General features: G+C 69.4%; 57 protein-coding genes, 1 tRNA gene and 1 riboswitch (2 of these 59 running past the window's edge). Of the genes, 23 read left to right on the top strand and 35 right to left on the bottom strand.

The window, feature by feature from the left end; all coding sequences use genetic code 11:
- From pepN to aqpZ, 4 genes are all read left to right on the top strand, one after another.
- A protein-coding gene (pepN, locus tag AC1Q9M_RS08285; protein ID WP_492433261.1) for an aminopeptidase N crosses the window boundary here: on the top strand, positions 1-796 show its 3' portion. 1,901 nt of this gene lie to the left of the window's left edge; only the last 796 of its 2,697 coding nucleotides appear in the window; its start codon lies off the left edge, out of view; its stop codon occupies positions 794-796.
- Between the two features lie 14 nt (positions 797-810).
- Positions 811-1,818, top strand: a complete 1,008-nt coding sequence (locus tag AC1Q9M_RS08280; protein ID WP_382323617.1) for a class 1 fructose-bisphosphatase — start codon at positions 811-813, stop codon at positions 1,816-1,818.
- Between the two features lie 28 nt (positions 1,819-1,846).
- A tRNA-Thr gene (locus AC1Q9M_RS08275) sits at positions 1,847-1,922 on the top strand.
- A 141-nt stretch (positions 1,923-2,063) separates the two neighbouring features.
- Positions 2,064-2,768, top strand: a complete 705-nt coding sequence (gene aqpZ, locus AC1Q9M_RS08270) for an aquaporin Z (protein WP_382160325.1) — start codon at positions 2,064-2,066, stop codon at positions 2,766-2,768.
- 19 nt (positions 2,769-2,787) lie between these two features.
- Here aqpZ and AC1Q9M_RS08265 read toward each other — a convergent pair whose 3' ends face one another.
- From AC1Q9M_RS08265 to AC1Q9M_RS08255, 3 genes are read right to left on the bottom strand one after another with little or no spacing between them, the layout of a single operon-like run.
- Positions 2,788-3,780: a Bug family tripartite tricarboxylate transporter substrate binding protein gene (locus tag AC1Q9M_RS08265; RefSeq protein ID WP_382160327.1), complete on the bottom strand. Its 993-nt coding sequence runs from the start codon at positions 3,778-3,780 to the stop codon at positions 2,788-2,790.
- Positions 3,781-3,817: 37 nt separating this feature from the next.
- Complete coding sequence (locus AC1Q9M_RS08260) at positions 3,818-4,618, bottom strand: alpha/beta fold hydrolase (RefSeq protein ID WP_444688257.1); 801 nt, start codon at positions 4,616-4,618, stop codon at positions 3,818-3,820.
- On the bottom strand, positions 4,615-5,166 hold the full coding sequence (locus AC1Q9M_RS08255; RefSeq protein WP_444688258.1) for a cupin domain-containing protein: 552 nt from the start codon (positions 5,164-5,166) through the stop codon (positions 4,615-4,617). Before AC1Q9M_RS08255 ends, AC1Q9M_RS08260 begins: the two co-directional genes overlap by 4 nt.
- Positions 5,167-5,338: 172 nt before the next feature.
- Between AC1Q9M_RS08255 and AC1Q9M_RS08250 the strand changes: the two genes are divergently transcribed.
- Positions 5,339-6,256 (top strand): LysR family transcriptional regulator, encoded by a 918-nt coding sequence (locus tag AC1Q9M_RS08250; RefSeq protein WP_492433257.1) that lies wholly within the window; start codon positions 5,339-5,341, stop codon positions 6,254-6,256.
- A gap of 12 nt (positions 6,257-6,268) precedes the next feature.
- Here the strand turns inward: AC1Q9M_RS08250 and AC1Q9M_RS08245 are convergent, their stop codons facing one another.
- Positions 6,269-7,516 (bottom strand): NAD(P)/FAD-dependent oxidoreductase, encoded by a 1,248-nt coding sequence (locus tag AC1Q9M_RS08245; protein WP_492433255.1) that lies wholly within the window; start codon positions 7,514-7,516, stop codon positions 6,269-6,271.
- 220 nt (positions 7,517-7,736) lie between these two features.
- Here AC1Q9M_RS08245 and AC1Q9M_RS08240 point away from each other — a divergent pair, with 220 nt between their 5' ends.
- Positions 7,737-8,708: a porin gene (locus AC1Q9M_RS08240; RefSeq protein ID WP_382160340.1), complete on the top strand. Its 972-nt coding sequence runs from the start codon at positions 7,737-7,739 to the stop codon at positions 8,706-8,708.
- A gap of 99 nt (positions 8,709-8,807) precedes the next feature.
- On the opposite strand, the gene soxB is transcribed toward AC1Q9M_RS08240, so the two are convergent.
- The 8 genes from soxB to soxC form a co-directional block, all read right to left on the bottom strand.
- Positions 8,808-10,532 (bottom strand): thiosulfohydrolase SoxB, encoded by a 1,725-nt coding sequence (gene soxB / locus AC1Q9M_RS08235; protein WP_492433253.1) that lies wholly within the window; start codon positions 10,530-10,532, stop codon positions 8,808-8,810.
- A 90-nt stretch (positions 10,533-10,622) separates the two neighbouring features.
- On the bottom strand, positions 10,623-11,273 hold the full coding sequence (gene soxX / locus AC1Q9M_RS08230) for a sulfur oxidation c-type cytochrome SoxX (protein WP_291121222.1): 651 nt from the start codon (positions 11,271-11,273) through the stop codon (positions 10,623-10,625).
- A gap of 16 nt (positions 11,274-11,289) precedes the next feature.
- Positions 11,290-12,096 carry a sulfur oxidation c-type cytochrome SoxA gene (gene soxA, locus AC1Q9M_RS08225; protein WP_444688262.1) on the bottom strand — a complete coding sequence of 269 codons (807 nt, stop codon included), beginning with the start codon at positions 12,094-12,096 and terminating at the stop codon, positions 11,290-11,292.
- 126 nt (positions 12,097-12,222) lie between these two features.
- Positions 12,223-12,534, bottom strand: a complete 312-nt coding sequence (gene soxZ / locus AC1Q9M_RS08220; RefSeq protein ID WP_382160349.1) for a thiosulfate oxidation carrier complex protein SoxZ — start codon at positions 12,532-12,534, stop codon at positions 12,223-12,225.
- 62 nt (positions 12,535-12,596) lie between these two features.
- A complete protein-coding gene (gene soxY, locus AC1Q9M_RS08215; protein ID WP_291121225.1) occupies positions 12,597-13,052 on the bottom strand; it encodes a thiosulfate oxidation carrier protein SoxY in 456 nt (151 codons plus the stop codon).
- Positions 13,053-13,089: 37 nt separating this feature from the next.
- Positions 13,090-13,419: a c-type cytochrome gene (locus AC1Q9M_RS08210; protein ID WP_291121227.1), complete on the bottom strand. Its 330-nt coding sequence runs from the start codon at positions 13,417-13,419 to the stop codon at positions 13,090-13,092.
- Positions 13,420-13,533: 114 nt separating this feature from the next.
- Positions 13,534-14,670 (bottom strand): c-type cytochrome, encoded by a 1,137-nt coding sequence (locus AC1Q9M_RS08205; protein ID WP_492433249.1) that lies wholly within the window; start codon positions 14,668-14,670, stop codon positions 13,534-13,536.
- A gap of 1 nt (position 14,671) precedes the next feature.
- The gene (soxC, locus tag AC1Q9M_RS08200) at positions 14,672-16,015 is read right to left on the bottom strand and encodes a sulfite dehydrogenase (protein ID WP_382160355.1); all 1,344 of its coding nucleotides are present in this window, start codon (positions 16,013-16,015) and stop codon (positions 14,672-14,674) included.
- Between the two features lie 243 nt (positions 16,016-16,258).
- Here soxC and AC1Q9M_RS08195 point away from each other — a divergent pair, with 243 nt between their 5' ends.
- The 3 genes from AC1Q9M_RS08195 (at position 16,259) to AC1Q9M_RS08185 (ending at position 19,441) form a co-directional block, all read left to right on the top strand.
- Positions 16,259-16,561 (top strand): c-type cytochrome, encoded by a 303-nt coding sequence (locus AC1Q9M_RS08195; protein WP_382160358.1) that lies wholly within the window; start codon positions 16,259-16,261, stop codon positions 16,559-16,561.
- 11 nt (positions 16,562-16,572) lie between these two features.
- Positions 16,573-17,850, top strand: a complete 1,278-nt coding sequence (locus AC1Q9M_RS08190; RefSeq protein WP_444688264.1) for an FCSD flavin-binding domain-containing protein — start codon at positions 16,573-16,575, stop codon at positions 17,848-17,850.
- A gap of 104 nt (positions 17,851-17,954) precedes the next feature.
- Positions 17,955-18,063, top strand: a riboswitch (TPP riboswitch).
- A 76-nt stretch (positions 18,064-18,139) separates the two neighbouring features.
- Positions 18,140-19,441 (top strand): purine-cytosine permease family protein, encoded by a 1,302-nt coding sequence (locus AC1Q9M_RS08185; protein ID WP_444688570.1) that lies wholly within the window; start codon positions 18,140-18,142, stop codon positions 19,439-19,441.
- A gap of 26 nt (positions 19,442-19,467) precedes the next feature.
- On the opposite strand, the gene thiD is transcribed toward AC1Q9M_RS08185, so the two are convergent.
- Positions 19,468-20,307: a bifunctional hydroxymethylpyrimidine kinase/phosphomethylpyrimidine kinase gene (gene thiD / locus AC1Q9M_RS08180; protein WP_492433246.1), complete on the bottom strand. Its 840-nt coding sequence runs from the start codon at positions 20,305-20,307 to the stop codon at positions 19,468-19,470.
- A gap of 32 nt (positions 20,308-20,339) precedes the next feature.
- Here thiD and AC1Q9M_RS08175 point away from each other — a divergent pair, with 32 nt between their 5' ends.
- The 4 genes from AC1Q9M_RS08175 to AC1Q9M_RS08160 all read left to right on the top strand — a co-directional run bounded on the left by AC1Q9M_RS08175 (position 20,340) and on the right by AC1Q9M_RS08160 (position 23,458).
- Entirely contained in the window at positions 20,340-21,422 is a 1,083-nt protein-coding gene (locus AC1Q9M_RS08175; RefSeq protein WP_492433244.1) for an FAD-dependent oxidoreductase, read from the top strand.
- Between the two features lie 16 nt (positions 21,423-21,438).
- Positions 21,439-21,636 carry a sulfur carrier protein ThiS gene (thiS, locus tag AC1Q9M_RS08170; RefSeq protein WP_291121245.1) on the top strand — a complete coding sequence of 66 codons (198 nt, stop codon included), beginning with the start codon at positions 21,439-21,441 and terminating at the stop codon, positions 21,634-21,636.
- 18 nt (positions 21,637-21,654) lie between these two features.
- The gene (locus tag AC1Q9M_RS08165) at positions 21,655-22,467 is read left to right on the top strand and encodes a thiazole synthase (RefSeq protein WP_382325507.1); all 813 of its coding nucleotides are present in this window, start codon (positions 21,655-21,657) and stop codon (positions 22,465-22,467) included.
- 61 nt (positions 22,468-22,528) lie between these two features.
- Positions 22,529-23,458: a thiamine phosphate synthase gene (locus AC1Q9M_RS08160; RefSeq protein WP_492433242.1), complete on the top strand. Its 930-nt coding sequence runs from the start codon at positions 22,529-22,531 to the stop codon at positions 23,456-23,458.
- Between the two features lies 1 nt (position 23,459).
- Here the strand turns inward: AC1Q9M_RS08160 and AC1Q9M_RS08155 are convergent, their stop codons facing one another.
- On the bottom strand, positions 23,460-24,005 hold the full coding sequence (locus AC1Q9M_RS08155; protein ID WP_492433240.1) for an MOSC domain-containing protein: 546 nt from the start codon (positions 24,003-24,005) through the stop codon (positions 23,460-23,462).
- Between the two features lie 138 nt (positions 24,006-24,143).
- Between AC1Q9M_RS08155 and AC1Q9M_RS08150 the strand changes: the two genes are divergently transcribed.
- Positions 24,144-24,731, top strand: coding sequence for a glycine zipper 2TM domain-containing protein (locus AC1Q9M_RS08150; protein ID WP_382160406.1), 588 nt, complete (start codon positions 24,144-24,146; stop codon positions 24,729-24,731).
- A gap of 12 nt (positions 24,732-24,743) precedes the next feature.
- On the opposite strand, the gene AC1Q9M_RS08145 is transcribed toward AC1Q9M_RS08150, so the two are convergent.
- Entirely contained in the window at positions 24,744-25,229 is a 486-nt protein-coding gene (locus tag AC1Q9M_RS08145; protein ID WP_492433238.1) for a hypothetical protein, read from the bottom strand.
- A gap of 166 nt (positions 25,230-25,395) precedes the next feature.
- Complete coding sequence (locus tag AC1Q9M_RS08140; protein WP_382327190.1) at positions 25,396-25,914, bottom strand: hypothetical protein; 519 nt, start codon at positions 25,912-25,914, stop codon at positions 25,396-25,398.
- A gap of 136 nt (positions 25,915-26,050) precedes the next feature.
- Here AC1Q9M_RS08140 and AC1Q9M_RS08135 point away from each other — a divergent pair, with 136 nt between their 5' ends.
- Positions 26,051-26,284, top strand: a complete 234-nt coding sequence (locus AC1Q9M_RS08135; RefSeq protein WP_492433235.1) for a SlyX family protein — start codon at positions 26,051-26,053, stop codon at positions 26,282-26,284.
- An 18-nt stretch (positions 26,285-26,302) separates the two neighbouring features.
- Here AC1Q9M_RS08135 and AC1Q9M_RS08130 read toward each other — a convergent pair whose 3' ends face one another.
- Entirely contained in the window at positions 26,303-26,902 is a 600-nt protein-coding gene (locus tag AC1Q9M_RS08130; RefSeq protein WP_492433234.1) for a flavin reductase family protein, read from the bottom strand.
- Entirely contained in the window at positions 26,899-27,651 is a 753-nt protein-coding gene (locus AC1Q9M_RS08125; protein WP_492433232.1) for an enoyl-CoA hydratase/isomerase family protein, read from the bottom strand. The genes AC1Q9M_RS08130 and AC1Q9M_RS08125 overlap by 4 nt, the downstream gene beginning before the upstream one ends.
- Before the next feature lie 91 nt (positions 27,652-27,742).
- Here AC1Q9M_RS08125 and AC1Q9M_RS08120 point away from each other — a divergent pair, with 91 nt between their 5' ends.
- Positions 27,743-28,753 carry a bestrophin family protein gene (locus AC1Q9M_RS08120; protein ID WP_492433230.1) on the top strand — a complete coding sequence of 337 codons (1,011 nt, stop codon included), beginning with the start codon at positions 27,743-27,745 and terminating at the stop codon, positions 28,751-28,753.
- On the opposite strand, the gene AC1Q9M_RS08115 is transcribed toward AC1Q9M_RS08120, so the two are convergent.
- Genes AC1Q9M_RS08115 through AC1Q9M_RS08100 form a run of 4 tightly spaced genes read right to left on the bottom strand, consistent with a single transcriptional unit; the run spans position 28,748 to position 32,096 of the window.
- Entirely contained in the window at positions 28,748-29,488 is a 741-nt protein-coding gene (locus AC1Q9M_RS08115) for an SDR family oxidoreductase (protein WP_382323602.1), read from the bottom strand. The two genes, AC1Q9M_RS08120 and AC1Q9M_RS08115, sit on opposite strands and share 6 nt — an antisense overlap.
- Entirely contained in the window at positions 29,485-29,943 is a 459-nt protein-coding gene (locus AC1Q9M_RS08110) for a carboxymuconolactone decarboxylase family protein (protein WP_382323601.1), read from the bottom strand. Before AC1Q9M_RS08110 ends, AC1Q9M_RS08115 begins: the two co-directional genes overlap by 4 nt.
- 44 nt (positions 29,944-29,987) lie before the next feature.
- Complete coding sequence (locus tag AC1Q9M_RS08105; RefSeq protein WP_382323600.1) at positions 29,988-30,893, bottom strand: RNA polymerase sigma-70 factor; 906 nt, start codon at positions 30,891-30,893, stop codon at positions 29,988-29,990.
- A 45-nt stretch (positions 30,894-30,938) separates the two neighbouring features.
- Entirely contained in the window at positions 30,939-32,096 is a 1,158-nt protein-coding gene (locus tag AC1Q9M_RS08100; RefSeq protein WP_382323599.1) for an aromatic ring-hydroxylating oxygenase subunit alpha, read from the bottom strand.
- A 90-nt stretch (positions 32,097-32,186) separates the two neighbouring features.
- Between AC1Q9M_RS08100 and AC1Q9M_RS08095 the strand changes: the two genes are divergently transcribed.
- Together AC1Q9M_RS08095 and AC1Q9M_RS08090 are read left to right on the top strand one after the other, a co-directional pair.
- Positions 32,187-33,158 (top strand): diacylglycerol/lipid kinase family protein, encoded by a 972-nt coding sequence (locus AC1Q9M_RS08095; RefSeq protein WP_382323598.1) that lies wholly within the window; start codon positions 32,187-32,189, stop codon positions 33,156-33,158.
- Positions 33,155-33,943, top strand: coding sequence for a metallophosphoesterase family protein (locus AC1Q9M_RS08090; RefSeq protein WP_382323597.1), 789 nt, complete (start codon positions 33,155-33,157; stop codon positions 33,941-33,943). The genes AC1Q9M_RS08095 and AC1Q9M_RS08090 overlap by 4 nt, the downstream gene beginning before the upstream one ends.
- 4 nt (positions 33,944-33,947) lie before the next feature.
- Here AC1Q9M_RS08090 and AC1Q9M_RS08085 read toward each other — a convergent pair whose 3' ends face one another.
- The 5 genes from AC1Q9M_RS08085 to AC1Q9M_RS08065 all read right to left on the bottom strand — a co-directional run bounded on the left by AC1Q9M_RS08085 (position 33,948) and on the right by AC1Q9M_RS08065 (position 37,272).
- Entirely contained in the window at positions 33,948-34,847 is a 900-nt protein-coding gene (locus AC1Q9M_RS08085; protein ID WP_444688270.1) for an NAD(P)/FAD-dependent oxidoreductase, read from the bottom strand.
- A complete protein-coding gene (locus AC1Q9M_RS08080; RefSeq protein WP_382323595.1) occupies positions 34,822-35,295 on the bottom strand; it encodes an Rrf2 family transcriptional regulator in 474 nt (157 codons plus the stop codon). The genes AC1Q9M_RS08085 and AC1Q9M_RS08080 overlap by 26 nt, the downstream gene beginning before the upstream one ends.
- A gap of 57 nt (positions 35,296-35,352) precedes the next feature.
- Complete coding sequence (locus tag AC1Q9M_RS08075) at positions 35,353-35,874, bottom strand: GNAT family N-acetyltransferase (protein ID WP_444688271.1); 522 nt, start codon at positions 35,872-35,874, stop codon at positions 35,353-35,355.
- A complete protein-coding gene (locus AC1Q9M_RS08070) occupies positions 35,871-36,392 on the bottom strand; it encodes an Mpo1 family 2-hydroxy fatty acid dioxygenase (RefSeq protein WP_492433225.1) in 522 nt (173 codons plus the stop codon). Before AC1Q9M_RS08070 ends, AC1Q9M_RS08075 begins: the two co-directional genes overlap by 4 nt.
- Before the next feature lie 79 nt (positions 36,393-36,471).
- Positions 36,472-37,272, bottom strand: a complete 801-nt coding sequence (locus AC1Q9M_RS08065; RefSeq protein ID WP_444688272.1) for a hypothetical protein — start codon at positions 37,270-37,272, stop codon at positions 36,472-36,474.
- A gap of 33 nt (positions 37,273-37,305) precedes the next feature.
- On the opposite strand from AC1Q9M_RS08065, the gene AC1Q9M_RS08060 reads away from it, so the two are divergent.
- A complete protein-coding gene (locus AC1Q9M_RS08060; protein ID WP_492433223.1) occupies positions 37,306-39,582 on the top strand; it encodes an ATP-dependent DNA helicase in 2,277 nt (758 codons plus the stop codon).
- Between the two features lie 9 nt (positions 39,583-39,591).
- Here the strand turns inward: AC1Q9M_RS08060 and AC1Q9M_RS08055 are convergent, their stop codons facing one another.
- Positions 39,592-40,908 (bottom strand): hemolysin family protein, encoded by a 1,317-nt coding sequence (locus tag AC1Q9M_RS08055; RefSeq protein ID WP_444688274.1) that lies wholly within the window; start codon positions 40,906-40,908, stop codon positions 39,592-39,594.
- A 9-nt stretch (positions 40,909-40,917) separates the two neighbouring features.
- Here AC1Q9M_RS08055 and AC1Q9M_RS08050 point away from each other — a divergent pair, with 9 nt between their 5' ends.
- The gene (locus AC1Q9M_RS08050) at positions 40,918-41,754 is read left to right on the top strand and encodes a symmetrical bis(5'-nucleosyl)-tetraphosphatase (protein WP_382160458.1); all 837 of its coding nucleotides are present in this window, start codon (positions 40,918-40,920) and stop codon (positions 41,752-41,754) included.
- Positions 41,755-41,803: 49 nt separating this feature from the next.
- On the opposite strand, the gene AC1Q9M_RS08045 is transcribed toward AC1Q9M_RS08050, so the two are convergent.
- The 4 genes from AC1Q9M_RS08045 to dcd form a co-directional block, all read right to left on the bottom strand.
- Complete coding sequence (locus AC1Q9M_RS08045) at positions 41,804-43,297, bottom strand: DEAD/DEAH box helicase (RefSeq protein WP_382160461.1); 1,494 nt, start codon at positions 43,295-43,297, stop codon at positions 41,804-41,806.
- Between the two features lie 78 nt (positions 43,298-43,375).
- Entirely contained in the window at positions 43,376-44,278 is a 903-nt protein-coding gene (ypfJ, locus tag AC1Q9M_RS08040) for a KPN_02809 family neutral zinc metallopeptidase (RefSeq protein WP_291113205.1), read from the bottom strand.
- A gap of 71 nt (positions 44,279-44,349) precedes the next feature.
- Positions 44,350-45,453, bottom strand: a complete 1,104-nt coding sequence (locus AC1Q9M_RS08035) for a fatty acid desaturase (RefSeq protein ID WP_492433219.1) — start codon at positions 45,451-45,453, stop codon at positions 44,350-44,352.
- Positions 45,454-45,515: 62 nt separating this feature from the next.
- Entirely contained in the window at positions 45,516-46,082 is a 567-nt protein-coding gene (dcd, locus tag AC1Q9M_RS08030) for a dCTP deaminase (RefSeq protein WP_382160466.1), read from the bottom strand.
- Positions 46,083-46,198: 116 nt separating this feature from the next.
- Here dcd and AC1Q9M_RS08025 point away from each other — a divergent pair, with 116 nt between their 5' ends.
- From AC1Q9M_RS08025 to AC1Q9M_RS08015, 3 genes are read left to right on the top strand one after another with little or no spacing between them, the layout of a single operon-like run.
- A complete protein-coding gene (locus tag AC1Q9M_RS08025; RefSeq protein ID WP_291113211.1) occupies positions 46,199-46,798 on the top strand; it encodes a GbsR/MarR family transcriptional regulator in 600 nt (199 codons plus the stop codon).
- Positions 46,799-46,832: 34 nt separating this feature from the next.
- Entirely contained in the window at positions 46,833-48,197 is a 1,365-nt protein-coding gene (locus AC1Q9M_RS08020; RefSeq protein ID WP_382160469.1) for a cytochrome ubiquinol oxidase subunit I, read from the top strand.
- An 18-nt stretch (positions 48,198-48,215) separates the two neighbouring features.
- Positions 48,216-49,226: a cytochrome d ubiquinol oxidase subunit II gene (locus AC1Q9M_RS08015; protein ID WP_444688277.1), complete on the top strand. Its 1,011-nt coding sequence runs from the start codon at positions 48,216-48,218 to the stop codon at positions 49,224-49,226.
- 23 nt (positions 49,227-49,249) lie between these two features.
- Here the strand turns inward: AC1Q9M_RS08015 and AC1Q9M_RS08010 are convergent, their stop codons facing one another.
- From AC1Q9M_RS08010 to AC1Q9M_RS08000, 3 genes are all read right to left on the bottom strand, one after another.
- Positions 49,250-51,727, bottom strand: a complete 2,478-nt coding sequence (locus tag AC1Q9M_RS08010) for a response regulator (protein WP_492433215.1) — start codon at positions 51,725-51,727, stop codon at positions 49,250-49,252.
- Positions 51,728-52,001: 274 nt separating this feature from the next.
- On the bottom strand, positions 52,002-53,282 hold the full coding sequence (gene guaD / locus AC1Q9M_RS08005) for a guanine deaminase (protein WP_492433213.1): 1,281 nt from the start codon (positions 53,280-53,282) through the stop codon (positions 52,002-52,004).
- A 90-nt stretch (positions 53,283-53,372) separates the two neighbouring features.
- On the bottom strand, positions 53,373-53,468 hold the 3' portion of the coding sequence (locus AC1Q9M_RS08000; RefSeq protein WP_492433211.1) for a BMP family ABC transporter substrate-binding protein. Its footprint extends 999 nt past the window's final position; 96 of the gene's 1,095 nt are visible here — the last part of the coding sequence; its start codon lies beyond the right edge, outside the window; the stop codon is at positions 53,373-53,375.

The following is a 53,468-nucleotide window of genomic DNA, read 5'->3' as shown; positions in this document are numbered from 1 at the left end:
ACTGGTGCTCACGCTGCCGAGCGAAACCTACATCGCCGAACAACTGGCCGAGGTGGACCCGCAGCGCGTGCACGCGGTGCGCGAAGCCATGCGCGAACAGCTCGCCACCGCCCTGCAGGACGACTGGGCCTGGGCCTTCGAGCACCACAAGGACAACGGCGCCTACCACCCCGACCCGGTGAGCACCGGCCGCCGCGCGCTCGCGGGCCTGTCGCTCACCATGTTGTGCCTGGCCGCGCGCCACCAAGGCGACGCCGTCTGGCCGGGCAAGGCCTACCAGCACTTCAAGGACGCCGGCAACATGACCGACCGCTTCAACGCGCTGTCGGCCCTGGTGGTGAGCGAACACGCGCTCGCCCGCGACGCGCTGGCCCGCTTCCACGCCCTGTTCCGCGACGAGGCCCTGGTGCTCGACAAGTGGTTCGCCCTGCAGGCCGGTGCGCCCGACCGCGCGGGCAACGTGCTGCCGGCGGTGCGCAAGCTCATGGCGCACCCGGACTTCAACCTCAAGAACCCCAACCGCGCGCGCAGCGTGATCTTCAGCTACTGCAGCGCCAACCCGGGCGCCTTCCACCGCGCCGACGCGGCGGGCTACCTGTTCTGGAGCGAGCGCGTGGTCGAACTCGACGCCTTCAACCCGCAGGTCGCCGCCCGCCTGGCGCGCGCGCTCGACCGCTGGAAAAAACTCGCCGAGCCCTACCGCGGCGCGGCGCGCGAAGCCATCGCCCGCGTGGCCGCCAAGCCCGACCTGAGCAACGACGTGCGCGAGGTCGTCACCCGCGCCCTCGCCGACTGAAACGGAAAACCGACATGACCCAACGCATTTCCCTCACCCGCTACCTCGTCGAACAACAGCGTGTCGACGGCCTGATTCCCTCCCAGCTGCGCCTGCTGCTCGAAGTGGTGGCGCGCGCCTGCAAGAGCATCAGCCAGGCCGTGAACAAGGGCGACCTCGGCGGCGTGCTCGGCGCGGCGACCACCGAGAACGTGCAAGGCGAGGTCCAGAAGAAGCTGGACATCATCGCCAACGAGGTGCTGATCGAGGCCAACGAATGGGGCGGCCACCTCGCGGCCATGGCCAGCGAGGAAATGGACAGCATCTACGTGGTGCCCAACCGCTACCCGCAGGGCGAGTACCTGCTGCTGTTCGATCCCCTGGACGGCTCCAGCAACATCGACGTGAACGTCAGCATCGGCACCATCTTCAGCGTGCTCAGGAAGCCCGACGGCAGCGCCGGCGTGAGCGAGCAGGACTTCCTGCAGAGCGGCGCCCACCAGGTGGCCGCCGGCTACTGCGTGTACGGCCCGCAGACCACGCTGGTGCTCACCGTGGGCGACGGCGTGGCCATGTTCACCCTCGACCGCGAGCAGGGCTCCTTCGTGCTGACCCAGGAAAACGTGAAGATCCCGGCCGACACCAAGGAATTCGCGATCAACATGAGCAACATGCGCCACTGGGACGCCCCGGTGAAGCGCTACGTGGACGAATGCCTGGCCGGCCAGGAGGGCCCGCGCGGCAAGGACTTCAACATGCGCTGGATCGCCAGCATGGTGGCCGACGTGCACCGCATCCTCACGCGCGGCGGCATCTTCATGTACCCCTGGGACAAGCGCGAACCGAACAAGCCCGGCAAGCTGCGCCTGATGTACGAGGCCAACCCCATGAGCTGGCTGATCGAACAGGCCGGTGGCGCCGCCACCAACGGCCGCGAGCGCATCCTGGACATCGTGCCCGGCAAGCTGCATGAGCGCGTCAGCGTGATCCTGGGCTCGAAGAACGAGGTCGAGCGCGTCACCGCCTACCACCGGGAGGCCTGATCCACATCGGGCTATAATCTTAGGCGTTGCCGGTGTAGCTCAGTCGGTAGAGCAGCTCATTCGTAATGAGAAGGTCGGGTGTTCGATTCATCTCTCCGGCACCAACAAACGCTGAAAGCCCGCCATGAAATCCATGGCGGGCTTTTTCTTTGGGGCGGCGCGGCCGTGCGTGCGCCCGTCGGAGTCGACCTAGAATCCGCCCACGCCCTGTGGCAACAGGCCGAACAACCCGACTTGGAGACAGCATGGAACACAGCAATCTGAAGAAGTGGTCTGCCGAATTTCTGGGGACCTTCTGGCTGACCTTGGGCGGCTGCGGCAGCGCGGTGCTGGCGGCGGCCTTTCCGCAGCTCGGCATCGGCTTCACCGGCGTCTCGCTGGCTTTCGGCCTCACGGTGCTGACCGGCGCCTACGCCTTCGGGCCCATCTCCGGCGGCCACTTCAATCCGGCGGTCTCGGTGGGCCTGGCGCTCGGGGGCCGCTTCCGCGCGGCCGAGCTGCCCGGTTATGTGATCGCCCAGGTGCTGGGCGCCGTGGTGGCGGCCGGCGTGTTGTACCTCATCGCCACGGGCAAGCCGGGCGCCAGTGTGGGCGGCTTCGCCACCAACGGCTATGGCCAGCATTCGCCCGGCGGCTACGGCCTCACGGCGGCGCTGATCACCGAGGTCGTGCTCACCGCCGTGTTCCTGCTCGTCATCCTCGGCGCCACCGCGAAACGCGCGGCCGCCGGCTTCGGCGGCTTGGCCATCGGCCTGTGCCTGACCTTGATCCACCTGATCTCGATTCCGGTGACCAACACCTCGGTCAACCCGGCGCGCAGCACCGGCCCGGCGCTGTTCGGCCCGGCCATCGCACTGGACCAGCTCTGGCTGTTCTGGGTCGCGCCGATCGTGGGCGCCGCGCTGGGCGCGCTGATCTGGCGCTCGCTGCTGGCCACCGGCGACGACTGAGCCGGCCGGCCGGGCGGCCTCACTCCACGCGGATGTTGTTGGCCTTGGCGATCTTGCCCCACTTGTCGTATTCGGCGCGCGAGACCTTGGCGAACGCCTCCACCGAGGTGCCCATGGCCACGAGCCCCAGGCCTTCGAGCTTCTTCTGCACATCGGGCGTGTGCAGGATCTTCACGAGCTCGGTGTTGAGGCGGCCGATGATGTCCTTGGGCGTGCCCGCGGGCACGTAGAAGCCCTGCCAGCCATCGCCGTCGTAGCCCGGCAGGACCTCGCTCACGGCGGGCACCTCGGGCAAAGCCGAACTCCGCTTGGGGCTGGTGACAGCCAGCGCGCGCACCTTGCCCGAGCGCACCAGCGGCACGGCCGTAGTGGCCGGCTCGAACGCCAGCGGCACCTGGCCCGCCATCACGTCGGGCAGCGGGCTGCCCTTGTAGGGGATGTGGACCATGCTCACCTGCGCCATGTTGTTCATCATCTCCATCACCACGTGCGGGCCCGAGCCCACGCCCAGCGAGCCGTACTCCACGCCACCGGGTTTCGCCTTGGCCTGGGCCAGCAGATCCTGCAGGGTCTTGAAGGGCTGGTTGGGGCCGGTGATGAGCACATAGGGCACCAGCGCCACCTGGGTCACGGGGGCGAAGTCGCGGAAGGTGTCGTAGGGCAGCTTGGCGTAGACGTTGGGGTTGATGCCCATGATGGAGTTGACCGTCATGAACAGGGTGTAGCCATCGGCCGGGCTCTTGGACGCCACGTCGGCGCCGATGATGCCGGCCGCGCCCGCGCGGTTGTCGATGACGACGGGTTGCCCCAGCGCGCGGGACAGCGGCTCGCTCAGGATGCGGGCCACGACGTCGGGCGAGACGCCGGCGGCGAAGGGCACGACCACGCGGATCGGCTTCTCGGGCCACTTGCCCTGGGCGTGCAGCCGAGGGGCGACGCCGATCAGGGCGGCGGCGCCGAGGCCGGAGAGGATATGGCGGCGGTTCGGGCCTGCGGGGAGTTGGGGGCTCATGGGCGTTTCCTGGTTCGGGGGCATGGGGCGGCAGGGCTCAGGCGAGCCAGGACCGCAGATGGGGAAGCAAGGCGTCGATCTGCTGCACATGGGGATAGTGCCCCCCGGCGGACAGCACGACGCGGTGGGCATGGGGGTAGCGCTGGCGCACCCGTTCGCGCACGGCGGGCGTGATGATGGCGTCGTCCTCGCAGTCGCAGAGCACGGTTTTCGTGGGCGTCGGCGCTGCGGGCAGGGGCGTCGACAGCGCCACCTTCAACAGCCGCTGGCGGAAGTCTTCCGCCGGCAGGCCGTGCTGGAGCATGTGCAGCTGCAGCTGGCGCAATTCGCTGTCGGGGCGGGCCAGGGTGCCGTCGCGCCAGCGCGCCACCACGTCGTCGCCACTGGCCGCGGTCAGCCAGTCGGGCGCGAACAGTGGGGACGCGGTCACGTCGGCCCCGTCGACGAAGGTGTTGCCCAGCCACAGCGCGCGCAGCGCGCCGGGGTGGCGTTGGGCGAAGGCCTGGGCCCACCACGCGCCATACGAGGAGCCCCACAGCGCCACGGGCCCGAGCGCCAGTTGGTCGATCAGGGCCAGGAGGCCATCGGCCAGCGCGTCGGGTTCCAGGCCGCTGGGGTAGTGCACAGTCAGCACCCGGGCCTCGACGTCCAGGGCTTGCGCGATGCGCCAGGCCACGTCGCCGTTGCCCAGGGCACCGGGCAAGAGCACCAGGGGCGGCGCGTCGCGCCGGTTGTCGCGAAAGCCCCAGCGGTGCCCTTGCGGGTCGGTGAAGGCGTGCAGGGGCCAGGCCTGGGTGAACGCCTTCAGGCCGGCCGGTGCGGCGAAATCCAGGCTCACGCGTACAGCCCCGCTTCGCGCAAGGTGGACTTGGCCTGCTCGGAGAAGTCCGCCTCGGGGGCGTCGCCGCTGACGACGACCAGCAGGAAATGCGATTGCTCGGGCTCGTGGTGGGTGATGTTCTCGAAGCGGCGGTTGACGCCGGGTGGGAACGACATGACGTCCCAGGGGCCGACGTCGAAATACTCTTCACGGCCATCCAGCTCCCAGGAGCAGCGCCAGGTGCCGGTGAGGGGCATGAAGGTTTCGTTGGTGTCGTGGTTGTGCATCATCGGGCCGTGGCCGGGCCGGGCTTCGCAGAAGCCCAGGTTGAAGCCCTCGCTGATGGGGATGGCCGCGTTCGCCGCCGCCTCGGCGCCCAGCGGCGAGACCACCTCCTGGCCGCCCTTGCCCTTGGGCGGCTGGAAGCCGACGGCGTTGTACAGCTTGCGGATGGCGCTGGGGTACTGGCTGTCGGGCAGGCCGCCGTCGAAGCCTTTCAAGTCCTTGAAGTAGGCCACGCGTTTGCGCATCTCTTCGCGCGTGACTCGGATCTGGGGAAGTGCCATGGGGTCTCTCTCGGTTGGGGGTGGGACACGCGGCGAAGTATGAAAGCGTGACTGCGCATGCTGCAATCGCGCAAACCGATGGCGCCGATCAGCCCCCGCGATGAAGGCCATGGGTTTTCCCCTAGGCCCCTGAGCGCACCCGGTCAGGCGAATGCAGGCACCATCCCTGGCCATGAAGCTGCCGACCCTCGATCTCCCTCTGCTGCTCGCGTTCGACGCCCTGATGCGGGAGCGCCATGTCACCCGCGCGGCCGAACGGCTGGAGGTGGGCCAGTCGTCCATGAGCGCGTCGCTGGCCAAATTGCGCGACCTGTTCCAGGACGAGTTGCTGATGCGCGCGGGCACCGGCCTGGTGCCCACCGAACGCGCCATGGCCCTGCTGCCCCGGGTGCAGGAAGCGCTGGCCGCGATGGAGCGCGTGCTGGAGCCCGCCACGCCGTTCGACCCCGCCACGGCGCAGCACACCTTCCGACTGATCGTCATCGACTACATCGACCTGCTGGTGATGCCTTCGGTCATGCGCCGGCTGCGCGAGGAGGCGCCCGGCGTGAAGATCCACGTGCTGCAGACCAACCCGAAACACTTCGGCGAAATGATGGCGGCGGGCGAGCTGGACCTGGCCATCACCTACTTCCCCGACGCGCCCGACTACCTCAAGGGCCGCAACCTGTTCGCCGACCGCTTCGTCACCATCTGCGCGCGCGAGCACCCCGCGATCACCGCATCGCTGGATGTGGCGGCCTTCTGCGCGCTGCCCCATGTGACCATCGAGCCCGACCTCGCGCAGATCTACAACGTGCAGATCGACACCGCCTTGCGCCCCCATGGCGTGAGCCGCAACGTGCACATGATCAAGCCCAGCTTCCTGGCCCTGCCTTTCGTGCTGGAGACCTCCGACATGGTGGCCTGCGTGCCGGTGCGCCTGGCCCGGCGCATGACGCAGATGGCGCGCATCGACATGTTCGACATCCCGCTGGAGCTGCCGCTGTTCGATGTGCGCATGCTGTGGCACCCGCGCACGCAGCACGCGCCCGCAAACGAGTGGCTGCGCCGGGTGGTGGTGGAGTGCGCGCAGGCGGTCGCGCGCTGAAGGCGCGAACGGTTAGCCGAACCGGGCCGGCGAAAACGGCCGCACGTCCACGCGCGGCGTGGCGCCGGTCATCATCGCCGCCAGCAGTTCCCCCGTCACCGGCCCCAGCGTGAAGCCCTGGTGCCCATGGCCGAAGGCGCACCACAGGCCGGGCACCGAGGGCACGGGGCCGAAGACGGGTTTCATGTCGGGCATGCAGGGACGCGTGCCCATCCAGGGTTCAGGGTCCACGCGCTCGCCGAGCGGGAAGCTCTGGCGCGCGATCGCTTCGGCGGCATCGATCTGCGTGGGTGTGCGCGGCGCATCGGCGTTCGCGAGTTCGGCGCCGGTGGTCAGGCGCAGGCCGTCCTTCATGGGCGCGACCACGTAGCCGTATTCGGCATCGATGACGGTGCTGTTCAGGGTCTGGCCCGGCAGGCGCGCGTAGTGCATGTGGTAGCCGCGCTTGGGAATCATGGGCGCGGTGTAGCCGAAGCGCGAGGTCAGTTGCAGGGTCCACGGGCCCAGCGCCACCACCACCTGCGGCGCCGAGAGCGTGCGCCCGTCGGCCGTGTCCACCTGCCAGCCGCCCGAGCCGCTCTGGCGCAGGCCCAGGGCGTCGCCCAGGTGCACCGCGCCACCGCGTTGTTCGAACAGGCGCGCATAGGCCTGCACCAGGTCGCCCGGGCTGCGGATGGCCACGGGGTCGGTCCAGCGCACCGCGCCGGCGAACTCGCCCACCAGCGCGGGCTCTTCGCGCGCCACGTCCGCGCCCGTGAGCTTGAGGTGGTGCACACCGGCCTGGGCGCGCTCGTCGGCCACCTCGAAGAATTCGTGCAGTTCGCGCTCGCTGCGGTAGAGCATGAGGTAGCCCTGCCCCGCCACGAGATCCTCGGCGCCCGCGTCGCGCATCAGCGGCGCGTGTGTGTCCAGCGAGAGCGCGATCAGGGTCTCGTACTCGCGCGAGATCCGCTGGTAGGGGCCGGGTGCCGAGTGGCGGTAGTAGGACCACAGCGGGCCCAGCATGCGCGCGGCATCGCTGGCGTGGTAACGCACGTCGACGCGCTGGTTGGTGGCCCCCGACAAGAGGAAGCCGAGGTCGCGCGGCAAGGCATAGGGTGCGATGGCTTCGCGCTGGATGATGCCGGCGTTGCCGTAGGACGTTTCGAGCCCTGGCGCGCGGCGATCGAGCAAGGCGACGGACTGGCCCCGGGCCTGCAGGTGCAGCGCGCAGCCCACGCCAACCATGCCCGCGCCGAGAACGATGATGTCGTGTGTCATGGTGCAGGTCATTCTAGTTGCTGCTCTTTTTATGGCGCGGTGATGACAGCCCTGGCACATCGCAGGGCCATGTGTTGTATCTCGGGGCAAACCCTCTTGCGGGCGGCCGATGTCACAGAGTTTTCGCCGCGCTTCGATGAAATACGAAGGACTTCCTGCATGGTGCAGGGAGCAAGGGGACCTCCACGGGTCCCCCGTGCAATTTCATCGGAGCATCCACATGAAGAAGAGCCTCGTCGCTCTGGCCGTTCTGGCCACCACGGGCGCCGCCCTGGCGCAGTCCAACGTCACGCTGTACGGCCGCATCGACACCTCGGTCGGTTCCAACAAGGTCAACGGCGTGAGCAGCACGCAGATGTTCAGCGGCAACCTGACCTCCACCCGCTGGGGCGTGCGCGGCAGCGAAGACCTGGGCGGCGGCCTCAAGGCCATCTTCGGTCTGGAGCAAGGCTTTGACAGCAGCGCCGGCACGCAAGCCGCCGGCAGCGCGTTCGACCGCATGTCCATCGTCGGCCTGAGCGGCGGCTTCGGCACGCTCAAGCTCGGCCGTCACGACACCTCGTTCGACGACATCCGCGACCTGAGCATCAGCAGCAACCTCTGGGACTCGGAATTCAGCCCGACCAAGATCGCCTACACCGCCGGTGTGGCCGACTACTCGAGCCGCGCCAGCAACCAGCTGCGCTACGAATCGCCCTCCTTCGGCGGCTTCAGCCTCGGCGCCAGCTACGGTCTGGACGAAGACTCGACCGTGAAGGCCGACACCACCGCGTTCAACCTGCGCTACCGCGCCGGCAACCTGGACGTGGGTGTGGGCTACCAGGAGCAGAAGGCCAACAACCGCGAGTACACCACCGTCGGTGGCGCGTACAACTTCGGCGTGGCCCGCCTCTCGGCCGGCTACAACCGCGCTGAAATCAAGAACGGCGCCAAGGCCAATGGCTACGCCATCGGCGTGAACGTGCCCGTGGGCAACCTGGACTTCTCGGTGGGCTACGCCTACAGCAAGGCCGAGAACACCGCGGGTGCCACGACCGCCAAGGGTTCCGCGCTGTCCGCTGGCGTGACCTACGCGCTGTCCAAGCGCACCCGCGTGTACGGCGCTTACCTCGACGGCGACGTGGAGAACGGCGCTGGTGTCACCACGACCGACCGCCGCATGTACTCGGTCGGCGTGCGCCACGACTTCTGATTTCCCGCTTTCGCGTTACTTCCTGCCTTTTCCAAGGTTTCATGCCCTCCGGTCGATTTCGGCCGGAGGGCTTTTTGCCTTGCGGTGCGTCGTGTCGGCTTACGCGGCCTGGCCGGGGTTGCCGTCCATGCCGACGATGCGCGGGGTGTTGATCTTCACGCCCTTGATGACCTTCTTGTCGCGCAGGTAGCCCGAGACCACGTCCCAGATCGGCTCGCCCTTGGCGCCTTCCTGCACCGAGGCCCAGCCCGCGACCTTGTAGGTCTTGTCGGCTTCGATCGGCTTGCCCTTGAGCATCATGTTGTTGATGCGCTGGCCCATCGCGGCCTTGGGCGAGACCGTGTACTGCATGCCGCCCACGCGCACCATGTCGCCGCCCTGCTGGTAGTAGGGATCGGGGTTGAAGATGTTGTCGGCCACGTCTTCGAGGATGGTCTTGATCTGCTCGCCGGTGAACTCGTTGAGCGTGGTGGCCGGGTAGGTCATGGCCATCTGGTCCATCATGCGCTCGTAGGTGATGGTGTCGCCCGGCAACAGCGAGGTGCCCCAGCGCACGCCCGGCGAGAAGGCCATGTCGGCGCCCTTGTTCTGCATCAGCGCGTCGCAGATGACCTGGTCCCACGAGCCGTTGAAGTTGCCGCGGCGGTACAGCAGCTCTTCGGTGACGGCGAGTTTCTCGTCGAGCTTGTCCTTGTAGGGCGCGCGCACCTTGTCGATGTAGGCCTGCATCTCGGCGTCGGCCGGCAGCAGGTTGGAGAACACCGGCATCAGCTTGTAGCGGAAGTCCTGCACCTTGCCGCCGCGCACGTCGAAGTCGAGCACGCCGACGAACTTGCTGTTGGAGCCGGCGTTGGTCACCAGGGTCTGGCCGCCACCGTTCTTCACGATGGTGGGCGCGGGCATGCCGTCGTGCGTGTGGCCGCCGAGGATGGCGTCGATGCCGCGCACGCGCGAGGCCATCTTGATGTCCACGTCCATGCCGTTGTGCGAGAGCACCACGACGACCTGCGCGCCTTTGCCGCGCGCCTCGTCCACCATCTTCTGCATGTGCTCGTCCTGGATGCCGAAGGTCCAGTCGGGCACCATGTAGCGCGGGTTGGCGATGGGGGTGTAGGGGAAGGCCTGGCCGATCACGGCCACCTGCACGCCGTTCATCTCGCGCAGCGCGTAGGGCTTGAACACCAGGTCTTCGAAGTCGGTGGTCTTGACGTTCTGCGCGAGGAATTCCATGTTCCCCTTGAAGTCCTTCTCCACGATCTCCTGCACGCGCTTGGCGCCGAAGGTGAACTCCCAGTGGGGCGTCATCATGTTCACGCCCAGCAGCTTGCAGGCGTCGACCATGTCCTGGCCGTTGGTCCACAGCGAGGTGGCCGAGCCCTGCCAGGTGTCGCCGCCGTCGAGCAGCAGCGCGTGCGGCCGGCTGGCGCGTAACTGCTTGATCAGCGTGGCCATGTGCGCGAAGCCGCCCACCTTGCCGTAGGTCTTCGCGGCCTGGCTGAAGTTGAGGTACGAGAACGCGTGCGCGCTCGCGGTGCCCGGTTTGATGTTGAAGTGCTTGAGCAGCTTCTCGCCGACGATGTGCGGCGCGCGGCCCACGGCCTCGGCCACGCCGAGGTTGACATTGGGCTCGCGGAAGTAGATCGGCTGCAGCTGGGCATGGCAGTCGGTGAAGTGCAGGAAGCTCACGTTGCCGAAGGTCGGCACGTCGTACAGCTTTTCACCCGCGCCGGGCGCGGCGGCCAGCACGTCGCGGTGGTTCAGGGCCATGCCGGTGGCACTGGCCACGGCGAGCACCTGCATGAATTCACGGCGACTGAAACTCATCTCTGTCCTTGATTGATAACTGATGACTGATATTTGAGCGAAATTTTTTTGAAGGGCCCCGGCTGCGGTGCGCAGCCGGGGCCGATCGCTCTACTTGTTGACGGGCGAGGCCGGGTCCAGCAGCAGGGCCATCACGTCCTTGAGCTGCTTCTCGTTGAGGATGGCCATGTGGCCCACGCGCGGCATCTGCGAGCAGGCGTTGTAGGCGCGCGAGTTCCAGAGCTTGCCCCAGGTGTACTCCACGATGGCCTTGCCACCGGCGCTGTTCGGGTCGGTGACGCCGCGCAGCTTGCCGTAGTTGTACAGGCTCGGGCCCAGGGTGCCGAAGGAGATTTCTTCCTTGCTGATCTGGTGGCAGTTGTAGCAGTTGCCGCCGTTGGCGTCGCCGGCCTTGTCGGTCCAGGTCATGCCCCGGCCGCTCTGGGCGATCTTCTCGCCCTCTTTCCAGTCGCCGAGGAACTTGCCGTCGCTGGGCCACTTCACGGTCTTCATGTTGGCCGCTTCGATGGCCTTGGCGACGGCCGGGTCGATGGTCTTGCCCGCCACGTCGGCGGCCGCGCATTCGCGGTTGGCGTCGTCCTGCACCAGGCGGTCCACCTTGGCGATGCCGCGGTCCTGGAAGGAGTTCTTGATGATGTCGGCCGCGGCCTTGTCGTACTCGGCGGCCGAAGGCGACACGGTGCACGCGGAGAGCGCGAGGGCCGCCACGGGCAGCAGGGCGAATGCAATGGCTTTGTTCATGGTCGGTGTCTCCGGTTCAGCGCTTGATGGCGGGCACGATGGACTCGGCGGTCTTGGCGTTCACGCCCATGTAGACACCGAGTGCAATGGTGGCGTCGCTGCCGAACTTGGGTTCGGGGAAGCGCTGCTGGCGGAAACAGTCGTTCAGGCGCAGTTGCATGCCCCACATCTGCGAGTTGGACACGCGGTAGGCCGGCCAGGCGGCGAAGCCGATGCCGTCGCCCGGGTTCTTGGTGAGGTTGGGCAGGTCCTGCAGGCGGATGCGCTTGTCGCTCTCACCGTGGCAGGAGGCGCACGAGAAGTCGTGCGTGCCGCCGCGCGTGAAGAACATGCGCTTGCCGGCTTCGTACATCAGCTTTTCCTGCGCGTGCGATTGCGGCAGGTTGAAGCGCATGCCCTTGGAGGCGGTCGCCACGTAGGTGGCCAGGGCCGTCAGGTTGGCCATCTCGCCGCGGCCGAACGGCGTCTTGGCGATCTCGGCACCGTTGAAGCCCTGCAGCGTTTCCATGCAGGTGATCAGGCGGGTCTCCAGGTCCTGCACGCGGCCGGTGTCCTTGAAGAAGCGCGGCATTTCGACGAAGGCACCCTTGATGACACCGGGGCCCTTGCCCAGGTCGCACTGCTCCAGCGATGCGTTCTTCGGGCCCCGTTTCTGTTTCCAGAGTTCTTCCCCCTTCATCTCGAACAGTTCGGCGGGGTTGCCGTCCTGCAGCATTTCCCGGTATTTCGCGATGCCTTCGGCGGTCGCATCCTGGGCGTGTGCGGCGCAGGCGGCCAGCAAGCCGCCGAGCAGCAAAGCGGTCTGGGCTACGGTGTGTTTCATGGGGTCTCCTCGTTGTTATGGCGTCGGGGGGAAAACGGGCCTCTGTCCAGAGTCACCGCGGAACCGGCTCCGCCGGGCCGCTGGTGACGCCCCCTGGAGAGGGTCGCGCGAAGCGCGGCGGGGGTGTTAGGCGATCACAGCTTCGTCGGTGCGCGTGTCGCCCTTGGTGTCGACCCACTTCACCGTGACCTTGTCGCCCTTGGCGGCGCCCTTGAACTTGAAGGACAGGAAGGGGTTCTGCGCCACCGAGCCGGTGAACAGCGAGCTCAGCACGACCTTGCCGTTGTGCGTGGCTTCCACTTCCTTGATGAAATGGGCGGGGATGAGGGCACCCGCCGCGTCGCGCCGCGTGCCGGGCTCCATGACGTGGGACATGAGGATGCGAACGGTGGTTTCGTCACCGGCGAGAGCGGCGCGGATGCGCATCGGATCGGCCATGATGGACTCCTGGGGTATCTGTGAATGGGTTGCGAGGGGAAACGTGGGCGTCGGGGGGGCGATCAGCCGCCGCAACCACCCAGCGTGACCTTGGTTTCCTTGGTGGCCGAGTAGAGCTTGCCATCGGCCTTGACCACGGCGATCACGTTGCTGCTCTGGCCCATCTTCAGGCGGGTCTGCACGTCGGCGGCGGTGCCGGCGGGGATGATGAAACCGGCCGACAGCGGCATCGGGTTCTTCTCGACGATCAGGTAGATCTCGGTGGTGTTGGGCAGCTTGCTGGTGGCGCCCACGGGCACCACGGCGCCGTTCTCGGCGATGTCCGGTGCGACCACGGTGACCTGGTCGCTGTTGGCGGGCGTGCCGCCCACGGCCTTGAGCGCCTCGGCCAGGGTCTTCACTTCGAAGCCGGCGCGGTCCACGGCGGCCTGGGCCTGGCTTTGGGTGATGAGACCCAGCGACACGAGCGTGGCGAAGGCCCCGGTGGTCTTGAGGGCGACTCGGCGTGAGTTGTTCATGGGGAGCTCCTGGTGAGAATGAAAAAACGCGGTGAGTTTACTGGGGGGCCCCAGCAAGGATCCAGCCGGCAAGCAGTTTGAGCTCGTCGTCCTTCAGATTCGGTTGTGGGGGCATCGGCACCGGGCCGTAGGCCCCCGAACCACCCGACTTGATGCGCGCCGCCACGGCGTCGAGCGCACCCGCCTGTCCCTTGTGCTTGGCGGCCACGTCCTTGAAGGCCGGGCCCACCAGCTTCTTGTCCACCGCGTGGCAGGCCATGCAGGCGCTCTTGGTCGCCAGCGCCTTGGCGGCAGCGGCGTCCTGGGCGTGGGCACCCGCGCTCCAAAGCGCGCCGGATGCTGCCAGGCACAGCAGGATCGATTTCATGGACATAGCGTACGGTCTCCTTGTCGTGGGGGGAATGGGGTTTACGAGTAAATGCAAATATTTAGAAGCATACCTTCGCTCCCGAAGGCCAGCCCCTGCGACGGCCAATGGCCCTCACTTCGCGCCGTTGACGATCCACTGCGCGATCGAGCGCGCGTCGGCTTCGCTGAGCTGGGGCTGCGGCGGCATCGGCACCGCGCCATACACGCCCGAACTGCCGCCCTGGATCTTGCCCATCAGGTAGGCCTCGAGGTCGGCCTTGCCCTTGTGCTTGGCCAGGATCTCGGTGAAGCCCGGGCCCACGATCTTGTTGCTCATGCCGTGGCAGGCGGTGCAGCTGTTGGCGCCGAGCAGGGCCTTGGGGTCTTTCACCGCCGGGGCGGCCGCGACCACCACGGCGGCGGGCGCGGGCCCGCTGCCCACCGGCCCCTTGGGCGGCGGCTTGGTGGTGTCGGCGCCGCGCACCGGGCCGATCACGCGGTTCTGCTCCTGGATGTTGCCGTGCGCGTCGCGCGCGAAGTCGGGCAGCGAGGAGCGGATGGTCGACTCCACCGGGCAGTCCTTCATGCAGGCCACGTTCTTCACGTCGCCCTTGCCTTCGAGCTTCCACAGCGGTTCATGGAACACCATGCCGTTGCGGTTGGGCATGCGCTTCTGCACCTCGGCGATGTTCTGGTCGTTCAGCGTGAAATCGGCCGGCACCACCTCGGCCAGGCTCAGCAGGTAGGCCGTGACGGCGTAGACCTCGTCGGTCTTGAGCGTCTTGGGCGCGTTCCAGGGCATGGCGCGGTTGATGTAGTCCCACAGCGTGGAGAGCGTGGCCACCTTCATCATGGTGGTCTTCTGCGGGAAGATGCTGCCGGGTTCGAGGTTCTTCACGCGGCCGCGCTCGATGTCGGCCTTGGTGGTGCCGCCCACGATGGGGGTGAACACCTCGTTCGATTCGCCGAAGCTGCCGTGGCAGGACGCGCACTGCGCCTCCCACACCTGCTCGCCCAGCGCCACCGAGCCCGCGCCCTTGGGCAGGCCCTTGAAGTCGGGGCGCACATCGATGTCCCAGGCCTTCACCTCGGCCTTGGTCGCATCGCGGCCCAGCTCGTGCCAGGGCTTGCCCTGTGCCACGGCAGGGCCGGAGAACGCGACGACGAGCGCAGCGAGGAAAGTTCCAGAAATACCGCGGAACCGGCTTTGCCGGGCCGCAGGTGTTGCCCCCTTGAGGGGGTCGCGCGAAGCGCGGCGGGGGGTCGTCATATCAATACACCTGGACGTTGGAGACTTCGCCGTTTTCGGCGACCCGCCATGACTGGATGGCGTTCTGGTGGTAGATCGAGCGCGTGCCGCGCACGGCGCGCAGTTGGTTGATCTTGGGCTGCACGTAACCCGTGCTGTCGATCGCGCGGCTCTGCAGCACGGCGGGCTTGCCGTCCCACACCCAGTCGATGTTGAAACGCGTCAGCGCCTTGGGCAGCAGCGGGCCTTCCAGCCGCGCGGTGCGCCAGTTGCGCCCGCCGTCGGTGCTCACGTCCACGCGCTTGACGGCACCGCGGCCCGACCAGGCCAGGCCGGTGATGTTGTAGTAACCCTTGTCCAGCAGCGTCTGGCTGCCCGAGGGCGTCGTGATCACGCTCTTGCACTCCTGGATGCCGGTGTACTGGCGGTGCGTGCCGTCGGGCATGTGGTCGATGTAGTGCACCGCCTCGTCCTTGGTGGCCCACTTCTGGTCCCCCACCTCCAGGCGGCGCAGGTACTTCACCCAGCTCACGCCCTGGATGCCCGGCACCACCAGGCGCAGCGGGTAGCCGTTCTCGGGGCGCAGCATCTCGCCGTTCATGGCCCAGGCCACGAGGCAGTCGTCCATCGCGCGGTCGATGTCGATCGTGCGCGTCATCGACGAGCCGTCGGCGCCTTCGGCCAGCACGTACTTGCCGTTCTTCTTGTCGTAGCCGCACATCTCCAGCAGCGTGGAGAGCAGCACACCGGTGAATTCGGAACAGCTCACCATGCCGTGCGTGTACTGCACCGAGGGCAGCGCCACGTTGCCCCACTCCGGCGCGGAGTTCGCGCCGCACTCGATGAAGTGGATGCGCGAGACGCTGGGCAGGCGCATCAGGTCGTCCATGGTGAAGACGCGCTCGCGCTTGACCAGGCCGTTGACCATCAGGCGGTGCTTGGAGGGATCGATGTCCCACCAGCCCTGGTGGTGGCGCTCGAAGTGCAGGCCGCTGGGCGTGATGATGCCGAACAGGCCCTGCAGCGGCGTGAAGCTCACCGAGGCCTGGGGCACGCGCGTGAGGCCCGGGCTCTGGCGGCGCTGCAGGTTGCCTTCCCACTTGCTGGGCAGGCCGTAGCCCAGCGTGGCCACGGGCTGGCCCAGGCCGGTGCTGTGCGCGGGCAGCTTGAGGATGGCGTCTTCGCCTTCGGCGGCCAGGGCGCGCGTGGAGGCGGCGGCGCTGGTCACGGCGCCCGCGCCCATGGCGAGGGCCTTGCCCATGAAGCTGCGGCGCGCCTTGCGCGCCTGCTCCAGCTTCTCGGTGCTCAGGTGGTTTTCCGGGGCGGGCAGAACGCGCCCGATGACGTCACTCAGGTCTGTTGACACGGTGGGATTCCTTGTGGGGTGGGCGATGGCCTGTCGCCTGGGATGAGGGACTATATGAGTGATTGCTGATATTCGGATTAGTATAAACCCGTACCGCTGAGGGTTAACACCGTGAGCACGGCCCTGCCCCGCTGCTAGCATGAACCATCGAAATATGCGTACTTACGGATAGTTAGGCGCCGCAAGGCCTGTCTGCTACATTTTTGGATGCACTTACGTTTCGACACCCCACAGGAGACCACGATGGTGAAAACGATGAAATGGCTGGCGGCGGGCGTGCTCTGCGCCGCCGCCATGGGGGCTCAGGCCCAGGTCAATCAGATCAAGGTGTGGGCCGCGGCCTGCGCCAACTGCCACGGCACCGATGGCCGCGCGCAGCCCGGTGCCATCTCGCTGGCCGGCCAGGGCAAGGACGATCTGCTGCAGAAACTGCTGGACTTCAAGGCCGGCAAGCGGCCCGCGACCATCATGCACCAGCTCGCCAAGGGCTACACCGACGAGCAGCTGGCCGACATCGCCGGTTATTTCGCCGCCCAGAAGAAATAAGGAGCCCCACCATGAAACGCCGTCAATTCGTTCAAACGCTGGGGGCCGGTTCGGCCGTCGCCAGCCTGGGTCTCCTGAATGGCTGCGCCACCACCGGCAGCGGCGCCAAGGTTGTCGTGGTCGGTGGCGGCTACGGTGGCGCCACCGCCGCCAAGTACGTGCGCCTGTTCTCCGACCACTCCATCGACGTGACCCTGGTCGAGCCCAACGCGGCCTTCGTTTCCTGCCCGATCTCCAACCTGGTGCTTGGTGGCCACAAGACCATGGCCGACATCACCACGCCGTACGACAACCTGAGCAAGCGCCACGGCGTGAAGGTGGTGCGCGACATGGTGGCCAGCATCGACCCGGCCAAGCGCACGGTCAAGCTGGCCAGCGGCGGCGAACTGCCCTACGACCGCCTGATCCTCTCGCCCGGCATCGACTTCATGTGGGACACCCTGCCCGGCATGGCCAAACCCGGCGCCACCGACAAGGTGCTGCACGCCTGGAAGGCCGGCCCGCAGACGCTGGCGCTGCGCCAGCAGCTCGAGGCGATGCCCGATGGCGGCGTGTACGCCCTGTCCATCCCGCTGGCGCCCTACCGCTGCCCGCCCGGCCCGTATGAGCGCGCCTGCATGGTGGCGAGCTACTTCAAGAAGGCCAAGCCCAAGAGCAAGGTCGTGATCTTCGATGCCAACGACGACATCACCTCGAAGAAGGGCCTGTTCATGAAGGCCTGGGACGAGCACTACAAGGGCCTGATCGAGTACCGCCCCAAGCACAAGCTGGTGGACGTGGACGCCGCCACCAACACGCTGAAGTTCGAGTTCAACGACGACTTCAAGGCCGGCGTGGCCAACGTGCTGCCCACGCAGCGCGCGGGCGAGATCGCGGTGAAGACCGGCCTGGCCACGGCCAACGCGCGCTGGTGCGAGGTGGACTTCCTGACCTTCGAATCGAAGGCCGCGAAGAACATCCACGTGCTGGGCGACGCGATCCAGATCGCGCCGGGCATGCCCAAGTCGGGCCACATGGCCAACCAGCACGGCAAGACCTGCGCGGCCGCCGTGGTCTCGCTGCTGCAGGGCAAGGAAGCGCCCTCGCTGCCGATCTACGCCAACACCTGCTACAGCTTCGTCACCGCCACCGACGTGGTGCACGTGGCCAGCGTGCACAAGTACGACGCGGCGCAGAAGACCATGCTGACGGTGCCCGGCTCGGGCGGCCTGTCCAGCGCGGCGAGCGAACTCGAAGGCCAGTACGCCATGGCCTGGGCGCGCAACATCTGGGCCGATTCGCTGGCCTGATCGACCCCGCCTTCCGGCCCAACGCCCCGGTGCCCCCGGGGCGTTGCCGTTTGCGGGCCCTGCACGGCGTCTCGCGAACGTATACTCCCACCCGTGCCGCAAGGCGCATCCGCTAGGGGTGTTGCCCCGGGTTTTCCGCCCGGGCGCGACTGAGAGAGTCCCTTTGAACCTGATTGAGGTAATCCTCGCGCAGGGAAGCAGGCCGGATACCCAAGCCCCGTCGCGCCGCGCCGGGAGGCACCCGGCCCAGCCCACCTGCTTCAACACTGCTTGGAGCGTTTCCATGTCGATGAACCCGTCCCCGGCCAACCAGGCCCTGACCCCCGTGCCGCAAGGCAACCGGGTCTTCCACTTCCACGAGCACGCCGCCCTCTGGTTCAGCCTGGGCACCGGCCTGCTGGTGATGCAGATCGGCGCCTACCTCGTGCCCGCCGTGGGCACGCGCGACGCGGTCATCGCCATCGTGCTGGGCTCACTGATCGGCGCCGGCCTGCTGGCCTGGACGGCGCGCCTGGGCTGCCAGACCGGCCTGTCCAGCGCCGGCCTGATGCACGCCACCTACGGCAGCGCCTTCGCGCGCCTGCCGGTGCTGCTCAACATCGCGCAACTGGTCGGCTGGACCACCTTCGAGCTGGTCATCATGCAGGAGGGCACGGTCGCCATCTTGAAGCAGGCCTTGGGCGCCGAACCCGGCGGCCTGCTCGACGGCACCGGCGGCAAGCTGCTGGCCACCCTGCTGTGGGGCGGCGTGCTCACCGCGCTCATGGCCGGCTCCATGCTCACGCTGGTGCGCCGCTTCGTGAGCCGCTTCGGCCTGCCGCTGGTGATCGCCTCGCTGGCCTGGCTCACCTGGCAGTTCGGCACGCGCCTGCAGGCGCAGGGCTTCGACGGCTTCTGGAACCGGCCCGGCGCCGGTGGCATGGGCCTGTTCTCCGCCATGGACCTGGTGATCGCGATGCCGGTGTCCTGGCTGCCCCTGGTGGCCGACTACGCGCGCCACGGCAAACGCACGGCCACCACGCTGGGCGGCACCTGGCTGGGTTATGCGCTGGCCAACATCTGGTGCTACGCGCTGGGTGTGCTGGTGGTCAGCACGGTGGAGCCGGGCACCAACCTCGTGGGCGCGCTGCTGCTCGCGCAGGGCGGCCTGATCGCCCTGGGCCTGATCCTGCTCGACGAAATGGACAACGCCTACGGCGACGCGCACTCGGGCGCGGTCTCGGTGCACAGCCTGCGCCCGCGCTGGAGCATTCGCGCCGCCGGCCTGGGCTTCGCCGTGGTCTGCACCGGCCTGGCGCTGCTGCTGCCCATGCACACGCTGGAGCCCTTCCTGCTGCTGCTCAGCTCGGTGTTCGTGCCGCTCTACGGTGTGATCCTGGGCCGCCTGGGCACCGGCGTGGCCACGGGCCCGGCGCGCACGGTGGACTGGAGCGCCGCCGCGCTGTGGGTGCTGGGCATCGCCTGCTACCACCTGCTCGCGAAGTTCGCGCCGCAACTCGGGTCGGCCCTGCCCACGCTGGCGCTGACCTTCGTGCTCGCCGCGCTCTCGCGGCCGCGCAATGCCGGCGGGCTCAGCCCGGCAAGGGCCTGAACCTCATGCCGCCGCGCCGCTTCCCCTCAGCTCCGGGGCCGCTTGTGCAGCGCGAGCGGCGCGTGGCCGTGGTTGAGCGGCCCGTGGCCGGCACCGGTGTACACATTGGCGCCCATGGCGATGGCCTGCAGGATGTAGCTGCGCGCCTTCGCCACCGCCTGGTCCAGCGGGTTGCCGAGCGCGAGGTAGGCCGCGATGGCCGACGACAGCGTGCAACCGGTGCCGTGCGTGTTGCGGCTCGCGATGCGCGGCGAGGCCAGGCGCTGCGCGGGCCCGTCGCCGCTCACCAGCAGGTCGGCGACCTCGTCGCCCGGCAGGTGGCCGCCCTTGAGCAGCACCGCCTTGGCCCCCAGCGCGAGCAGATCGCGCGCGGCGGTTTCGAGTTCATCCGCATGGGCAATCGGCCGGCCCAGCAACAGCGCGGCCTCGTCCAGGTTGGGCGTGACCACCGTGGCCAGCGGGAACAGCTCGTCCACCAGCACCTGCACCGTGTCGGGCGCGATCAGGCGGTCGCCGCTGGTGGCCACCATCACCGGGTCGAGCACCACCTGCTTCACCTCGTAGTGCCGCAGCGCCCAGGCCACGGTGCGCACGATGTCGGGCGCGTGCAGCATGCCGATCTTCACCGCGTCCACCCCGATGTCGTCGAGCACCGCGCTCAGTTGCGCCTTGAGCATCTCGGGCGGCACGCCATGGATGCCGCTCACGCCCAGCGTGTTCTGCGCGGTCAGCGCGGTGATGGCCGTCATGCCGTAGCAGCCCAGGGCCGCGAAGGTCTTGAGATCGGCCTGGATGCCGGCGCCCCCGCCGCTGTCGGAGCCGGCGATGGAGAGGACGCGGGTGTAACGTTGCGCTTCGTTGCTCATGGCGCGCATTGTGGCAGCGCCGAAAGCCCCTCATGAATCTTTCCCCCGACAAACCCGACGCGGTGGTGCTCGGCGCCGGCCTCATGGGCCGGCTGCTGGCCTGCGCGCTCGCGCAGCGCGGGCACCGCGTCGAGGTGATCGACGCCGGCGGGCCGGAGGCCGCGCACGCCGCCGCGCGCGTCGCCGCCGCCATGCTCGCGCCGCTGGCCGAGTCGGCCGTCACCGAGCTCAATGTGGTGCGCATGGGCCAGCACGCGCTCGCGCGCTGGCCGCAGCTGCTGGCCATGCTCGAACAGCCCGTGTTCTTCCAGCAGAGCGGCACGCTGGTGCTCTGGCACCGGCAGGACGCGGCCGAAGCCGAGCGCTTCGCCGGCCAGCTCGCGCGCACCAGCGCCGCCCTGCCCTCGCTGCCGCAGGCGCGGCGCCTGGACGGCACGGCCCTCACCGCGCTGGAGCCGGCCCTGGCCCAGCGCTTCGCGCAAGGCCTGTACCTGCCCGACGAAGGCCAGCTCGACAACCGCGAACTGCTCACCGCGCTCGCGCACCAGATGCAGGTGCTGGGCGTCACGGTGCGCTGGCACACGGCGCGCGCGCCCGATGAGGTGGACCCGGGACCCGATGCCTGGCTGTTCGACTGCCGGGGCCTGGGCGCCCAGCCGCAATGGCCCGCCTTGCGCGGCGTGCGCGGCGAGGTCGCGCGCATCCATGCACCGGGCGTGAGCCTGTCGCGCCCCACGCGCCTGGTGCACCCGCGCTACCCGCTGTACATCGCGCCCAAGCAGGACGGCCTGTTCGTGATCGGCGCGACCGAGATCGAGTCCGACGACCTCTCGCCCGCCAGCGTGCGCTCCACGCTGGAGCTGCTGAGCGCGGCCTACACCGTGCACCCGGGCTTCGGCGAAGCGCGCATCGTCGAACTGGGCGTGCAGTTGCGCCCCACCCTGCCCGACAACCTGCCCGCGCTGCGCCTCACCGGACCGCGCAGAATGGCGATCAATGGCCTGTACCGCCATGGCTTCATGATCGCGCCGGCCGTGCTGGACGCCGCGCTCGAAGTGGTGGACCAGGGCCACTCGCCGCTGGCCGACGCCCTTGGGCTGGCGGTCATCCGCTGAACGAACGGAACCTCGCATGAATGTGATCATCAACCAGGAAACCCGCGAACTGCCCGAAGGCGCCACGCTGGCCGACGCGCTGCTCGTCTGGGAGCCGCCCGCCGTGTTCGCCGCCGCCGTCAACCTGCAGTTCGTGCCGCGCACGGGCTACGCACAGCACCGGCTCAACGACGGCGACCGCATCGAAATCATCGCCCCCATCACCGGGGGCTGAGGACACACCGCCATGGACATGAACACCCCACCGCTCACCCAGGAAGACCCGCTGGTGCTCTACGGCGAAACCTTCGCCGGCCGCCTGCTGCTGGGCACTTCGCGCTACCCCTCGCCCGCCACGCTCGAAGCCGCCGTGAAGCGCGCCCGGCCCGCCATGCTCACTGCCTCGCTGCGGCGCCAGGGCGCCGCGCAGCCCGAGGCCGGTGCGGCGTTCTGGAAGCTGCTGCAGGAACTGGCCGTGCCGGTGCTGCCCAACACCGCCGGCTGCCACACCACGCAGGAGGTGATCACCACCGCGCAGATGGCGCGCGAGGTCTTCAACACGCCCTGGATCAAGCTCGAACTCATCGGCGACGACTACAGCCTGCAGCCCGACACGCTCAACCTGGTGGACTGCGCGCGCCAGCTGATCAACGACGGCTTCAAGGTGCTGCCCTACTGCACCGAAGACCTGGTGCTGTGCCAGCGCCTGGTGGACGTGGGCTGCCAGGCCGTGATGCCCTGGGCCGCGCCCATCGGCACCGGCCAGGGCCCCGTCAACCCCTACGCCATGCGCCTGCTGCGCGAGCGCCTGAGCGTGCCGCTGATCGTGGACGCCGGCCTGGGCCTGCCCTCGCACGCCTGCACCGTGATGGAGTGGGGCTTCGACGCCGTGCTGCTCAACACCGCCGTGGCGCTCGCGCAGTCGCCGGTGGACATGGCCGGCGCCTTCGCCGACGCCGTGCGCGCCGGCCGCGCCGCCCACCGCTCGGGCGCCATGCAGCCGCAGGCCAGCGCGCAGCCGAGCACGCCCGTGATGGGCACCCCTTTCTGGCACCACGGTTCATGAGCGCAGCGCAGGGCCGCTCCCAAACAAGCTCGCACCGCAGTGCGACGCACGGAGGTTTCACATGAGCACCACGATCACCTCCACCGAAGCGATGGTCCAGGCCATCGTGGACGCCCACCGCGCCACGCTGGCCCTGCCCCTGGCCCCGCATGCCGTGCCGCCCGCGCCCGCCTCCGACGACCCGGTGTTCGTCGCCGCGCTGCAGGCCGCGCACGAACTCGGCTTCATCGACATCGACGCCGTCTGCGTGGCGCGCGCCTGGTCCACCCGTACGCGGCGCACCGGCCGCTTCGACGCCGCCCATTGGCCCGACGAACCGGCCGATTTCGACATGGCGCCCTTCCCGCGCGAGCACGCCTTCGCGGCCTGCCCGCCCGAGCTCGGCCTCTATGCCGTGATGCCCGATGCGGACTGGACGGTGCGCATGGCGCGCGCGGGCGTGCCCACGGTGCAGCTGCGCTTCAAGTCCGGCGACGCGCAGGCCATCCGCGCCGAGATCCGCGCCGCCGTGGCCGGCGTGCAGGGCACGGGCGCGCTGCTGTTCATCAACGACCACTGGCAGGAGGCCATCGAGGCCGGCGCTTATGGCGTGCATCTGGGCCAGGAAGACCTGCAGGCCATGGCCCCCGAAGACCTGGCCGCCATCCGCCGCGCCGGCCTGCGCCTGGGTCTGAGCACGCACGGCTACGCCGAGATGCTGATCGCCGACCGCCACAACCCCAGCTACATCGCCATGGGCGCGGTGTTTCCCACCACGCTCAAGCAGATGGCCACCGTGCCCCAGGGCACGGGCCGCCTGCGCGCCTACGCGCCCCTGCTGCGCGGCGTCACGCACATGGCGATCGGCGGTATCGACCTGCACAACCTGCCCGAGGTGCTGAACGCCAACGTGCGCTCGGTGGGCGTGGTGCGCGCCCTCATGGCCGCGCCCGATCTGGACGCGGCGGTGGCCGAATGGACGGCCGCGCTGGCGCGCGACACAGACGCCTGAACTAGACCGGCCGAAGCGGCACGTGCGGGACGGTGGCCCGCAGCACCCGGATGCGGTCCTGCGCGGAGACCACGCCGCCGTGCAGGACCACCGCCATCACCCCCGCCTTGCGCACCAGTTCCCCATCGGCCGTGTGGCCCAGCACCGCGGCCAGCAGGCCGGGCTGGAAACGCTCGATCTGCACGCAGGGGTTGCGCAGGCCCGTGACGCGCACCCGCGCCTCGGCCCCCAGCTGCAGTTCGGTGCCGGTGGACAGCTCCAGCAGATCGATGCCTTCGGTGGTGATGTTCTCGCCCAGGTCGCCGGGATGCACCGTGTGCCCCTGGTGGGCCAGGGCGACAAACAGCTCGGCCTGCAGCAGGTGCACCTGGCGCAGGTTGGGCTGGCTGGGATCGCGCGCCACGCGCGAGAGGTGCTGAACCGTCGCCCCGCAGTGCGCATCGCCCTGCACGCCCAGGCCCTCGAGCAGGGTGATCGCATGCACCCGCTCCTTGGAGAAGTGGTGCAGGTGGCTCCGGTGGACGGCGATCACTCGGGCGTCGTTCATGGTGCGTCCGTTTTAGCACACGGGCCGTTTTCCAGTGAGCCCAGGACCACCTCCACGTCGGTGTCCTGGCGCACAGACCCGCCCCATAGCGAGGGGCACATTGGAACGCATGAACCTGCCATCCCACAAGGAGCGACCATGAACCTCTTTCACACCCCTCTCCCTGTTTCACACCGTCATGCCCTGCTGGCGGCGGTGGCGGTGCTGGGCCTCGCCGGCTGCGGCTCCCGCCCACCCGTGAGTTCCCAGGCCTACCCCTCACCGGTGTACCAGGCGCCCGCCCCGGGCCAGCCGGTGGCGCGCGACTACCGGCGCCGCGATTCGGAAACCCTGTACGAGGTGCCGGTGAGCGCCTCGCGCGCCATCTACGGCGGTGGGCAGCGCTGCTGGATCGAGCGCGAGGAAGTCGAGCGCCGGCGCAGCGTGCCGGGCGCGATCGTCGGCGGCGTCATCGGCGGCATCCTGGGCCACCAGATCGGCGGCGGTTCCGGGCGCGACATCGCCACCGTGGGTGGCGCGGTGGCGGGCGCGGCGGTGGGCTCCAACGTGGGCCGCAACAACCCGCAGACGCAGGACGTGCAGCGCTGCACCAACGTGAACAGCGAGGGCGCGCCCGAGTACTGGGACGTGAGCTACACCTTCCGCGGCGTGCAGCACCAGGTGCAGATGACCTCGCCGCCGGGGCGCACCATCCTGGTCAACGAGAACGGCGAACCGCGCCTCTGAGTGCGGGTCGCGTCAGGCGCTGTCCGCCACATGGCGGGCGGCGCGCCGGACTTCCGTCAGCCGGGTCCGCAGGGCCAACGCGGGCCGTTCGCCTTCGAGCCATTCGTTGGGGGTCACGAACCAGAGCGCGAGTTCCGGGCCCTGCAGCACACCCCCCAGCTCCGCGCACACCATGGGCACCTCCGGGTGCAGGATGGCGCGTTCCAGATCGACCTGGAACAGAGGCAGCACGATGCCCCAGGGACTGTCCATGGCAACGGCCATGCCCGAGACGATCCAGCGCGCCACCAGCGACACCGGCTGGGAGATCTGCAGCCGGGCGTCGCGCAGCGCCTGCTGCCGGATCAGGTCGGCCAACTCGTCGCCGCTGACCAGTCCCCCCGTGTCGGCGAACGCCGCGGCAATCGACATCCATCGGTGGGGCTCGCTCGCGGCGGGTGGCGGCGCCGTCTGAAAGCGCTTCATCGGTGCGGCGGTGGGCAGGTAGAGGTCGGCCATGGAATTCCCCTGGTAGATGGTCCCGTGCGCGGTGGTGCGCGAGGACATCCGAGAATGCCGCAGGCCATGCGCTGGGGTCTGAAACAAGGCACGCACCGACATGCAGGGGGCACATACCGGCCGCACGCGGGCACCAAATGCGGTCAGGGCCTTGGAAGGCCCGGGCTCAGCCGCCCAGCGCCACGTAGCGGTCGGCGCGGGCGGCGTGCCGCACGGCCTGCAGCGTGGTCTGCATGGCCACGGCGGGCCGCTCGCCGTGCAGCCATTCGTTGGGGGTCACGAACCACAGCGCCAGCTCCGCGCCTTCCAGCACACCGCGCAATTCCGCCAGCACGACGGCCACCCCGGGTTGCAGCGAAGCGCGCGGCAGATCGAACTGGAACATGGGCAGCAGGTGGCCCCACGGGCTGTCGATGGACACCACCGCCCGCGACACGATCCAGCGCGCCACGAGCGACACCGGTTCGCTCACCCGCAGGCTCGTGTCCAGCACGCAGTGTTCCCGGATGCGCGTGGCCAGTTCGTCGCCGCTGATCAGGCCGCCGGTGTCGGCAAAGGCCGCGGCGGTCGTCATCCAGTGGCACGGTGGCATGCCCTCGGGCTGCGGCGCCGCGGGCAGTTGCACCACCGTGTCGTTGAACCAGGTCGAGGCAGGCGTTTCGGTGAACGGGTGGACATCGGACATGCGGCTCCTCCAGGCAGGGTGCGCACAAGGCGCTGGGGTGCCTTCAAGGTTGGCTCACCCCCTTTCCAGCGTCTGTGCGATGACACACAGTGGCTTTTGCGCCACGGCCGAGGCCGTCTTGTCGTCCAATAGGGGGATGACACCGACCCCGCACGCCCCCGGCGCCGACACCGAACAGCGCCTGACCGAACTCGAAATCAAGGCCAGCTACGCCGACGACCTGCTCGACACGCTCAACCAGCTGGTGGCGCGCCAGCAGGAGCAGATCGACCTGCTGCTGCGCGAGGTCGGCCGCCTGCGCCAGCAGGGGGACCCCCAGGCCGCGGCGGCCGTGCGCAACCTGCGCGACGAACTGCCGCCGCACTACTGAGGCGAAGGCCTGCGGGCCTCAGCCGCCGCCCACCTGCAGCGACGCGCCGGTCGCGTAGAACTGCCCCCCGGCCACGTAGTGCAGGGTGCGCAGGTGATCGGGCGCGCCATCGAAATGCCAGCGCCCCGCGCGGAACACCCGCTCGTCCGCCCAGGCACCCACCACCTCGCCGATGAACAGGTCGTAGGTGGCCTGGTTGTGCGGTTCGGGCAGCAGCCGGCACACCAGCCAGGCCACGCAGCCCTCGACCAGCGGCAGGGCCTCGTGGCCGGGGGCGTGAAAGGTCTTCACCCCGTGGCGCGCGAGCTTGTCCGGCACGGTGAGCGCGCTGTCGGTGCCCACGCCGAGCGTAAGCGCGGCCAGGCCGGCCGACGGCACACACAGCGCGAAGGTGCCGCTGCCCTCCACCAGCGCGCGCGTGCGCGTGGCCTTGTCGATCACCACCGTCACCTTGGGCGGTGAAAAATCCAGCGCGCAGGCCCAGGCGGCCGACATCACGTTGACCTCGCCCGCGTGGGCCGAGGACACGAGCACGGTGGGGCCGTGGTTGATGAGGCGGTAGGCCTTGTCGAGGGGAACGGGCTGGAAGAAGCGGGGTTCGGGTGCCGGGGCGGTCATGCCCGGCATTGTGCAGAGCCCGCCTCAGGTCCGCTGGCCGCCGGGGCGGTGACCGCGTCCGCCAAGGGGTTCAACCGCTGGTGCACGGCGGTCTCGCGCGCCAGCGACGCGTCGAAGTCGCCCAGCAGCTCGCGGTGCACCAGTTGCTTGACCTCGGCCAGCAGCGCCGGGCTGCTGCGCGCGAGCCGTTGCGCCAGCTCGCGCGCCTGGGCCTCCAACGCGCCGTCCTCCACCACCTGCCACACCAGGCCCCAGCGCTCGGCGTCCACGGCGCCCAGCTCCTGCCCCAGCATCAGCAGGCCTTTGGCCTTCTGCAGCCCGACCAGGCGCGGCAGCAGCGCGGCCACGCCGCCGGTGCCGAACAGGCCCACCTGCACCTCGGGCAGCGCGAAGCGCGCACCGCGCGCGGCCACGCTGAGGTCGCCGTTGAGCATGAGCTCGACGCCCGCGCCCACCACCCAGCCCTGCACCGCCGTCACCACCGGTTGGGGGCAGCGCACGAGCAACGAGGCCAGGGCCTGCAGGGTCTCGACGAAGGCGGGGGTGGGCGGGTCGTCGCGGTCCTTGCCGGCGCAGAAGGCGCGGCCTTCGCCGCTGAGCAGGATGACCCGCACCGCCGGGTCGGCCACGCCGGCCTGCACCGCCGCCAGCAGGTCGCGCGCGAGCGCGAGCGTGAGGGCATTGAGGCGTTCGGGCCGGTTCAGGCGCAGTTCGAGCACGCCCGCATCGAGGGTCTGGATCAGGTGCATGGGCGAGAGCGTACACGCGGCGCTGTCACAAGGCGACGGGGCCGAACGTCTTGTCTGCGTCAAGCCCCTCCACCCCCTCGCTCCACCCACCATGAAAATCGCCAAGTCGTACACCCTCGCCGAGTTCCTCGCCTGGACGCGCCGCAAGACCTACATCCTGCTGGTGCTGGCCGCCGTGCCGGCCACGCTGTACCAGGTCTTCGGGCTGACCTGGATCGCCGCGCCCTGGTCGGTCGCGGTGCTGCTGGGCACGGCCACCTCCTTCATCGTGGGCTTCAAGAACGCCCAGACCTACCAGCGCACGGTGGAGGCGCAGCAGGTCTGGTCCTCCATCGTCGGCACGAGCCGCTACTGGGGCCTGATCTGCCGGATGTTTCCGACCACCGGCGGTTCGTCGCAGCTGCTCATCCACCGCCACCTGGCCTGGCTCACGGTGCTGCGCCACCAGCTGCGGCAGGGGCGCGTGTGGGAATCCGCGAACAGCCGCGCCAACGCCGAATACCGCGCCAGGCATTTCCGCGTGCCCGAGCACGACACCCCGCTGGACACCGAGCTGACGCCCCTGCTCGGCGAAACCGAGCGGCTGCGCGTGGCGAGCACGGGCCACAAGGGCCTGCTGCTGCTCAACCTGCAGAGCGAAACCCTGCGCGAGCTGTATGCACGCCAGGAACTCGCGGTGCTGCACCACACCGAGCTGCAGAAGACCATCAAGGAACTGCTGGACCAGCAAAGCCGCGTCGAGCGCCTCAAGAACTTCCCCTACCCGCGCCAGTACGCCACCATCAACACCTTGTTCGTCTGGTGCTTCGCGGCCCTGCTGCCCTTCTGCCTGGTGCGCGAGTTCGACCGCCTCAACGACAGCGTGAGCGGCCTGCTCGCCGGCCACATGGTCTGGCTCTCGGTGCCCTTCAGCGTGCTGGTGGCCTGGATGTACCTCTCGCTGGACCAGGTGGGTGAAAGCACCGAGAACCCGTTCGAAGGCGGCGCCAACGACGTGCCCATGGCCCACCTGTGCCAGGGCATCGAGCGCGAGTTGCGCAGCCTGCTGGGCGAGAGCGATCTGCCGCCCCCGCCCACGCCCGACAACCAGATCCTGCTATGAGGCCAGCCACTGCGCCAGGGAGACCTTCCCGATGCGCGCATTGGGGCCGGGGATGAGGGCATTGCCCTCCAGCGGCGAACCGAAATACGTGGCCCCGGGGTCCGACACCACCGCGCGCGGGTCCTGGCGCGCCTGGAACAGCTGGCGGATGAGCTGGTCCAGCGGCACGGCTTCGGGCCCCGCCACTTCGCAGGTGCCGTTGAGCGGGGCCTGCACCGCCACGTCCGCCAGCGCCTCGGCCACGTCGCTCGCCGCGATGGGCTGCAGCGGCGCCGAGGGCAGGCGCACGGTCTGGCCTTCGGTCGCCACGTGGGCGATCGACATCAGGAACTCGTGGAACTGCGTGGCGCGCACGAGGGTGTAAGGCACCCGCCCTTCCTGGATCAGCGCTTCCTGCGCCACCTTGGCGCGGAAGTAACCGCTCGCGGGCACCCGCTCGGAGCCCACCACCGACAGGGCCACGTAGTGCCCCACGCCGGCGCGAGCGCTGGCGTCCAGCAGGTTGCGGGTGGAGGCGCGGAAGAAGTGCATCACCGCCTCGTCCTCGAAGGAGGGTGAGTTGCTCACGTCCACCACCACCTGCGCGCCGGCCAGGGCCTCGCTCAGGCCTTCGCCGGTGACGGCGTTGACGCCCGACGAGGGCGAGGCCGCCGTCACCGCGTGGCCGGCCTGGCGCAGCAGGGTGGCGAGTTGTCTGCCGATGAGGCCGCTGCCTCCGATGACCACGATGTTCATGCGATCTCCTTCTCGGCCACGGGGGCGTGCATGCCCACGGCCATGCGGTTCCAGGCGTTGATCTGCGCGACGGTCCAGCACAGCTCGACGATTTCCTGGTCGCTGAGCTGGGTTTGCAGTTGCTCGAAATCGGCGTCGCGGCTGCCGTGGTGGTCCACCAGCCGGGTCAGGGACTCGGCCCAGTTCAGCGCGGCGCGCTCGCGCTCGCTGTACAGGCCGGTCTCGCGCCAGGTCACGAGGCTGTTGATGCGCTGCCAGCGTTCGCCGTGCTTGCGCAGGTCGCGCACGTGCATGTCCACGCAGAAGGCGCAGCCGTTGAGCTGCGAGACGCGCGTCTTCACGAGTTCGATCAGGACGGTGCCGAGCGAGGAGCCGGCGGTGGTGGCGCCGACGGCGGCCATGGCCTGGTAGGCCTTGGGCGCGATCTCGGTCCAGGGGAGTCGGGGTGATTTCATGTGGCGTCTTTCAGAGGGGTTGGGGAACACACCTCTGAAGACGGTCAGGGCCTGGGGTTTGTGACAGCCAGGTCGCGGCCCAGCGCGGCGGCGATGCGCGCGAGCTTGTCGGGGTTGCGCTGCACGTGCAGGCGCAGGATGCGCTCGCCGTCGGTCACGAACGATTGCGCCGACTCCAGCCCGCCCTGGATGAAGCGCAGCAGGCCCCACTGCCCGTTGAGCACCACGACCTCGAAGCGCACGCCCTCGCCGAAGCGCCGGTGCGTGGCGTAGAAGAGCTGCGCGATGCGCCGCCCGCCCACCAGCGGCACGCCGAAACTCGGCACCTTGCCGCCGCCATCGCCGATCAGTTGCGCGTCCTCGGCCAGCAGCGACTGCAGCCGGTCGAACTGCCCGGTGGCGGCGGCATCGGCAAAGCCGCGCAGCAGGCGCAACTGGGCCTCGCGCGGCACGATGTGGCGTGGCCGGTCGTCCTGCAGCTGCGCCTTGGCGCGGTGCACGATCTGGCGGCAGGCGCTCTCGGTCTTGCCCAGGGCCTCGGCCACCTCGCCGTAGTCGGCGTCGAACACCTCGCGCATCAGGAAGGCCGCGCGGGCTTCGGGTGCCAGCCGCTCCAGCATGGCGAGAAAAGCCACCGACACGTCGTCGGCGCGCTCCAGCAGCTGTTCGGGCGTCACCGGCGCATCGGCCAGCAGCGGCTCGGGCAGCCAGGTGCCGATGTAGTGCTCGCGCTGCACCTTGGCGCTGCGCAGGCGGTCGATCGCCAGGCGCGTGGTCACGGTCACCAGCCAGGCCTCGCTGCTGTCCAGGTCGGCGTGCGCGGCCTCGTGCCAGCGCAGCCAGGCGTCCTGCACCACCTCCTCGGCTTCGGCCGGCGAGCCCAGCATGCGGTAGGCGATGCCCTGCAGCCGGGGGCGCAGGCGGTTGAAGGTGGTGGTGGGATCGTTCATGACCAGCCAGACGGGCGAGCGCCCGGTTTTGTGACAGGCGCGATGCTAAGCGCCCTCGCCCGCCATGCGCTGCACCGAGGCGTGGAAGGCCTCGCAGGCGAACTCGTTCTCGCCGAAACACAGGGCCTGGTTCGCCCCGCTGTCCAGCCCGCGCTGCATGCTGGCCGCGAGCGCGAAGTCCTCGTCGATCGCGGTCCAGAACATGTCGAAGTTGCGCTGCCAGTAGCTGTCGCTGCGGGTGGCCAGGTGCTGGCGCGGCGCGATGAGCCAGCCGTCGACCTGCGTGGTGGCGGCGTCGGTGGGCGAGAGCGCGAAGGCGTTGACGTGGTCGCCCTCCCAGAGCAGCAGGGTGGAGGGGAACAGGAAGTAGATGGTGTTGATCGTCTTCGCGAAGCCTTCCAGCGTGGCCGGCGGCTCGCTCAGTTCCTCGAAGCTGCGCTTGGGCAGCACGATGCGCTGGTGGTCGCCCACTTGGTCGTGCACCACCACGTTGTCGTGGAACAGGTAGGCGATGGTCTCGCGGTGGGCGTAGGCGAAGTGGTAACTCTCCAGGTTGGCGTCGAGCACCAGCTTCCAGTTCGAGGCCTGGGTGAAATGGCGGTGGCGCTGCACGCGCGCGGCGGCGTCGAAGCCCAGGCCGTCGATCTCCTCGCCCAAGGGGCCGAAGTACGCGGCCCAGTCGAACGCGGGCAAGGCCGTCGCCACCACCCAGACCAGGCCGAAGCGCTGCGCGCAGGGCAGCTCGACCAGGCCGGCGCTGGCCTTGGGCGCGTGGGGAAAGTCGCGGTCGTGCGGGCGGCCGACGCAGGCGCCGTCGTTGCCGTAGGTCCAGCTGTGGTACGGGCACACGAAGCGCTCGCGTCCCTGGCCACAGGCGCCCTCGGGCACCAGCGCCGCGCCCCGGTGGCGGCACACGTTGATGAAGGCGCGCAGCTGCCCGTCGGCATGGCGGGTAAGCAGCACCGGCACCCCATGCACCGAACGCGCCAGCCAGTCGCCGCTCGCCTGCAGCGCGGCCGCGTCGGCCACCGCCTGCGGCAGCCGGCGCAGGGCGGCGAGTTCGCGCTGGTGGCGCGCGGGGTCGAGGTAGCGCGCCACGGGCGACCAGTTGCCGGGCAGGCGCTGGCGGTGTTCACCATTGAGCGCGGCCTTCACGCGGTCGAACAGTTGGGCGGCGGGGGAGGTGGGCAGGGGCGCGTTCATGCCCACCATCATCGCCAGCCGGACCGGCTTGTGCCATGGGGTTTTCAACCAGCGCCGCTACACTGGTCCGAACCCATCCCTTGGCCGCCCATGCCCGAAGTCCCCCCTTTCGATCCGGCCTCGACGCTGCACTTCGTCATCAACAGCCGCTCCGGCAGCCAGGACGGCGACGGCACGCGAGCGACCATCGAGGCCGCGCTGCGCGCTTCGGGCCGGCCCGGCCAGCTGCACGTGTGCGAACCGGCCGACCTGCCGCGCCGCACGGCCGAGCTGGCGCGGCAGGCGCGCGAAACGAACGCCGCCATCGTGGCCGTGGGCGGCGACGGCACCATCAACACCGTGGCCCAGGCCGCCCACGCCGCCGGCTGCGCCCTGGGCGTGATCCCGCGCGGCACCTTCAACTATTTCGCGCGCACGCACGGCATCGCCACCGACGTGGCCGATGCCATGGCGCAACTGCTGGGCGCGCGGCCCGAGCCGGTGCAGGTGGCCGCCGTCAACGAGCACCTGTTCCTGGTCAACGCGAGCCTGGGCCTGTACCCCGACCTGCTGGAGGACCGCGAGGTCTGGAAGAACCGTTTCGGGCGCAGCCAGTGGGTGGCGATCTGGGCGGCCTTCGCCACCCTGTTTCGCGCGCAGCGGCGGCTGAAACTGCGCATCGGCCTGGACGGCGCGCAGCGCGAGGTGAAGACCCTCACCCTGTTCGTGGGCAACAACCGCCTGCAGCTGGAGCAGGTGGGCGTGGTGCAAGGCCAGCGCCCCGATGGCGCGCGCGACAACGGCCGCGTCACGGCGGTGATGCTCAAGCCCATCGGCACCCTGGCCCTGCTGCGCCTGATGTGGCAGGGCGCCATGGGCACGCTTGGCGAGGCCGACGACATCGAGCACTTCGAGTTCCAGCAGATGGTGGTGCGCGCGCCGTCGGTGGCGGGTGCGCGGCGCCTGAAGGTCGCGGTCGATGGGGAAGTCCTGCGCATGAAGGCGCCGCTGGATGTGCGCGTGCTGCCGGTGCCCCTGTTCCTGCTCAAACCGGCACCCGCCGACCGCGAGGCCCCCGCTTGAGCGCGATCCTGCAGGTCTCGGACCCGCACTTCGGCACCGAGCGGGCGCCGGTGGTGCGGGCCCTGGTGCAGCTGGCCCAGCGGCTGCGGCCGGACCTCGTGGTGCTCTCGGGCGACATCACCCAGCGCGCCCGCGCCCCCCAGTTCGAGGCCGCGCGCCGCTTCATGGACCAGCTGGGCGCGCCCCGGCTGGTGATCCCGGGCAACCACGACATCCCGCTGTTCAACGGTTGGGCCCGGCTGGTGCGGCCCTACGCGGGCCACCGCGCGGCCTTCGGCGATGAGCTCGAACCGCAGTTCAGTTCCGCCGGGCTGTTGGTGCTGGCCGTGAACACCACGCGCGCGCACCGGCACAAGAACGGCGAGGTGTCGGCGGCGCAGGTCGCGCGCGTGGCGGCGCGGCTGGCCGAGGCCACGCCGGCCCAGTTGCGCGTGGTGGTGGTGCACCAGCCGATCGATGTGCAGCGCCCGCAGGACGAGCCGGACCGCCTGATCGGCCACACCGCCGCGCAGGACGCCTGGGCCGCCGCGGGCGCCGACCTCGTGATGGGCGGCCACATCCACCTGCCCTACGTGATGCCCCTGCCCGGCCTGGCGCGACCGATGTGGGCGGTGCAGGCCGGCACCGCCGTGTCGCACCGCGTGCGGCCCGGCGCGCCCAACTCGGTGAACCTGGTGCGCTGGCACGCGGCCGAGCGCGCCTGCGCCGTCGAGCAGTGGGACTACGCGGCCACCGAAGAAGTCTTCGTGCAGGTCCGCGTGACGCGCCTGCAACCGGCGCGCTAAGCGATCAGCCGAACATCAGGGCGCGGTGCGCGCTGGCCCCGGCCATGGCGCCCGCGCCCACCGAGATCGCCACGTTGCCGGCCGCGCGCGCGGCATCGCCGCAGGCAAACACGCCGGGCACGCTGGTGCCCTGCATCGCGTCGGTGCGGATGAAGGCGCCCGTGGGGCCTTCGTCCATGGCGCAGCCCAGCTGCGCCGCCACCGGGCTGGCGATGTGCGTGCGCGCCATGGTGAACAGACCATCCAGGGCGAAGCGGCGGCCATCGCGCAGCTCCACCGTGGCGGTGTCCACCAGGCGCGCCACCGCGCCGGCTTCCACCGCGACACCGCGCGCGGCCAGCGCGGCGCGCTGCGCCTCGTCGGGCACGAAGGCCTCGTTGAGGAACAACGTGGTCGAGCCCCAGTCCGGCAGCATCAGCGCGTGGTGCATGGACATCTCGCTGACCGCCAGCACGCCGATGCGCCCGTTGTCGAGCTCGTAGCCGTGGCAGTACGGGCAGTGGAAGACGCCCCGGCCCCAACGCTCGGCCAGGCCTTCGATGGCCGGCAGCTCGTCCACCACGCCCGTGGCGATCACGAGCGTGCGGGCCTGCTCGGTGTGGCCACCGTCGAGCGCCACGCCAAAACCCTCGCCCTGCGCTTCGGCGCGCGCGACGGTGCCGTCCAGCCAGCGCACGTTGGGGTAGGCGAGCAGCTGGGCCCGGCCCTCGGCGGCGATGTCGCCGGGCGCGCGGCCGTCCTGGCCCAGGAAGCCGTGCGAGGCGCTGGCGAAGCGGTTGCGGCGCAGGCCGGCGTCGATCACGAGCACGCGGCGGCGCGCCCGCGCGAGCTGCAGGGCGGCGGACAGGCCGGCGTAGCTGCCGCCGATCACGATGGCGTCATTCGGGGAGGTGGTGGTGGGCATGGTGGCTCCTGGCATGGGGGTGGGCGTCGAAACGGCGGTTGAAATCGGCCGCGAGGTCGGCCAGCGTCACGCGGCCCAGCCGCTGCACCAGCAGCGCCTGGGCCTCCTGCAACGCGCCCGACAGCGCCTCGTTGACCGCCTGCTCCACCAGGCACTCGGGGTTGTCCGAGCGGTGGCCGATGGCGAACACCGTGGGTGCGCCGACCGCGTCGTACACGTCGCGCAGGGTCACGGTCTTGAGGTTGCAGGCCAGCACCCAGCCGCCGCCGTGGCCCCGTTCGGAGCTCACGAAGCCGGCCTCGCGCAGGCCGGCGAGGGTGCGGCGCACCACCACCGGGCTGCTGCCCTGCAGGCAGGCGGCCAGGGCCTCGGAGGTCATGGGCCGCTCGCTCTGCGCCATGTGCAGCAGCAGGTGAAGGATGGACGAGAGTTTGCTGTCGAGTTTCATGTAACTTGAATAGTTACATGAAAACGACCTCGGTGCCACCGCGCGCCGATCAGCCCGTCAGCGCGTGTGGTTTTCGGCTTCCGGCGGCCGCACGTCGAAGGCCTCGTGGTAGCTCACCTCGCCGTGCGGCACCCGCCCGTTGAAGGCCAGGGCCTGGAAATACTCGGGCGGCACACCCGGCAACAGCAGGGTGGGCACGGCGCGAAAACCGAAGCGGCCGTAGAAGGCCGGCTCACCCACCAGCACACAGCCGCCCGCGCCCTGATCGCGCAGGCGCTGCAGGGCCGCGCGCATGAGCCCGCTGCCCACGCCCAGCCCCTGGTAACCGGGCAGCACCGAGATCGGGCCCAGGCCGAACCAGTGCCGCGTGCCATCCGACACCGTCACCGGCGACACCGCCACATGGCCCACCACGGCGCCCTGCCGCTCTTCGACCAGCGACACGGCAAGCTGCCCCGCGGCGCGCAGGGCGTCGACGATGAGGTGCTCGGTGTGGCTGGTGTGCGGCGCGCGCTGGAAGGCGGCCGCCGTCAGCGCGTGGATGGCTTCGACGTCGCCGGGCGACTCGGGCCGGATCACTTGGCGAGCTCGCGGCCGCCGTGCACCGGGCCCGCGCGCGACTCGACCACCGCCTCCACCTCGCGGCGCAGGCCCATCAGGAAGGCAAGTTCGGCCACCACGAACAGCGGGCCGATGATGAGCCCCATGACGTCGTCGACAAAGGCCGGCTTGCGGCCTTCGTAGATGTGGCCGACGAACTGGATCACCCAGCCCACCACGAACAGGCCCACGCCGAAGGTGGCCCAGGCGCCGGTGGACAGGCCCGCCGTGGCATGCGCCACCGCCAGGCAGGCCGCGAGCAGCAGGCCCATCACCACGCCGAAGCGCAGGTCCAGCCGCAGGTAGTAGAGCGTGGCGGCGATCACCGCCAGCGTGGCCGGGGACAGGGGCAGGCCCGCCACGTCGAAGGCCGGGCGCGCCAGCAGCACCACGACCGAGAGCACGATCATGGGAATGCCGATGAAGTGCGTGACGATGTTGCGGCGGTCGCGGTGGTAGGCCGCGTACTGGCTCAGGTGGTCGTTCAGGGTTTTCATCGTGGTCTCCGAGAAACAGCACAGGCACACATCATCGCCAGAGTGGCCCTGCCGCGCCAGTGGGATTTCACCGATCGGGTCACAGCAGCGACTGCGCGTCGTCCTCCGGCCGCACGGCCGGCCCGCTGCGCGCCAGCGCCATCCACACGTGGAAGGGCAGGCGTTCGACCGCGCGGCGCGGCGCCTCGCGCGCCACCACCAGGCGCTCGCCTTCGAGCTGCATCACGCCGCACTCGGGCGGCACCTCGTCGGGCGCGGCGATGGGGCGGCCCTTGGCGTCCTGCCCCAGCACGTACCAGCAGGCGCTGGCCAGGCCCAGGTAGGCGGCGCGCTTGGCGGGTTTGCGCAGGTCGCCCAGCAGGTCGGCCCGGCTCACCTTGATCTCGTGCACCACGGGCTCCAGGTAGGCCTCCACGGTGGTGTGCCGCACCGAGAACACGTCCGGAGAGGCCATGCACCAGCCGTGCTCGGGCGCAGGGGCGGCGACGGCCTCGCTCTCGAAGGCGCAGGCCTGCAGTGGGCCGCCGGTGTCCGCAGCGGGCTCACCGCCCAGCAGCGCGCGCGGCAGCGGCACGCGCAGCATCAGGCCGCGCCAGCTGAGCCGCCCGGCCTGAGCCATCGCCGTGGCCACGCGCTCCACCAGGGCCTCGTGCGGCGTGCGCGCGGCCTTGTTCTGGCTGAACACCTCGGCCAGCCGCTGGATGCCGGCCTCGGTCACGCGCAGGCTCTCGAAACCCTCGGGCGAAGGCCGGCGCTCCAGCAGGCCGGCGGCGAGCAGCTCCACCTCCAGCATGTCGTGGCAGGGCCAGCCGGCCGAGCGGTAGATCTCGCGCAGGCGCTGGTGGTGGCGCCGCGTCAGGGCGGGGGCGATCGCGGACATTCACTGACTATATATCCAGTACCATGGTGAGCCATGTCGGCCAACCCACCGTCCATCGACACGACCACCGCCTCGGTGGCGGTGCGCGTGCTGTGCGCCTTCGCGGCCAAGGCGGGCGACCTGGACCTGCGCTTCACGCCCTCGCCCAGCGCGCAGGACGGCATCGCCGGCCACACCACCGTGACCGCGCGGCGCGCGGCGGGCTACCAGCGCGAGGTGCCGCTGAGCGCCCGCTGTGGCGAGCTGCGGGTGCAGGGCCGGGCCGACGGCTTCGACCCGGCGGTGCCGCGCCTGGAGGAAATCAAGACGCACCGGGGCGACGCCGCGCGCATCCCCGACAACCACCGCGAACTGCACTGGGCGCAGGCGCGGGTCTACGGCTGGATGCTGTGCGAACAGCACGCGCTGGAGCGCATCGAACTCGCGCTGGTCTATTTCAACATCGATACCGCGCAGGAGACGGTGCTGCCCGTGTGGCACAGCGCGGTGGAGCTCAAGGCCTTCTTCGAAACGCTTTGCGCGCGCTACGCGGGCTGGGCGCGCGCCGAGCTGGCGCACCGCGCCGCGCGCGACGAGGCGCTGCGCGCGCTGGCCTTTCCGTTCGAGGGCTTCCGGCCCGGGCAGCGCGAGCTGGCCGCCGCCGTCTACCGCTGCCACGGCGCCGGGCGCCACCTGCTCGCGCAGGCGCCCACCGGCATCGGCAAGACCATGGCCACGCTGTTCGCGGCCCTGCGCGCCGCGCCCGCCCAGGGCACGCACAAGCTTTTCTACCTGACCGCCAAGACACCCGGGCGCCAGCTCGCGCTGCACGCCCTGCAGCGCATGAAGGCCCAGCCACTGCGCGTGCTCGAACTGGTGGCGCGCGACAAGGCCTGCGAGCACCCGGACAAGGCCTGCCACGGCGAGTCCTGCCCACTCGCGCGCGGCTTCTACGACCGCCTGCCGGCCGCGCGCGAGGCCGCCGCGCAGGCGGGCTGGCTCGACAAGGCCGCGCTGCGCGAGATCGCCCTGCGCCACGAGGTCTGCCCGTATTACCTGGGCCAGGACCTGCTGCGCTGGAGCGACGTGGTGGTGGGCGACTTCAACCACTTCTTCGACCTCAGCGCGCACGCCTGGTCGCTCACGGTGGGCGACGGACTGCGCGTGGGCCTGCTGGTGGACGAGGCGCACAACCTGATCGAGCGCGCGCGGCTCATGTACAGCGCCGAGCTGCGCCCCGCCGCCTTCCAGGCCGTGCGCAAGGGCGCACCGGCCGCGCTGAAGAAAACCATGGACCGGTTGCAGCGCCCCTGGAGCGCGCTGGCGCGCCTGCAGACGCAGGACCACACGGTGCTGCCCGAACTGCCGGGTGCGTTCATCGAGGCCTTGCAACGCCACAGCGCGGCGCTGTCGGACCACCTCGCGCTCGAACCCGAGGGCGCGGACGCGGCCGGTCTGCAGGACTGGCTGTTCGAGGTGCAGCGCTTCCTGCGCGTGGCCGAGGTGTTCGACCAGCACTCGCTGGTGGACCTCACGCCCGCGCCGCGCGCGGCCGGCCGCGCGCGCCAGCCGGTGCTGAACATCCGCAACCTCGACCCCGGCCCGCTGCTGCAGCCGCGCTGGCAGGCCGCGCACAGCGCCACGCTGTTCTCGGCCACGCTCAGCCCCATGGCCTACGTGAGCGACCTGCTGGGCCTGCCGCAAGACACCGCGCGCCTGTCCGTGCCCTCGCCCTTCGATGCCTCGCAGCTGCAGGTGCGCGTGACGCCGAACCTCTCCACCCGCTACGCCGACCGCGCCGCCTCGCTCGACCCATTGGTCGAGGTCATGGCCGACCAGTACGCCCAACGGCCCGGCAACTACCTCGCCTTCTTCAGCAGCTTCGACTACCTGCAGCAGGCGCTGCAACGCCTGCAGGCCACGCACCCGGCGCTGCCGGTGTGGGCGCAGTCGCGCGGCATGGGCGAACCCGAGCGCGAGGCCTTCGTCGCGCGCTTCACCGAAGACAGCCAGGGCATCGGCTTCGCCGTGCTGGGTGGTGCGTTCGGTGAAGGCATCGACCTGCCCGGGCAGCGCCTCATCGGCGCCTTCATCGCCACCCTGGGCCTGCCGCAGCTCAACCCGGTGACCGAACAACTGCGCGCGCGGCTGCAGGCCCGTTTCGGGCAGGGCTACGACTACGCCTATTTGTTCCCGGGCCTGCAGAAGGTGGTGCAGGCCGCCGGCCGCGTCATCCGCGGACCGGACGATGAAGGCGTGGTGGTGCTGATGGACGAGCGCTTCGGCCGTCCGGAGGTGCGGCGCTGGCTTCCCGCGTGGTGGGGCTTGTGAGCGCGCGGCTCAGCCGTCGGCCTCGACCGCCGCTTCCGACTCGGGCTCGGGCAGGCGCGTGATCAGCACCTGATCGATGCGGCGCCCATCGAGCACCAGCACCTCGAAGCGCCAGCCCGCGCAGTCCACGTGCTCGCGCCGGCCCAGCAGGTCGCCCGCCACGGTCTGCATGAGGCCGGCCACGGTGTTGTAGCGCCCCTTGTCCTCGTCGGGCAGGTCGTCGATCGCCAGGCGCGACTTCAGCTCGGTCACCGGCATCGCGCCGTCCACCAGCCAGGCGCCGTCCTCGCGCTGCGTCGCCCAGGCGTCCACTGCGGTGCGCGGCGACAGCTCGCCGGTGATGGCCTCCAGCATGTCCAGCGGCGTGAGCAGGCCCTGCACCACGCCGTATTCGTCAACCACGAACACCATGCGCGTCGCGCGTTCGCGGAACTGCTCCAGCAGCTCCATGCCGCTGAGTGTCTCGGGCACGAACACGGCCGGCAGCACGTGCTGCATCAAGGGTTCGTTGTGGCCTTCGGATTGCAGCGCGAGCATGCGCGGCAGGTGGATCACACCGACCACGTCGTCCAGCCCGCCCCGGCACACCGGGTACCAGGAATGGCCGGTGGTCCAGGCCTTCTGCACGGCCGCGTCGATGCGGTCCTCGGCGTCGAGCCATTCGATTTCCGAGTGCGGCACCATGATGGAGGTGAGCTGACGGTCGTCCAGCAGGAACACGTTGCGCACCATCTGGTGCTCGTGTTCCTCGATGATGCCGGCGTCCACGCCCTCCTCCAGGCTGGCGTTGATTTCCTCTTCGGTCACGTGCTGCACGGCGTTGGTGTCGATGCGCAGCAGCTTGAGCACCCACTGCGTGGTGTGCGTGAGCAGCCACACGAAGGGCTTGGCGGCCTGGGCCACGAAGGCCATGGGGCGCGAAACCCAGCGCGCGACGGCCTCGGGGTAGAGCTGGCCGATGCGCTTGGGCACCAGCTCGCCGAACACGATGGTGATGAAGGTGATGACCACCACCACGATCGCGGTGGCCATCACGCTGGCCGTGGCTTCCGTCAGGCCCCATGCCACGAGCTGGCGACCCAGGTCGTCGCTGAACGCAGCCTCCCCCACGATGCCGTTGAGCATGCCGATGGAGGTGATGCCGACCTGCACCGAGGAGAGGAATTGCGTGGGGTTGTCCAGCAGCTGGAGCGCGGTGACCGAGCCCTTGTCGCCGGCCTCGGCCATGGCCGTGAGCCGCGCCTTGCGGCTGGATGCCAGGGCCAGCTCGGACATGGCGAACGCCCCGTTGAGCAGCGTCAGAAAAACAATGAGGAGGGTGTCCATAATCGGCCAATGGCACTTTACATGATCGGGGATGTGCAGGGCTGCGACGCGGCGCTCGGCCGCCTGCTCGACGACATCGGTTTCTCACCCAGCCGCGACACGCTGTACCTGCTGGGCGATCTCGTCAACCGCGGGCCGGCCTCGCTGGCCGTGCTGCGCCGGCTGATCGCGCTCGACGGCGCGGCGCACTGCCTGCTCGGCAACCACGACCTGCACCTGCTGGCCACGGCGCACGGCGTGCGCAAGCCACATCGCAGCGACACGGTGGGTGACATCCTTGCCGCGCCCGACCGCGAGGCCTTGCTCGACTGGCTGCGCGCGCGGCCCATGGCGCTGTTCGAACACGGCTGGCTGATGGTGCACGCGGGCGTGCTGCCGCAGTGGGACGTGGCCGGCACGCTGGCGCTGGCCGGCGAGCTGCAGGCCGTGCTGCGCAGCGCCGACTGGACCGGCTTCCTGCAGGAGATGTATGGCAACGAACCGCCGCTGTGGAGCGACTCGCTGCGCGGCGCCGCGCGCCTGCGCGTGATCGTCAATGCCTTCACGCGGCTGCGCTTCTGCACCGCGCAGGGTGTGATGGAGTTCGACACCAAGGACAGCGCGGGCGCGGCGCCCGAGGGCTTCATGCCCTGGTTCGACGTGCCGGGCCGGCGCACCGAAGGCGTGCCGATCGCGTTCGGCCACTGGTCCACGCTGGGCGCGGTGCAGCGCCACGACCTGCAGGCGCTGGACACGGGTTGTGTGTGGGGCGGTTGCCTCACCGCGGCCCGCATCACGGAGGTGCCGGGCGAGGTGGAGCGGATCTCGGTGCGCTGCGAGCAGGCCAGCAAACCCGGCAAGCGCTGAAGGAGCGGCGGCGAAAGCCGCCTGGCAGGCTCAGGCAAGGGCTTCGCCCTCAGCTTTCCTGAGCCGGCGCCGGTGCGGGGGCGCTCTTGAACAAGGCCGGCACCTTGCGGCGCGTCTTGATGTTGGGCGAGGCCGTGCGCGCGGCGGCGCGCTGCGACACTTCCCACGAGGGCGTGGCGTCGCTCGCGGCGCTGGGTTCGTAGGGCTTGTCGAACAGCGGATCGGCCGGCGCGCGCGGTGCGCGGGTCGGGCGCGAATCGGAGGCGCCTCGCGCTTCGCGCGGGGTGCGGCTCTCGCGGCTCTCACGGATGGCTCGGCTCTCGCGGCGCTCGGCGTCCTGCCCTTCGGGCTGCTGCCAGGCGCGCTGGCCATCGTTGAAGCGGCCCGCCGGGCGGCGGTCGGCTTCGAACTCGAGCGCTTCGAGCTCGAGCTTCTTGCCCAGCAGCTTTTCCAGGTCGCCCATGAGGCGCGTGTCGCGCCCGCTCACGAACGACACCGCCAGGCCCGAAGCGCCCGCGCGGCCGGTGCGGCCGATGCGGTGCACGTAGTCCTCGGCGTTGAACGGGATGTCGAAGTTGAACACCGCCGGCACGTCCTTGATGTCCAGGCCGCGCGCGGCCACGTCCGTGCAGACCAGCAGGTCCACCGCGCCGGTCTTGAAGGCTTCCAGGGCCTTGAGGCGCTCGTCCTGGCTCTTGTCGCCGTGCAGGGCCGTGGTGTTGAGGCCTTCGCGCTCGAGCGAACGCGCCAGGCGCGCGCAACCGAGCTTGCTGTTGACGAACACGAAGGCTTGCTTGAGACCGCGCTCGCGCAGGATCTGCTTGAGGATGCCGCGCTTGTCGTCGTCTTCCACGCGGTAGAAATGCTGTTCCACGGTGGACGCCGTGGCGTTGGAGCGCGCCACCTCGATGGTCACCGGGTCCTGCAGGTAGCTGTTGGCCAGGCGCTTGATCTCGGGCGAGAAGGTGGCCGAGAACAGCAGCGTGGTGCGCTGCTTGGGCAGGTAGCTCAGAATGCGCTGCAGGTCGGGCAGGAAGCCGATGTCCAGCATGCGGTCGGCCTCGTCGAGCACCACGTACTCGACCTGGTTGAGCACGCAGTTCTTGGCCTCGATGTGGTCCAGCAAGCGCCCGGGCGTGGCCACCAGCACCTCGACGCCCTTCTTGAGCTCGGCCGTCTGCGGCTTCATGTCCATGCCGCCGAACACCACTGTGCTGCGCAGGTTGGTGTACTTGGCGTACAGCTTGACCTGCTCGGCCACCTGGTCGGCCAGCTCACGCGTGGGCAGCAGCACCAGGGCGCGCACCGGGTGGCGCGCGGGCGAGGTGGAGGCGTTCTCGTGCTTGAGCATGCGCTGCAGCAGCGGCAGCGTGAACGCGGCGGTCTTGCCGGTGCCGGTCTGGGCGGCGCCCATCACGTCACGGCCTTGCAGCACCACCGGAATCGCCTGCGCCTGGATCGGCGTCATGGTCGCGTAGCCCATTTCGGCCACGGCTCGCTCAATGGCGGGCGAGAGGGAGAGTTCGGAGAAGGATTGGGTCATTGGCTTCAAAGTTAGCCACGTATTGTCGCACTTTGACCGTTTTTCGCCCAAATCCGGGCCGGCGGCCTCCGCCAGGCCTCAGACGCTGCCCGCTTTGAAGGTGTCGCAGGACTGCACGCTGCCACTTTGCAGCCCCGTGTTGAACCACCGCTGGCGCTGTGCGCTGGTGCCGTGAGTGAAGCTGTCGGGCACCACCTGTCCCTGGCTTTTGCGCTGCAAGGCGTCGTCGCCGATCGCGGCGGCGGCGTTCAGCGCCTCTTCCACGTCGCCCGGCTCCAGGATGGCCTTGTTCTTGTGGTTGTGGTGGGCCCAGATGCCGGCAAAACAGTCGGCCTGCAGCTCCAGCCGCACCGACAGCGCGTTGTACTCGCGCTCGCCCACGCGCCGGCGCGCCTGCTCCATCTGGTCGGTGATGCCCATGAGGTTCTGCACGTGGTGACCGACCTCGTGCGCGATCACATAGGCCTGGGCGAAGTCGCCCGGCGCGCCGAGCTGGCGGCGCAGGGTGTCGTAGAAGCTCAGGTCGATGTAGACCTTCTGGTCGCCCGGGCAGTAGAACGGGCCCATGGCCGACTGGCCGGTGCCGCAGGCCGTGGGCGTGGCGCCCCGGAACAGCACGAGGCGCGGTTTCTGGTACTGCGCGCCGGCCTGCTGGAACACCTGACCCCACACGTCTTCCGTGCCGCCGAGCACGGCGGCCACGAACTTGCCCATGTCGTCGGTGGGCGCCTGGGTCGGGCCCTGGGTGGTCTCCACCTGGGCGGTGGGTGCGCCATCGCCCACGCCGCCGAGCACGCCGAGAATGGTCATGGGGTTGATGCCGAAGATCCAGCCCGCGACCAGCGCGACGGCAATGGTGCCCAGGCCGATGCCGCGCCCACCCACACGCCGGCCGCCACCCAGGCCACCGAGCCCACCCCCGCCGGGGTCGGCGCGGCGGTCTTCGATCTGATCGGACTGGCGGTTGTTTTCCCACTTCATGGCATGGCTCCTCGGCGACCTCGGTACGGGTGCGGGTATCCCATTATGAAGCGGGCGTGGCCCCGCCGGGCTCAGGCGACTGCGGGTGCGCAGGCGCTGGTCGGGCGGCCCTGGAAGTCGGTCCAGCAGCGCCGGCCGAAGTCGTAGAGCTTGCAGCGGCGCGCGGTGTCGAAGTACCAGCGCCACGAGAAGCGCTGCACGATGATGCGGCCCGGCAGCGCGTCCTCCAGCAGGCGCTGCACGCCTTCGAGCTGGTAGAGCGGGATGCTCATGTCCACATGGTGCGCGGTGTGCTCCATGATGTGGTGCAGCATCGCGCCGATGCGCAGCGGAAAGGTGAGGTGCACCGTGGTCGAGACAAAGGGCGCGGCGCGGCCCCAGGCGGCCTTGTCGTCGTGCCACTGCACCGCCGTGTGCGTGTGGTGCACGTAGACCACGAAACCGATCATGGCGTTCCAGAACAGGAAGGGCACGGCAAAGCCCATGGCCAGCAGCAGCCAGACCGACTGGCCGGTGGCCGAGGCGGCGGCCACCAGGCCGCCGATCCAGGCCAGCGCGCAGGCGCTGACGAACACGCCGTCCCACACGAACTCGGCGCGCCGCGTGCCCATGTAGGTCTTGCGCGGGAAGAACATGCGGTGCCACCACATCTCCACCAGGTAGTACAGCGCCGGGCCGAAGCCGCTGCGGTACGCGCGCTCCAGGGCGCGGCGCATCGGCGAGAGCGCGGCGAACTCCTCGCGCGTGAGCGGCGCCCACACGAAGTCCACGCCCTTGAGGTTGGTGTAGCCGTGGTGCACCACGTTGTGCCCCACTTCCCACAGGCTGTAGGGCGTGAGCGAGGGCAGCATGGCGATGCGGCCCAGCACGCGGTTCAGCCCCCGGTGCGGCGTGTAGCTCTGGTGGCAGGCGTCGTGGCCGATGATGAACAGCCGCCCGATCATGAAGCCCGCCGCCAGGCCGCACAGCAGCTTGGCCCACACGGCGACGAACCACACGGTGCCGGCCATGAGCGCGGCGAAGACCACCCAGTCGAACACCAGCAGCGCGATGGCGCGCGCGGTGCGCCGCTCGACGAGCGGGGCGAGCCAGCCCCGGATCACCTTGCGGTGCGGCAGCGGCTGGCCAGCGGGGATGGGGGCGGGAGAAGAGAAGCCGGGCGGGTTGCGTGACATGCCCGGCATGCTATCGACCGGGTTGCCCGGCCGCCTTGACCTGGGTCAAGGCGCGCGAACCGTCAAGCTTTGGGCAGGGTCACGCCGACCTGGCCCTGGTACTTGCCGCCCCGGTCCTTGTAGGAGGTCTCGCAGACCTCGTCGCTTTCGAAGAACAGCACCTGGGCGCAACCCTCGCCCGCGTAGATCTTGGCCGGCAGCGGCGTGGTGTTGCTGAACTCCAGCGTCACATAACCTTCCCACTCGGGCTCGAAGGGCGTGACGTTGACGATGATGCCGCAGCGCGCATACGTGCTCTTGCCCAGGCAGATGGTGAGCACGTTGCGCGGGATGCGGAAGTACTCCATCGTGCGCGCCAGCGCGAAGCTGTTGGGCGGGATCACGCAGACGTCCTTGTTGATGTCCACGAAGCTGTTCTCGTCGAAGTTCTTCGGGTCCACCACCGTGCTGTGGATGTTGGTGAACACCTTGAATTCCGGCGCGCAACGGATGTCGTAGCCGTAGCTCGACGTGCCGTAGCTGATCACCTTCTTGCCATCCACCGCCCGCACCTGGTTGGGCTCGAACGGTTCGATCAGGCCGTGTTGTTCGGCCATGCGGCGGATCCATTTGTCGCTTTTGATGCTCATGGGGCGCGATTGTAGGTGGCGCGCCCACCGGTCCCGGATCGCGGAGAGCCCCCAGGAAATTACCGGAATTTCAGTAATTACTGAAAACTCAGGCCGAACCAGCTACATTTCCGGGCATGCCACTGCAAGACCATCTTCCGCCCCTCAACCGCGAGTTCGTTGCCCACTTCGGGGAAATGGGCAGCCGCTGGGGCATCAACCGCACCGTGGGGCAGATCTACGCCCTGCTCTTCATTTCACCCAACGCGCTCAACGCCGACGAGATCGCCGAGACGCTGGAGTTCTCGCGCTCGAACGTGAGCATGGGCCTGAAGGAATTGCAGGCTTGGCGGCTGGTGCGCCTGCGCCACCAGCCGGGCGACCGGCGCGAGTACTTCGAGGCGCCGGCCGATGTGTGGGAAATCTTCCGCGTGCTGGCCGAGGAGCGCCGCCGCCGCGAAGTGGAGCCCACCCTGTCCATGCTGCGCACCGCGCTGCTGGAAACGCCCAAGACCGACGCCGAGCGCCACGCGCAGGCCCGCATGCGCGAGATGCACGACCTGATCGACCGGCTCATGACCTGGTTCGACGACGTGCAGAAGCTGGCCCCCGAAACCGCGATGCAGCTGATGGGCATGGGCGCGACCGTCACGCGCGTGCTCGAACTCAAGGACCGCCTCACGGGCAAGGCGGCGGGCCGCAGCGCGCGCCCGGAGAAATTGCCCGACGCGGCCTGACCCCCACCAGACAAGAACCCCACGGAGAACCCCCATGGACGCCCTGCTCCTCTCGCGCATCCAGTTCGCGGCGAACATCAGCTTTCACATCCTGTTCCCGACCATCACGATCGCGATGGGCTGGTTCCTGCTGTACTTCCGCATCCGCCACATCAAGACGCGCGACCCGGCATGGGAAGAGGCCTACTACTTCTGGACCAAGGTGTTCGCGCTGAGCTTCGCGCTCGGCGTGGTCTCCGGCATCGTGATGAGCTTCCAGTTCGGCACCAACTGGCCCGGCTTCATGGAACGGGCCGGTAACATCGCGGGCCCGCTGCTGGGCTACGAGGTGCTGACCGCCTTCTTCCTGGAGGCCAGCTTCCTGGGCATCATGCTGTTCGGCCGGGGCCGCGTGAGCGAGCGCGTGCACCTGGCCGCCACCTTCCTGGTGGCCTTCGGCACCACCATGTCGGCGTTCTGGATCCTGAGCCTGAATTCGTGGATGCAGACACCCGCGGGCTTCGAGATCGTGGACGGCAAGTTCGTCGCGGTCGACTGGTTCGCCGTGGTGTTCAACCCCTCCTTCCCCTACCGCCTGGCGCACAAGCTGCTGGCCTCGGCGCTCACGGCCTCGTTCCTCATCGCCGGCCTCTGCGCCTGGCAGCTCATCAAGGGCAGCGCCACCGGCGGCACGCACAAGGCCTTGCGCACGGCCATCATCGCCGCCTCGGTGGCCATGCCGCTGCAGTTCCTGGCCGGCGACATGCACGGGCTGAACACGCTGGAGCACCAGCCCGCCAAGATCGCGGCGCTCGAGGGCATCTGGCACACCGAGAAGAGCGCGCCGCTCACGCTGTTCGGCATTCCCGACGAGGCCGCCGGCACCACGCACTACGCGGTGAAGATTCCCAAGATGGCGAGCCTGATCCTGGCGCACGACGCCGACGCCGAACTCAAGGGCCTCAACGAATTCCCGAACGCCCACCCGCCGGTGGCGCCGATCTTCTGGGCCTTTCGCGTGATGGTCGGCGTGGGCACGCTGATGCTGGTCGTGGCCTGGGCCTCGGCCTGGATGCTCTGGCGCCGGCGCCGCCAGGCGCAGGGCTCGCTGGACCTGCCCAAGCCCGCGCTGTACGTGCTGGCGGGCATGACCTTCTCGGGCTGGCTGGCCACGCTGTCGGGCTGGTACGTCACCGAGATCGGCCGCCAGCCCTTCCTCGTCTACGGCCACCTGCGCACCGCCGACGTGGTCACCAACACCCCCTCGCCCATGATCGCGGTCACGCTCACGGCCTACCTCATCGTGTACGGCCTGCTGCTCATCACCTACGTCGGCGTGCTCAAGTACATGGCCGAACACCCGTTCAAACATGCCCCCGAAGCACCCCACGGCGCCGAACTCGGCAAGGCCGGCGTCTGACCGAACGGAGAACACCCCATGAACATGACCACCTGGGCCGAAGTGCTCCCCCTGATCTTCCTGGCCGTGATGGGCCTGGCCCTGCTGGCCTACGTGATCCTCGACGGCTACGACCTCGGCGTGGGCCTGCTGCTGCCCCTGGCCGAGAGCAAGGAGCAGAAGGACACCATGATCTCCAGCATCGGCCCGTTCTGGGACGCCAACGAAACCTGGCTGGTGCTCGGTGTCGGCGTGCTGCTGGTGGCCTTTCCGATGGCGCACGGGCTGGTGCTGCAGGCGCTCTACCTGCCGGTGGCCGTGATGCTGATCGGCCTGATCCTGCGCGGCGTGGCGTTCGACTTCCGTGTGAAGGCGCCCACGAAATACGTGCCGTTCTGGAACCGCGCCTTCTTCGTCGGCTCGCTGCTCGCCAGCGCCTCGCAGGGCTGGATGCTGGGCAGCTACATCACAGGCTTCGACAAGGGCTGGCTGGGCCTGGCGTTCAGCCTGGGCATCGCGCTCACGCTGCCGGCGGCCTACATCCTGCTCGGCGCGGGCTGGCTGATCATGAAGACCGAAGGCGAGCTGCAGGCCCACGCGGTGCGCTGGGCGGCCCGCGTGCTGTGGCCCATGGGTTTTGCGCTGGTCGCGATCTCGGTGGCCACGCCGCTGGTGAACCCCGGCGTGGTGGCGAAGTGGTTCAGCGTGCCCGAGGTGTTCGGCCTGATGCCGATCCCCCTGAGCTGCGCGATCGCCTTCTTCGCGGTGCGCTGGGTGGTCACGCACCCCAATGTGGTGAAGGCGGGTTACGGCTGGGTGGTGTTCGCGGCCACCGTGCTGATCTTCGTGCTGGCCTTCTTCGGCCTGGCGTACAGCATCTTCCCCGACATCGTGATCGGCCGCATGAACGTGTGGCAGGCGGCCGTGTCCACCGGCTCGCTCACCGTCATCTTCATCGGCGTGGCCATCACGCTGCCAGTGATCATCATCTACACCATCTACATGTACCGCGTGTTCTGGGGCAAGGCGCGGGCACTGACCTACAACTGAACCCGCGTCGCCGCTTTAACGGGCTAGGACGGTGAGGTCTTGCGCAGGGCAAAGCTCGTGAGCAAGGCCTGTTCGGATTCGAGGAAGAGCGTGTTGAACCGCGCCAGCCAGTTCGGCTCGAACGGCCAGGCGTTGCTCTCGACCACGCGCGAATGCTGCTTCGCGGTCTCGGACATGGCGTGAGCCCCCATTTCGCCACTCAGGCCGGCCAGCGAATGCAGCGCCTGGCGTGCGCTTTTCAGGTCGTTGCGCCGCACAGCGTCCTCCAGATTGGCAATGTGCCGCCGGGCCTGGGCCAGGCCATCGGGCAGCAGGTTCACCATGATGTTCATGCTCTTGAGCTGCTCGACACGTTCGTCATCCAGCAAGGGCCCATCGATGGTCGCCCCCGCCAGGCGCGCGGGCGACGGCGACGCGCCCGCCGCCTGGGCCTCACCCACCGGACGCTCGCCGATCAGGCGGGCCAGCTCCCCGCGCAAGGCCACCACGTTCACGGGCTTGGTGAGAAAGCCGTCCATGCCCGCGTCCCGCGCCGCCTGCCTGTGCTCCGGCGAGGCATGCCCGGTGAGCGCCACCACGGGAATGTTGCGCACCCCATCGGCCATCGCGCGCAGCTGCCGCGTCGTCTCCATGCCGCCGAGCACGGGCATCTCCACGTCCATCAGGATCACGGCCGGCCGCACGCCCGCCTTGAGGAACTGCAGGACGTCCTGCCCCTGCTGCGCCTCCACCACCTCCAACCCCATGTCCTTCAGGTAGCCTTTGACGATGGCGCGGTTCACGGCGTTGTCCTCCGCCAGCAGCACGGAGCTGCCCATGAAGGGCGCCGGGTCCTTGGCGCTGTGGCGCAAGGGCTGGTCCTTGAGCAGGCTCACGATCGCGCCGGCCATCTCAGGCAGGCTGCAAGGCGCGCTCAGGAACCCGTCCATGCCCGCTTCGCGGGCTTGCGCGCGGGCCTCGGTCGCCGGCTGGACACTGTGTGCCAGCACCGGCACCTGTTCATGCCCGGCGGCGGCCCCCAGGCGGATCTGGCGCACGGTGTCACAACCATCGAGCACCGGCATGTGGAGGTCCATCACGACGAGGTCATAAGGCACGTCCGAGGCCAGGCGAAGCAGGTCCAGCGCCTGAGCGCCGTTGCCGGCCTCGTCGATGCTGCTGCTGCCCACCAGGGCCAGGAGTTGGGCCAGGGTGGCGCGGCGCCGGATCGGATCGTCATCCACCAGCAGCACGCGGGCGCCGCGCAGCAACCGCGCGGCATGCCGCATGGCTTCTTCGGCGTGGGCCCGGGCCTCCGCCTGCGCCACTGCGGGAAACGACAGCGTGAACGCCGTGAACTCGCCCAACCGCGATGCGCAGGTGATCTCCCCGCCGAAGGCGCGCATGGCGCGCCGGCAAAACGCCAACCCCAGGCCTGTGCCATCGGCCTTGCCGGAGGTCTGGAAGTCCTCGAACAGGTGCTCCATCTTTTCCGGCGCGATGCCCGGCCCTGTATCGCGCACCGTGATGCACTGCGCATCCACGGTCACCGTCACCATGACGTCGGGACAGGCCGGCAGGTAATACAGCGCGTTCTTGATGAGGTTGAATAGGATCAGCGTCAGGAGGGTTTCATCGCCCTTGAACGTGAAGTCGGCCACCTCCGCCAGGCGCACCCGCTCGCGCTGCGCCTCGCTCTCGTAGCCGAAATCGCTCACCGCGCGCTCGGTGCACACCGCCGCCGAGAGCCAAGTGAACCCCGAGGCATCGAAGGCCCTGCTCTTGAGCTGCTGCAGCGTCACCGTGATCGACTGCAGACCCAGCTTGATCGCGTTGCGGCCCTCGTTCATCACCCGCACCATCGCCATGACCTGCTCGCGCGTGTGGGACACCGAGGACTGGGATGACCCCAGGCGCAGGAAGTCGCGCTCCAGGGTGTCGAAGACACCCTGGATCTTCTGCATGGGCCCGCGCATCTCGTGCGCGATGGAACCCGCGAAGCTCATGTACAGGCGATGGCGCGCCAGCTCGGCCTGCCTTCTTTCGAAATGGGACAAGGCACCGGCCACGAACAGCAGCGTCGGCGCGGGCAGCCAGATCCAGACGTCCGGCGTGAACGCGATGCCGGGTTGTGATGCCCAGAACGCGAGCGCCCCAAGGGCGTATCCGGCGACCAGCATCACCACGGCATTGCGCCAATCGGCGACCAGAATGACACACACCGCACCAATCACCATGTTCACGAAAGAAAAGCTGTCGCCCTGATTCTTCAGGGTCGTGAACGTCAGCAGAAACGCCAGGCAGTAGACCGACGTGAAGTAGGCATGCGCGAGGTAGAACGGCCTGGCCCTCTCGGGCCACCACGGGCGCAACGCCAGTGCCAGGCACAACAGGGTGGCGATGGCCCTGAGCGCCAGATCGTCGTAGCGCGGCGGGAGTTGCCCCGTGAAACGCAGCAGATAGAAGAGCGGGAAGGCCAGGCTCCCCAGAGCCCCCATCCACACCAGGAACGACCTGTTCATGTCGTGATGCGAGCGGTACCTCGCGAACAAACCAGCGGCCAGTGAGCTCAAATCGCACCTCCCAAAAAATTGGCAGGGCGATGCTAAGGGGGCGTTCTGTTCACCACAACAGCCCAGCCCCCCCTCGGGCAATGGGTGGCCCCGAACAAAGCGCATCTGAATCCCAAATAACGTCGCTTCGTTTCCAAATTCAGATCATTGGAACCCGCAGACTGGGACATTCCCTAGGTCGAGAAATAAGCGCAAAAACGACACGCCCAAGCCGCGATCGAGATCAGCCGCCAGCGATGACCGTGCGCGCCACCACCCGATCGTCCCCCAGCACGATCAGCGCGAACAGCAGCTCGTCCAGGCTGTCCGCCTGCGAGGTCTTGCGCGCCAGCAGGGGGGTGGCCTGCGGGTCGAGCACCACGAAATCCGCCTCGTGGCCGGGCTGCAGGTTGCCCACCACGCCCTCGAGCCCCAGCGCGCGCGCCGCGCCCGCCGTGTGCTGCCACCACAGCTGCCCCGGGGTAAGGCTCAGGCCCTGCTTGGTCTGGCCCTCACGGCCCACGCAGTAGGCCGCGAGCATGGTGCGGAACGGCGAGAAGCTGGTGCCACCGCCCACGTCGCTCGCCAGGCCGTAGCCCATGCCCGCCGCGTCGGCGGCGAGGTAGTCGAAGAAGCCGCTGCCCAGGAACTGGTTGCTGGTCGGGCTCACGGCGGCGGTGGTGCCGGTGGCGGCCATCAGCGCGCGGTCGGCCTGGTCGAGGTGGATGCAATGGGCGTACACCGCGCGCTGCCGCAGCAGGCCGAAGTCGCCATACACGCCCAGGTAGCTGCGCGACTTCGGGAACAGCTCGGCCGCCCAGCGCACCTCGTCGAGGTTTTCCGCCACGTGCGATTGAATCCACACGTCACCGTGCTTCGCCGCCAGCTCGCCCGCGCCGCGCAGCTGTTCGGGCGTGCTGGTGGGGGCGAAGCGCGGCGTGATCGCGTAGCCCAGGCGGTCCACGCCGTGCCAGCGCTGGATCAGCGCCTCGGTGTCGATCAGGCTCTGTTCGGTCTGGTCGCGCACGCCATCGGGGCTGTGGCGGTCCTGCAGCACCTTGCCGGTGATGAAGCGCAGGCCGCGCGAGCGCGCCGCCTCGAACATCGCGTCGACCGAGGCCGGGTGCGAGGTCGCGAAGGTGAGCGCGGTGGTCACGCCGTTGCGCGCCAGCTCGTCCAGGAAGAAGGCCGCCACCTCGCGCGCGTGCTCCGGCTCGTGAAAGCGCGACTCGTGCGGGAAGGTGTAGTTCTCCAGCCAGGGCAGCAAGCCGGCCGCGGGCGCGCCGATCACGTCCGTCTGCGGGTAGTGCACGTGCATGTCGATGAAGCCCGGCGCGATCAGTTTTCCGCTCAGGTCTTCCACCGACACGCCGGGAAAGTTGCCGATCAGCGCGGCGTGGTCGCCCGCGGCGCGCACCACGCGCCGACCCTGCGCGTCGGGGCCGACGACCAGCAGGCCATCGGCGTCGTAGACAGGGCGTTGTTGGTCGTCGAAACGCAGGAGGGCGGCACGGTAGGCGTTCATGCCGCGCAGCTTAACGCCTGGGGCTCGCCCGGGCATATCGCGCCGCCGATAAGGCCCATACCGCCGCGCCGGCGGTGGGCCCGCGCGGCTTCAGCGCTCGACCGAACCCTGCACGCCTTCGACCAGCCAGTTCATGCCCAGGATCTGCCCGTCGTCGAGCGCCTTGCCGGCTTCGATGACGGTCTT

It is taken from the genome of Hydrogenophaga sp. GW823-FHT04C09 (assembly GCF_058796355.1).
The sequence above is the reverse complement of the archived record's forward strand: the minus strand, read 5'-3'. Positions and strand labels throughout refer to the sequence as shown.

What these genes read in the sequence shown, in the direction of transcription:
- AC1Q9M_RS08135 (WP_492433235.1), top strand. Translation starts at nt 26,051, where the DNA reads ATGACACCGACCCCGCACGCCCCCGGCGCCGACACCGAACAGCGCCTG.
- AC1Q9M_RS08035 (WP_492433219.1), bottom strand. Translation starts at nt 45,453, where the DNA reads ATGTCACGCAACCCGCCCGGCTTCTCTTCTCCCGCCCCCATCCCCGCT.
- thiD (WP_492433246.1), bottom strand. Translation starts at nt 20,307, where the DNA reads ATGAGCAACGAAGCGCAACGTTACACCCGCGTCCTCTCCATCGCCGGC.
- AC1Q9M_RS08210 (WP_291121227.1), bottom strand. Translation starts at nt 13,419, where the DNA reads ATGAAATCGATCCTGCTGTGCCTGGCAGCATCCGGCGCGCTTTGGAGC.
- AC1Q9M_RS08080 (WP_382323595.1), bottom strand. Translation starts at nt 35,295, where the DNA reads ATGAAACTCGACAGCAAACTCTCGTCCATCCTTCACCTGCTGCTGCAC.
- AC1Q9M_RS08045 (WP_382160461.1), bottom strand. Translation starts at nt 43,297, where the DNA reads ATGACCCAATCCTTCTCCGAACTCTCCCTCTCGCCCGCCATTGAGCGA.
- guaD (WP_492433213.1), bottom strand. Translation starts at nt 53,282, where the DNA reads ATGAACGCCTACCGTGCCGCCCTCCTGCGTTTCGACGACCAACAACGC.
- AC1Q9M_RS08015 (WP_444688277.1), top strand. Translation starts at nt 48,216, where the DNA reads ATGAACATGACCACCTGGGCCGAAGTGCTCCCCCTGATCTTCCTGGCC.
- AC1Q9M_RS08155 (WP_492433240.1), bottom strand. Translation starts at nt 24,005, where the DNA reads ATGAACGACGCCCGAGTGATCGCCGTCCACCGGAGCCACCTGCACCAC.
- AC1Q9M_RS08245 (WP_492433255.1), bottom strand. Translation starts at nt 7,516, where the DNA reads ATGACACACGACATCATCGTTCTCGGCGCGGGCATGGTTGGCGTGGGC.
- AC1Q9M_RS08010 (WP_492433215.1), bottom strand. Translation starts at nt 51,727, where the DNA reads ATGAACAGGTCGTTCCTGGTGTGGATGGGGGCTCTGGGGAGCCTGGCC.
- AC1Q9M_RS08105 (WP_382323600.1), bottom strand. Translation starts at nt 30,893, where the DNA reads ATGAACGATCCCACCACCACCTTCAACCGCCTGCGCCCCCGGCTGCAG.
- soxB (WP_492433253.1), bottom strand. Translation starts at nt 10,532, where the DNA reads ATGAGTTTCAGTCGCCGTGAATTCATGCAGGTGCTCGCCGTGGCCAGT.
- AC1Q9M_RS08085 (WP_444688270.1), bottom strand. Translation starts at nt 34,847, where the DNA reads ATGCCCACCACCACCTCCCCGAATGACGCCATCGTGATCGGCGGCAGC.
- AC1Q9M_RS08050 (WP_382160458.1), top strand. Translation starts at nt 40,918, where the DNA reads ATGGCACTTTACATGATCGGGGATGTGCAGGGCTGCGACGCGGCGCTC.
- AC1Q9M_RS08150 (WP_382160406.1), top strand. Translation starts at nt 24,144, where the DNA reads ATGAACCTCTTTCACACCCCTCTCCCTGTTTCACACCGTCATGCCCTG.
- AC1Q9M_RS08125 (WP_492433232.1), bottom strand. Translation starts at nt 27,651, where the DNA reads ATGCACCTGATCCAGACCCTCGATGCGGGCGTGCTCGAACTGCGCCTG.
- AC1Q9M_RS08190 (WP_444688264.1), top strand. Translation starts at nt 16,573, where the DNA reads ATGAAACGCCGTCAATTCGTTCAAACGCTGGGGGCCGGTTCGGCCGTC.
- AC1Q9M_RS08265 (WP_382160327.1), bottom strand. Translation starts at nt 3,780, where the DNA reads ATGAGCCCCCAACTCCCCGCAGGCCCGAACCGCCGCCATATCCTCTCC.
- AC1Q9M_RS08140 (WP_382327190.1), bottom strand. Translation starts at nt 25,914, where the DNA reads ATGTCCGATGTCCACCCGTTCACCGAAACGCCTGCCTCGACCTGGTTC.
- AC1Q9M_RS08055 (WP_444688274.1), bottom strand. Translation starts at nt 40,908, where the DNA reads ATGGACACCCTCCTCATTGTTTTTCTGACGCTGCTCAACGGGGCGTTC.
- AC1Q9M_RS08205 (WP_492433249.1), bottom strand. Translation starts at nt 14,670, where the DNA reads ATGACGACCCCCCGCCGCGCTTCGCGCGACCCCCTCAAGGGGGCAACA.
- AC1Q9M_RS08175 (WP_492433244.1), top strand. Translation starts at nt 20,340, where the DNA reads ATGAATCTTTCCCCCGACAAACCCGACGCGGTGGTGCTCGGCGCCGGC.
- AC1Q9M_RS08060 (WP_492433223.1), top strand. Translation starts at nt 37,306, where the DNA reads ATGTCGGCCAACCCACCGTCCATCGACACGACCACCGCCTCGGTGGCG.
- AC1Q9M_RS08100 (WP_382323599.1), bottom strand. Translation starts at nt 32,096, where the DNA reads ATGAACGCGCCCCTGCCCACCTCCCCCGCCGCCCAACTGTTCGACCGC.
- AC1Q9M_RS08130 (WP_492433234.1), bottom strand. Translation starts at nt 26,902, where the DNA reads ATGACCGCCCCGGCACCCGAACCCCGCTTCTTCCAGCCCGTTCCCCTC.
- thiS (WP_291121245.1), top strand. Translation starts at nt 21,439, where the DNA reads ATGAATGTGATCATCAACCAGGAAACCCGCGAACTGCCCGAAGGCGCC.
- AC1Q9M_RS08250 (WP_492433257.1), top strand. Translation starts at nt 5,339, where the DNA reads ATGAAGCTGCCGACCCTCGATCTCCCTCTGCTGCTCGCGTTCGACGCC.
- AC1Q9M_RS08165 (WP_382325507.1), top strand. Translation starts at nt 21,655, where the DNA reads ATGAACACCCCACCGCTCACCCAGGAAGACCCGCTGGTGCTCTACGGC.
- soxY (WP_291121225.1), bottom strand. Translation starts at nt 13,052, where the DNA reads ATGAACAACTCACGCCGAGTCGCCCTCAAGACCACCGGGGCCTTCGCC.
- AC1Q9M_RS08145 (WP_492433238.1), bottom strand. Translation starts at nt 25,229, where the DNA reads ATGGCCGACCTCTACCTGCCCACCGCCGCACCGATGAAGCGCTTTCAG.
- soxA (WP_444688262.1), bottom strand. Translation starts at nt 12,096, where the DNA reads ATGAAACACACCGTAGCCCAGACCGCTTTGCTGCTCGGCGGCTTGCTG.
- AC1Q9M_RS08020 (WP_382160469.1), top strand. Translation starts at nt 46,833, where the DNA reads ATGGACGCCCTGCTCCTCTCGCGCATCCAGTTCGCGGCGAACATCAGC.
- AC1Q9M_RS08115 (WP_382323602.1), bottom strand. Translation starts at nt 29,488, where the DNA reads ATGAACATCGTGGTCATCGGAGGCAGCGGCCTCATCGGCAGACAACTC.
- AC1Q9M_RS08095 (WP_382323598.1), top strand. Translation starts at nt 32,187, where the DNA reads ATGCCCGAAGTCCCCCCTTTCGATCCGGCCTCGACGCTGCACTTCGTC.
- AC1Q9M_RS08025 (WP_291113211.1), top strand. Translation starts at nt 46,199, where the DNA reads ATGCCACTGCAAGACCATCTTCCGCCCCTCAACCGCGAGTTCGTTGCC.
- dcd (WP_382160466.1), bottom strand. Translation starts at nt 46,082, where the DNA reads ATGAGCATCAAAAGCGACAAATGGATCCGCCGCATGGCCGAACAACAC.
- AC1Q9M_RS08070 (WP_492433225.1), bottom strand. Translation starts at nt 36,392, where the DNA reads ATGAAAACCCTGAACGACCACCTGAGCCAGTACGCGGCCTACCACCGC.
- ypfJ (WP_291113205.1), bottom strand. Translation starts at nt 44,278, where the DNA reads ATGAAGTGGGAAAACAACCGCCAGTCCGATCAGATCGAAGACCGCCGC.
- AC1Q9M_RS08280 (WP_382323617.1), top strand. Translation starts at nt 811, where the DNA reads ATGACCCAACGCATTTCCCTCACCCGCTACCTCGTCGAACAACAGCGT.
- soxX (WP_291121222.1), bottom strand. Translation starts at nt 11,273, where the DNA reads ATGAACAAAGCCATTGCATTCGCCCTGCTGCCCGTGGCGGCCCTCGCG.
- AC1Q9M_RS08185 (WP_444688570.1), top strand. Translation starts at nt 18,140, where the DNA reads ATGAACCCGTCCCCGGCCAACCAGGCCCTGACCCCCGTGCCGCAAGGC.
- AC1Q9M_RS08255 (WP_444688258.1), bottom strand. Translation starts at nt 5,166, where the DNA reads ATGGCACTTCCCCAGATCCGAGTCACGCGCGAAGAGATGCGCAAACGC.
- soxZ (WP_382160349.1), bottom strand. Translation starts at nt 12,534, where the DNA reads ATGGCCGATCCGATGCGCATCCGCGCCGCTCTCGCCGGTGACGAAACC.
- AC1Q9M_RS08110 (WP_382323601.1), bottom strand. Translation starts at nt 29,943, where the DNA reads ATGAAATCACCCCGACTCCCCTGGACCGAGATCGCGCCCAAGGCCTAC.
- AC1Q9M_RS08195 (WP_382160358.1), top strand. Translation starts at nt 16,259, where the DNA reads ATGGTGAAAACGATGAAATGGCTGGCGGCGGGCGTGCTCTGCGCCGCC.
- AC1Q9M_RS08120 (WP_492433230.1), top strand. Translation starts at nt 27,743, where the DNA reads ATGAAAATCGCCAAGTCGTACACCCTCGCCGAGTTCCTCGCCTGGACG.
- AC1Q9M_RS08160 (WP_492433242.1), top strand. Translation starts at nt 22,529, where the DNA reads ATGAGCACCACGATCACCTCCACCGAAGCGATGGTCCAGGCCATCGTG.
- aqpZ (WP_382160325.1), top strand. Translation starts at nt 2,064, where the DNA reads ATGGAACACAGCAATCTGAAGAAGTGGTCTGCCGAATTTCTGGGGACC.
- AC1Q9M_RS08065 (WP_444688272.1), bottom strand. Translation starts at nt 37,272, where the DNA reads ATGTCCGCGATCGCCCCCGCCCTGACGCGGCGCCACCACCAGCGCCTG.
- AC1Q9M_RS08240 (WP_382160340.1), top strand. Translation starts at nt 7,737, where the DNA reads ATGAAGAAGAGCCTCGTCGCTCTGGCCGTTCTGGCCACCACGGGCGCC.